Annotated in this window: 48 protein-coding genes (1 of these 48 running past the window's edge); 36 read left to right on the top strand and 12 right to left on the bottom strand. The window is 61.7% G+C overall.

What is annotated here, in order from left to right; genetic code table 11:
- Both NKI96_RS03100 and NKI96_RS03095 read left to right on the top strand, forming a co-directional pair.
- Window positions 1-618 carry the 3' end of a Tex family protein gene (locus NKI96_RS03100; RefSeq protein WP_352802888.1) on the top strand. 1,704 nt of this gene lie to the left of the window's left edge, so 618 of the gene's 2,322 nt are visible here — the last part of the coding sequence; its start codon lies off the left edge, out of view; the stop codon is at window positions 616-618.
- Window positions 619-682: 64 nt separating this feature from the next.
- A complete protein-coding gene (locus tag NKI96_RS03095) occupies window positions 683-868 on the top strand; it encodes a hypothetical protein (RefSeq protein ID WP_352802886.1) in 186 nt (61 codons plus the stop codon).
- On the opposite strand, the gene NKI96_RS03090 is transcribed toward NKI96_RS03095, so the two are convergent.
- Entirely contained in the window at window positions 869-1,780 is a 912-nt protein-coding gene (locus NKI96_RS03090; protein WP_023686321.1) for a LysR family transcriptional regulator, read from the bottom strand.
- Window positions 1,781-1,886: 106 nt separating this feature from the next.
- Between NKI96_RS03090 and NKI96_RS03085 the strand changes: the two genes are divergently transcribed.
- The 11 genes from NKI96_RS03085 to amaB all read left to right on the top strand — a co-directional run bounded on the left by NKI96_RS03085 (window position 1,887) and on the right by amaB (window position 17,241).
- Complete coding sequence (locus tag NKI96_RS03085) at window positions 1,887-3,083, top strand: acyl-CoA dehydrogenase (protein WP_352802884.1); 1,197 nt, start codon at window positions 1,887-1,889, stop codon at window positions 3,081-3,083.
- Between the two features lie 248 nt (window positions 3,084-3,331).
- Window positions 3,332-6,691: a transglutaminase family protein gene (locus NKI96_RS03080; RefSeq protein WP_352802881.1), complete on the top strand. Its 3,360-nt coding sequence runs from the start codon at window positions 3,332-3,334 to the stop codon at window positions 6,689-6,691.
- A 6-nt stretch (window positions 6,692-6,697) separates the two neighbouring features.
- A complete protein-coding gene (locus NKI96_RS03075) occupies window positions 6,698-9,109 on the top strand; it encodes a circularly permuted type 2 ATP-grasp protein (RefSeq protein ID WP_352802878.1) in 2,412 nt (803 codons plus the stop codon).
- 1 nt (window position 9,110) lies between these two features.
- Window positions 9,111-9,995, top strand: coding sequence for a transglutaminase family protein (locus tag NKI96_RS03070; protein ID WP_023683456.1), 885 nt, complete (start codon window positions 9,111-9,113; stop codon window positions 9,993-9,995).
- A gap of 80 nt (window positions 9,996-10,075) precedes the next feature.
- Window positions 10,076-11,101, top strand: a complete 1,026-nt coding sequence (locus NKI96_RS03065; protein ID WP_352802876.1) for a glycosyltransferase family 2 protein — start codon at window positions 10,076-10,078, stop codon at window positions 11,099-11,101.
- Window positions 11,098-11,793, top strand: coding sequence for a glycosyltransferase family 2 protein (locus NKI96_RS03060; protein ID WP_352802874.1), 696 nt, complete (start codon window positions 11,098-11,100; stop codon window positions 11,791-11,793). The genes NKI96_RS03065 and NKI96_RS03060 overlap by 4 nt, the downstream gene beginning before the upstream one ends.
- A gap of 104 nt (window positions 11,794-11,897) precedes the next feature.
- Complete coding sequence (locus NKI96_RS03055) at window positions 11,898-12,659, top strand: hypothetical protein (protein ID WP_023686315.1); 762 nt, start codon at window positions 11,898-11,900, stop codon at window positions 12,657-12,659.
- Window positions 12,660-12,722: 63 nt separating this feature from the next.
- Window positions 12,723-13,823, top strand: a complete 1,101-nt coding sequence (locus NKI96_RS03050) for a DNA topoisomerase IB (RefSeq protein ID WP_352802871.1) — start codon at window positions 12,723-12,725, stop codon at window positions 13,821-13,823.
- 82 nt (window positions 13,824-13,905) lie between these two features.
- A complete protein-coding gene (locus NKI96_RS03045) occupies window positions 13,906-14,280 on the top strand; it encodes a YciI family protein (protein WP_023671781.1) in 375 nt (124 codons plus the stop codon).
- Complete coding sequence (locus NKI96_RS03040) at window positions 14,277-15,551, top strand: RNA polymerase sigma factor (protein WP_352580983.1); 1,275 nt, start codon at window positions 14,277-14,279, stop codon at window positions 15,549-15,551. Before NKI96_RS03045 ends, NKI96_RS03040 begins: the two co-directional genes overlap by 4 nt.
- Before the next feature lie 175 nt (window positions 15,552-15,726).
- Window positions 15,727-17,241, top strand: coding sequence for an L-piperidine-6-carboxylate dehydrogenase (gene amaB, locus NKI96_RS03035; RefSeq protein ID WP_023671784.1), 1,515 nt, complete (start codon window positions 15,727-15,729; stop codon window positions 17,239-17,241).
- A gap of 207 nt (window positions 17,242-17,448) precedes the next feature.
- Here amaB and NKI96_RS03030 read toward each other — a convergent pair whose 3' ends face one another.
- The gene (locus NKI96_RS03030; RefSeq protein ID WP_023671785.1) at window positions 17,449-18,318 is read right to left on the bottom strand and encodes a hypothetical protein; all 870 of its coding nucleotides are present in this window, start codon (window positions 18,316-18,318) and stop codon (window positions 17,449-17,451) included.
- Window positions 18,319-18,616: 298 nt separating this feature from the next.
- On the opposite strand from NKI96_RS03030, the gene asnB (NKI96_RS03025) reads away from it, so the two are divergent.
- From asnB (NKI96_RS03025) to nadE, 4 genes are read left to right on the top strand one after another with little or no spacing between them, the layout of a single operon-like run.
- The gene (gene asnB / locus NKI96_RS03025) at window positions 18,617-20,554 is read left to right on the top strand and encodes an asparagine synthase (glutamine-hydrolyzing) (protein ID WP_352802868.1); all 1,938 of its coding nucleotides are present in this window, start codon (window positions 18,617-18,619) and stop codon (window positions 20,552-20,554) included.
- Between the two features lie 22 nt (window positions 20,555-20,576).
- On the top strand, window positions 20,577-20,840 hold the full coding sequence (locus tag NKI96_RS03020) for an acyl carrier protein (protein WP_023671787.1): 264 nt from the start codon (window positions 20,577-20,579) through the stop codon (window positions 20,838-20,840).
- A 23-nt stretch (window positions 20,841-20,863) separates the two neighbouring features.
- Complete coding sequence (locus NKI96_RS03015; protein WP_352802866.1) at window positions 20,864-22,411, top strand: class I adenylate-forming enzyme family protein; 1,548 nt, start codon at window positions 20,864-20,866, stop codon at window positions 22,409-22,411.
- A complete protein-coding gene (gene nadE, locus NKI96_RS03010; protein ID WP_352802863.1) occupies window positions 22,408-23,412 on the top strand; it encodes an NAD(+) synthase in 1,005 nt (334 codons plus the stop codon). The genes NKI96_RS03015 and nadE overlap by 4 nt, the downstream gene beginning before the upstream one ends.
- Before the next feature lie 70 nt (window positions 23,413-23,482).
- Here nadE and NKI96_RS03005 read toward each other — a convergent pair whose 3' ends face one another.
- From NKI96_RS03005 to NKI96_RS02985, 5 genes are all read right to left on the bottom strand, one after another.
- The gene (locus tag NKI96_RS03005) at window positions 23,483-24,598 is read right to left on the bottom strand and encodes a hypothetical protein (RefSeq protein WP_352802861.1); all 1,116 of its coding nucleotides are present in this window, start codon (window positions 24,596-24,598) and stop codon (window positions 23,483-23,485) included.
- Window positions 24,595-25,323 (bottom strand): N5-glutamine methyltransferase family protein, encoded by a 729-nt coding sequence (locus NKI96_RS03000; protein WP_023696869.1) that lies wholly within the window; start codon window positions 25,321-25,323, stop codon window positions 24,595-24,597. Before NKI96_RS03000 ends, NKI96_RS03005 begins: the two co-directional genes overlap by 4 nt.
- Before the next feature lie 169 nt (window positions 25,324-25,492).
- Window positions 25,493-26,599, bottom strand: a complete 1,107-nt coding sequence (locus tag NKI96_RS02995; protein WP_352650625.1) for a glycosyltransferase — start codon at window positions 26,597-26,599, stop codon at window positions 25,493-25,495.
- 1 nt (window position 26,600) lies between these two features.
- Window positions 26,601-28,214, bottom strand: coding sequence for a GumC family protein (locus NKI96_RS02990; RefSeq protein WP_031196492.1), 1,614 nt, complete (start codon window positions 28,212-28,214; stop codon window positions 26,601-26,603).
- Window positions 28,215-28,432: 218 nt separating this feature from the next.
- Window positions 28,433-29,695 carry a VpsF family polysaccharide biosynthesis protein gene (locus NKI96_RS02985; protein ID WP_023671794.1) on the bottom strand — a complete coding sequence of 421 codons (1,263 nt, stop codon included), beginning with the start codon at window positions 29,693-29,695 and terminating at the stop codon, window positions 28,433-28,435.
- A gap of 379 nt (window positions 29,696-30,074) precedes the next feature.
- On the opposite strand from NKI96_RS02985, the gene NKI96_RS02980 reads away from it, so the two are divergent.
- Window positions 30,075-31,178, top strand: coding sequence for an acyltransferase family protein (locus tag NKI96_RS02980; RefSeq protein ID WP_196814781.1), 1,104 nt, complete (start codon window positions 30,075-30,077; stop codon window positions 31,176-31,178).
- 42 nt (window positions 31,179-31,220) lie between these two features.
- On the opposite strand, the gene NKI96_RS02975 is transcribed toward NKI96_RS02980, so the two are convergent.
- On the bottom strand, window positions 31,221-32,204 hold the full coding sequence (locus NKI96_RS02975; protein WP_245260781.1) for a glucosamine inositolphosphorylceramide transferase family protein: 984 nt from the start codon (window positions 32,202-32,204) through the stop codon (window positions 31,221-31,223).
- A 665-nt stretch (window positions 32,205-32,869) separates the two neighbouring features.
- Between NKI96_RS02975 and wecB the strand changes: the two genes are divergently transcribed.
- Genes wecB through NKI96_RS02960 form a run of 3 tightly spaced genes read left to right on the top strand, consistent with a single transcriptional unit; the run spans window position 32,870 to window position 36,154 of the window.
- On the top strand, window positions 32,870-34,024 hold the full coding sequence (gene wecB, locus NKI96_RS02970) for a non-hydrolyzing UDP-N-acetylglucosamine 2-epimerase (protein ID WP_023671798.1): 1,155 nt from the start codon (window positions 32,870-32,872) through the stop codon (window positions 34,022-34,024).
- Entirely contained in the window at window positions 34,017-35,354 is a 1,338-nt protein-coding gene (gene wecC / locus NKI96_RS02965; RefSeq protein ID WP_352594715.1) for a UDP-N-acetyl-D-mannosamine dehydrogenase, read from the top strand. The genes wecB and wecC overlap by 8 nt, the downstream gene beginning before the upstream one ends.
- Complete coding sequence (locus NKI96_RS02960) at window positions 35,351-36,154, top strand: WecB/TagA/CpsF family glycosyltransferase (protein WP_023833544.1); 804 nt, start codon at window positions 35,351-35,353, stop codon at window positions 36,152-36,154. The genes wecC and NKI96_RS02960 overlap by 4 nt, the downstream gene beginning before the upstream one ends.
- Before the next feature lie 40 nt (window positions 36,155-36,194).
- Here the strand turns inward: NKI96_RS02960 and NKI96_RS02955 are convergent, their stop codons facing one another.
- The gene (locus NKI96_RS02955) at window positions 36,195-37,634 is read right to left on the bottom strand and encodes a lipopolysaccharide biosynthesis protein (RefSeq protein WP_352513970.1); all 1,440 of its coding nucleotides are present in this window, start codon (window positions 37,632-37,634) and stop codon (window positions 36,195-36,197) included.
- A 168-nt stretch (window positions 37,635-37,802) separates the two neighbouring features.
- Between NKI96_RS02955 and NKI96_RS02950 the strand changes: the two genes are divergently transcribed.
- Complete coding sequence (locus tag NKI96_RS02950; RefSeq protein WP_352802857.1) at window positions 37,803-38,921, top strand: glycosyltransferase family 4 protein; 1,119 nt, start codon at window positions 37,803-37,805, stop codon at window positions 38,919-38,921.
- An 18-nt stretch (window positions 38,922-38,939) separates the two neighbouring features.
- On the opposite strand, the gene asnB (NKI96_RS02945) is transcribed toward NKI96_RS02950, so the two are convergent.
- From asnB (NKI96_RS02945) to NKI96_RS02935, 3 genes are all read right to left on the bottom strand, one after another.
- Window positions 38,940-40,829: an asparagine synthase (glutamine-hydrolyzing) gene (gene asnB, locus NKI96_RS02945; RefSeq protein ID WP_352513969.1), complete on the bottom strand. Its 1,890-nt coding sequence runs from the start codon at window positions 40,827-40,829 to the stop codon at window positions 38,940-38,942.
- 223 nt (window positions 40,830-41,052) lie between these two features.
- Window positions 41,053-42,249, bottom strand: a complete 1,197-nt coding sequence (locus NKI96_RS02940) for a glycoside hydrolase family 5 protein (protein ID WP_352513968.1) — start codon at window positions 42,247-42,249, stop codon at window positions 41,053-41,055.
- On the bottom strand, window positions 42,218-42,631 hold the full coding sequence (locus NKI96_RS02935; RefSeq protein WP_245276468.1) for a hypothetical protein: 414 nt from the start codon (window positions 42,629-42,631) through the stop codon (window positions 42,218-42,220). The genes NKI96_RS02940 and NKI96_RS02935 overlap by 32 nt, the downstream gene beginning before the upstream one ends.
- A gap of 96 nt (window positions 42,632-42,727) precedes the next feature.
- Here NKI96_RS02935 and NKI96_RS02930 point away from each other — a divergent pair, with 96 nt between their 5' ends.
- The 14 genes from NKI96_RS02930 to NKI96_RS02865 all read left to right on the top strand — a co-directional run.
- Window positions 42,728-44,317 carry a heparinase II/III family protein gene (locus NKI96_RS02930; RefSeq protein WP_352802853.1) on the top strand — a complete coding sequence of 530 codons (1,590 nt, stop codon included), beginning with the start codon at window positions 42,728-42,730 and terminating at the stop codon, window positions 44,315-44,317.
- A gap of 203 nt (window positions 44,318-44,520) precedes the next feature.
- Window positions 44,521-45,513: a sterol desaturase family protein gene (locus tag NKI96_RS02925; protein ID WP_023728340.1), complete on the top strand. Its 993-nt coding sequence runs from the start codon at window positions 44,521-44,523 to the stop codon at window positions 45,511-45,513.
- The gene (locus NKI96_RS02920) at window positions 45,510-46,664 is read left to right on the top strand and encodes a GNAT family N-acetyltransferase (RefSeq protein ID WP_023825385.1); all 1,155 of its coding nucleotides are present in this window, start codon (window positions 45,510-45,512) and stop codon (window positions 46,662-46,664) included. Before NKI96_RS02925 ends, NKI96_RS02920 begins: the two co-directional genes overlap by 4 nt.
- Before the next feature lie 736 nt (window positions 46,665-47,400).
- Window positions 47,401-47,583: a helix-turn-helix transcriptional regulator gene (locus NKI96_RS02915; protein WP_352802851.1), complete on the top strand. Its 183-nt coding sequence runs from the start codon at window positions 47,401-47,403 to the stop codon at window positions 47,581-47,583.
- Between the two features lie 161 nt (window positions 47,584-47,744).
- Window positions 47,745-48,467 carry a DUF1441 family protein gene (locus NKI96_RS02910; protein WP_352802849.1) on the top strand — a complete coding sequence of 241 codons (723 nt, stop codon included), beginning with the start codon at window positions 47,745-47,747 and terminating at the stop codon, window positions 48,465-48,467.
- 8 nt (window positions 48,468-48,475) lie between these two features.
- Window positions 48,476-50,647, top strand: coding sequence for a terminase gpA endonuclease subunit (locus tag NKI96_RS02905; protein ID WP_352802846.1), 2,172 nt, complete (start codon window positions 48,476-48,478; stop codon window positions 50,645-50,647).
- A gap of 71 nt (window positions 50,648-50,718) precedes the next feature.
- Window positions 50,719-50,997, top strand: coding sequence for a hypothetical protein (locus NKI96_RS02900; RefSeq protein ID WP_352802843.1), 279 nt, complete (start codon window positions 50,719-50,721; stop codon window positions 50,995-50,997).
- Window positions 50,997-52,442: an SGNH/GDSL hydrolase family protein gene (locus tag NKI96_RS02895; protein WP_352802841.1), complete on the top strand. Its 1,446-nt coding sequence runs from the start codon at window positions 50,997-50,999 to the stop codon at window positions 52,440-52,442. Before NKI96_RS02900 ends, NKI96_RS02895 begins: the two co-directional genes overlap by 1 nt.
- Before the next feature lie 87 nt (window positions 52,443-52,529).
- Window positions 52,530-52,745: a gpW family head-tail joining protein gene (gpW, locus tag NKI96_RS02890; RefSeq protein ID WP_352802838.1), complete on the top strand. Its 216-nt coding sequence runs from the start codon at window positions 52,530-52,532 to the stop codon at window positions 52,743-52,745.
- Entirely contained in the window at window positions 52,742-54,427 is a 1,686-nt protein-coding gene (locus NKI96_RS02885; RefSeq protein ID WP_352802836.1) for a phage portal protein, read from the top strand. Before gpW ends, NKI96_RS02885 begins: the two co-directional genes overlap by 4 nt.
- Window positions 54,424-55,686 carry a S49 family peptidase gene (locus tag NKI96_RS02880; protein WP_352802834.1) on the top strand — a complete coding sequence of 421 codons (1,263 nt, stop codon included), beginning with the start codon at window positions 54,424-54,426 and terminating at the stop codon, window positions 55,684-55,686. Before NKI96_RS02885 ends, NKI96_RS02880 begins: the two co-directional genes overlap by 4 nt.
- A 39-nt stretch (window positions 55,687-55,725) precedes the next feature.
- Complete coding sequence (locus tag NKI96_RS02875; protein ID WP_352802831.1) at window positions 55,726-56,178, top strand: head decoration protein; 453 nt, start codon at window positions 55,726-55,728, stop codon at window positions 56,176-56,178.
- 48 nt (window positions 56,179-56,226) lie between these two features.
- Window positions 56,227-57,321 (top strand): major capsid protein, encoded by a 1,095-nt coding sequence (locus NKI96_RS02870; protein WP_352802829.1) that lies wholly within the window; start codon window positions 56,227-56,229, stop codon window positions 57,319-57,321.
- 79 nt (window positions 57,322-57,400) lie between these two features.
- On the top strand, window positions 57,401-57,671 hold a 271-nt coding region (locus tag NKI96_RS02865; protein ID WP_352802826.1), incomplete at its 3' end, for a hypothetical protein.

Below are 57,671 nucleotides of genomic sequence, written 5' to 3'. Positions count from 1 at the left end.
TCGGTCCATCCGGAAGCCTATGGCGTGGCCAAGAAGATCGTCGCTGCCTGCGGCCGCGATGTGCGCTCGCTGATGGGCGACAGCGCAGCGCTCAAGGCGCTCGATCCGCGAGTCTTCGTCGACGAACGCTTCGGCCTGCCGACGGTGCGCGACATCATTGCCGAGCTGGAAAAGCCCGGCCGCGACCCGCGCCCCGGCTTCAAGACCGCAACCTTTGCCGATGGCATCGACGACATCAAGGATCTGAAGCCCGGCATGCTTCTGGAAGGCACCGTTACCAATGTCGCTGCCTTCGGCGCCTTCGTCGATATCGGCGTGCACCAGGACGGGCTGGTGCATGTCTCGCAACTGGCCGATCGTTTCATCAAGGACGCGCATGAGGTGGTGAAGGCCGGCGACGTGGTGAAGGTGCGGGTCGTCGATGTCGACATCAAGCGCAAGCGCATCGCGCTGTCCATGCGCAAGGACGGCGGCGAGGGCGGGACGCCGAAGGGGCCGCGCGACAATGGCGGCGGCAAGCCGGCGCAACCTTCGCCGATGCCGCAGCGTCAGCCGGAACGACCGGCACAGCAAGGCGCGTTTGGCGCAGCACTGGCCGATGCCTTGAAGCGGAAGTAGCCTCGAATGGTTCCTGCAATCGCTAGAGCGTTATCTACCATCCTTGTGTGGAGATACGCGCGATATGGCAAGTTTCGAGAAAGTGAGTGTCCAAGAGTTGGGGCGTCTTTGGGACGAGGGCATGGCGAGTGGCAGTTCGGTCGATGGAGACCAGGCTTTCGCCCGGATCAAAAGCAAGCTCGATGCGAAAGTTGCCGAACGCAAGTCGCAAAAACGCTGCGCTTCCAGCCGGAAACCGAGCCGGAAGTAGCTACCAGGCCAGAACGGCCGGTTCCTTCTCAACCTGGCCCAGCAGCCAGTCGCGAAAGCTGACGACGGGCGGGTGGCCGCGCTTGTCGTTCGGGACGACGAGGTAGTAGGCGCTGCGGCTTTGCATCGGCTGTCCCGGCGCCGGCACGAGCTGACCGCGCTGCAATTCGCCGGCGATAAGAACTTGCGGCAGGAGCGCGACACCAAGCCCCGCCATGCAGGCTTGGGCAACGGTGCCGAATTGCTCGAACTGCATGCCGGGTCCGATCGGTGCGCTCAAGCCCTGTTCCTCGAACCATTCGCCCCAGGCGCCAGGGCGCGTCGCCATGTGCAGCAGCGGCAGGCGGCTGATGTCGGCCGCCGTGGTGATATCGCGGCTGGCAAGGAAGTCGGGCGAAACCACCGGCATCACGGTTTCGCGCATCAACAATGTGGAATCGGCGTCCGGCCAGTCCGGCTGGCCATGATGGATAGCGGCGTCGAGGCGTTCGCGGGCGAAGTCGAAGCGGCCGATGCGGGTGACGAAGTTGATGGTGATGTCAGGGTTTTCTGCGACGAAATCCGGGATCAGCGGCATCAGCCAGCGCGTGCCGAAGGTCGGCAGTATGGCGAGGTTCAGCATGCCGCTATGCCGATTGCTCATCAATCCGAGCGCGGCGTCGCGCAATTGCCCGAGTGCCGCCCGCACGGCTTCGGCATAGATTTCGCCCGCCGTGGACAGCCGAACATTGCGGCTGTCGCGCTCGAACAGCCGGCGGCCGAACTGTTCCTCCAGAAGTGCTATTTGGCGGCTGACGGCCCCTTGGGTCAAATCGAGTTCCTGGGCGGCAGCGGTGAAGGAGCCAAGGCGGGCCACGGCCTCGAAGGCGGCAAGGGCGCTGGTGCTGGGTAAAAGCCGGCGTTGGACGTTCATGACCCATTACTAAACCTCATTGATCTGTGATGCAATTTTGTTTGATTTTTCCGAAGCGGAGGTGGATAAGCCCGAGCACTTCAAGATTTTGGGAGAGAGCGAAGCCATGGCCGCCGACAAGAACGCGTTCGTTTGGGAAGACCCCTTCCTGATCGAGAACCAGCTTTCCGAGGATGAGCGCATGGTGCGCGATGGCGCGGCCGCCTTTGCCGCCGACAAGCTCGCGCCGCGCATCGAGGAGGCCTATCTCGAGGAAAAGACCGACGCCGGCATTTTTCGTGAGATGGGCGAGGCCGGCCTGCTCGGCATCACCATTCCCGAGGAATATGGCGGGCTCGGCGCCAATTACGTCACCTACGGGTTGGTGGCGCGCGAGGTCGAGCGGGTCGATTCCGGCTACCGCTCGATGATGTCGGTGCAGTCGTCGCTGGTGATGTATCCGATCCATGCCTATGGCTCGGAAGAACAGCGCAAGAAATTTCTGCCGAAGCTGGCCTCGGGCGAATGGATCGGCTGCTTCGGCCTGACCGAACCGGATGCGGGTTCCGATCCCGGCGGTATGAAGACGCGGGCCGAGAAGACCGCGAACGGGTACAGGATTTCCGGCTCGAAAATGTGGATCTCCAACGCGCCGATCGCCGATGTGTTCGTCGTCTGGGCGAAGCTCAAGGGCGACAACGGCAAGGACGAAATCCGCGGCTTCGTGCTGGAAAAGGGCATGAAGGGGCTTTCGGCACCGAAGATCGGCGGCAAGCTCAGCCTTCGCGCGTCGATCACCGGCGAAGTGGTGATGGAAGGCGTCGAGGTTGGCGAAGATGCGCTGCTGCCCAACGCCAAGGGCCTCGGCGGTCCGTTCGGCTGCCTCAACCGCGCGCGCTACGGCATTTCCTGGGGCGCGATGGGCGCGGCCGAGGATTGCTGGCACCGGGCCCGGCAATATGGTCTCGACCGCAAGCAGTTCGGCAAGCCGCTCGCCGGCACGCAGCTGTTCCAGAAGAAGCTCGCCGACATGCAGACCGAGATCGCGCTGGGCCTGCAGGCCAGCTTGCGGGTCGGAAGGCTGATGGACGAGGGCAAGATGGCACCGGAGATGATCTCGATCGTCAAGCGCAACAATTGCGGCAAGGCGCTCGACATCGCCCGCCAGGCCCGCGACATGCATGGCGGCAACGGCATCCAGATCGGCTACCACGTCATGCGCCACGCGCAGAACCTGGAGACGGTCAACACCTATGAAGGCACGCATGACGTGCATGCGCTGATCCTTGGCAGGGCTCAGACGGGGATACAGGCGTTTTTCTAAGCTGTGCCGAATTCAAGTGAGGCCGGCCTGCAAATGGCCGATACCTGCGCTTCCGGTGCTCGCGTACCAAAAGTACGCTCTGCTCCGGTTCTCGGTATCAGCCATTTTCGACTCGGCCTGACCTGAATCTCGACACAGCGTAGCCGGCTTCGGCTGCTTAATTTAGGTGCAGCGCAACATCTCTGCTTGGAGAATGGCCAATAGATGTGTCAGGGTTCGGCTGAAGAAACGCCGATCTCCGGGGCCCCATGGCAATACTGGCAGCCGTCTACCACCTGACCCATTACAAATATGACCGGCCGGTGGTTCTCGGGCCCCAGGTCATCAGGCTGCAGCCGGCACCGCATTCCCGCACCAAGGTGCTCAGCCATTCGCTGAAGGTCGGGCCGGCGAACCACTTCGTCAATCTGCAGCAGGACCCCTACGGCAATTTCCTGGCCCGCTTCGTCTTCCCGGAACCGGTGACGGAATTGAAGATCGAGGTCGACCTCGTCGCCGACATGACGATCTACAATCCGTTCGATTTCTTCGTCGAGCCATCGGCCGAGACCTTCCCGTTCGAGTACCCCGAAGACATCAGGGACGATCTCGCCATCTACCGCACGCCGGAGCCGGCGGGGCCGCTGCTGTCTGCTTTCCTCGCAACCATCGACCGTAGCGCCACCAACACCGTCAATTTCGTCGTCGACCTCAATGCGCGGCTGCAGCGGGAGATCGCTTATATCGTGCGGATGGAAACCGGCGTGTTCTCGCCGGAGGAAACGCTGGCCGCGAAAAAGGGATCGTGCCGGGATTCGAGCTGGCTGCTGGTGCAAATCCTCAGGAATCTCGGCCTCGCCGCGCGTTTCGTCTCCGGCTATCTGATCCAGCTGAAGCCCGATCTGGTCGCGCTCGATGGCCCAGCCGGAACCGCTGTCGATTTCACCGACCTGCACGCCTGGTGCGAGGTCTATCTGCCGGGCGCCGGCTGGATCGGCTTCGATCCGACGTCCGGCCTGCTCACCGGCGAAAGCCATGTGCCGCTGGCGGCCACGCCGCATTTCCGCAACGCCGCGCCCATTTCCGGCATGGCGAGCTTTGCCAATGTCGAGTTCGGCTTCGACATGCGTGTCGACCGCATTGCCGAACATCCGCGCATCACCAAGCCATTCTCGGACGAAAGCTGGCAGGCGCTGGATGCGCTGGGCAACAAGGTCGACGCCGCACTTCAAGCGGGCGACGTCAGGCTGACCATGGGCGGCGAGCCGACCTTTGTCTCCATCGACGATTTCGAGTCCGCCGAGTGGAACACCGCCGCCGTCGGCCCGACCAAGCGCGAAAAGGCCGATGCGCTGATCCGTAAATTGCGCGAACGCTTCGCGCCGGGCGGCTTCCTCCACTACGGCCAGGGCAAATGGTATCCGGGCGAAAGCCTGCCGCGCTGGACCTTTTCGCTCTATTGGCGCACCGACGGCCAGCCGGTGTGGAGCGATCCGTCGCTGATCGCACGCGAAAAGAGCGACGCAAAGGTGGGGCCGCAGCAGGCCGAGAGCTTGCTGACGGCAATCGCCGGCGAACTCGGCATCGACAAGGCGATGGTCAGCGAGGCCTATGAGGACCCGGCCGAATGGCTGCTGAAAGAAGGCAAGCTGCCCGACAATGTCGATCCGTCCAACTCCAAGCTGGAAGACCCGGAAGAGCGCAGCCGCATGGCGAAAGTGTTCGAGCGCGGGCTGACCAAGCCGTCGGGCTACGTGCTGCCGGTGCAGCGCTGGAACAGCCAGGCTTCGGACCCGCGCTGGCGCTCGGAGAAGTGGAAGACCCGGCGCGGGCGGCTGTTCCTGGTGCCGGGCGATTCCCCTGTCGGTTACCGCCTGCCGCTGGGCACGCTGCCCTATGTGCCGCCGGCGCAGTTCCCCTATATTGTGCCGGTCGATCCGTCGCTGCCGCGTGGACCGCTGCCGGCGCGGGAAGCCATACTGCCAGAACCGGCTCCGGCCGAACTGGAAGGCGCCGACGAGATGGCGCGGCGCCAGCAGGCGGTATCGTTCACTGCGACGACCGGCCAGCAAGACCGGGTGGAGCAGGAGATCACCGAGATCGGCGGCGCGGTGCGTACAGCACTTTCGGTCGAGCCACGCGACGGGCGGCTGTGCGTGTTCATGCCGCCGGTCGAGGCGCTGGAAGACTATCTCGAACTCGTCGCAGCCGCCGAAAACGCGGCCAAGGCGATCGGCCTTCCCGTCCATATCGAAGGCTATGGACCGCCGCACGATCCGCGCCTCAACGTCATCAGGGTGGCACCCGATCCCGGCGTCATCGAGGTCAACATCCATCCGGCTGCCAACTGGCAGGACTGCGTGGCGACGACGACGGCGATCTACGAGGAAGCACGGCAGACGCGGCTTGGCGCCGACAAGTTCATGATCGACGGCCGCCACACCGGTACCGGCGGGGGCAACCATGTCGTCGTCGGCGGCGCGACGCCCAATGACAGCCCGTTCCTGCGCCGGCCCGATCTGTTGAAGAGCCTGGTGCTGCAATGGCAGCGGCGCCCGTCGCTGTCCTATCTATTCTCCGGCCTGTTCATCGGCCCGACCAGCCAGGCGCCGCGCTTCGACGAGGCGCGGCACGATTCGCTTTACGAACTCGAGATCGCGATGGCGCAGGTGCCGCACCCGGGCCAGGGCAACCCACCGCTGCCTTGGCTGGTCGACCGACTGTTTCGCAACCTGTTGACCGATGTCACCGGCAATACGCACCGCTCGGAAATCTGCATCGACAAGCTGTTTTCGCCCGATGGCCCGACCGGCCGGCTTGGGCTTGTTGAGTTCCGCGGTTTCGAGATGCCGCCCAATGCGCGCATGTCGCTGGCGCAGCAATTGCTGGTACGCGCCATCATCGCCCGTGCGTGGAACAACCCGCTTGATGGCCGCTTCGTGCGCTGGGGCACCTCGCTCCATGACCGTTTCATGCTGCCGCACTATGTCTGGGCGGATTTCCTCGACGTGCTCGACGACCTCAAGCTCAACGGGTTCGAATTCCGGCCGGAATGGTTCGATGCCCAGCTGGAGTTCCGCTTTCCGTTCTGCGGCGAAGTCCAGCATGCCGGCATCAAGCTGGAACTGCGGCAGGCGCTGGAGCCGTGGCATGTCATGGGCGAGCAAGGCGCAATCGGCGGCACTGTGCGTTTCGTCGACTCCTCGGTCGAACGGCTGCAGGTCAGGACCGAAGGCCTCAACCCGGAACGTCATGCCATTGTCTGCAATGGCCGAATCGTGCCGATGAAGGTCACCGACAATCGCGAGGTCGCGGTGGCCGGTGTGCGCTTCAAGGCCTGGCAGCCTTCGTCGGGCCTGCATCCGGCGCTGCCGGTCAACACGCCTTTGGTCTTCGACATTTACGACCGTTGGTCGGGGCGGGCGGTGGGCGGCTGCGTCTACCATGTCGCGCATCCAGGTGGGCGCAGCTACGACACTTTCCCGGTCAACGGCAATGAGGCCGAGGCGAGGCGTCTCGCCCGCTTCGAGCCGCGCGGCCATACGCCGTCGGCCTATGTGCTGCGCAATGAAGAAGCCTCTGAAGACTTCCCCATGACCCTTGACCTCAGGCGGCCAGCAAGACTCTGATCAGCGATGGCAAAGGGGAATCAGAAAAAGGTCCGCGGCAAGCCGCTGAGGCACAGTCTGCTGGAGCACTACCAGCCGATTGACGGCGTCGTCGACGAGATGGTCGATGCTTCGGGCCATCCGCGTCCGGCCTGGGCGCCCTTCATCGAGGCGCTGGAGGAGCTGGGTCCCGAAAAGCTGGGCCAGCGCTTTGCCCGCGCCGACCAGTATCTGCGCGACGCCGGCGTTTATTATCGCGTCTACGACAAGGCCGGCGCCAACGAGCGCGAATGGCCACTGGCGCATATCCCGCTGCTGATCGAAGACAAGGAATGGGCCGGGATCAGCGCCGGTCTCGTCCAGCGCGCCGAGCTTTTCGAGGAGATAGTCGCTGATATCTATGGCCCGAACCGGCTGATCGAGAAGGGAATCCTGCCGGCAGGCCTGATTGCGGCGAGCCCCGAATTTTTGCGCCCCGTCGTCGGCACCATGCCGGCCAGCGGTCATTTCCTGCATTTTTGCGCCTTCGAGCTCGGTCGTGGGCCGGATGGAAGCTGGTGGGTGCTGGGCGACCGCACGCAGGCGCCGTCGGGCGCCGGCTTTGCGCTGGAAAACCGCGTCGCCACGACGCGGGCTTTGTCCGACGTCTATGGCGAGATGCATGTGCATCGCCTGGCCGGTTTCTTCCGCCGCTTTCGCGATGCGCTGATCGGCATGGCGAAGGAGAATGACGGCCGCGTCGCCATTCTGACGCCGGGGCCGCTCAACGAGACTTATTACGAGCACGCCTATATCGCCCGCTATCTCGGCATCATGCTGCTCGAGGGCGAGGATCTGACCGTCTCCGGCGGCAAGCTGATGGTGCGCACGGTTTCCGGGCTGATGCCGATCAGCGTGCTGTGGCGGCGGCTCGATGCCGCCTTTGCCGATCCGCTGGAACTGAGGTCGGACTCGCATATCGGCACGCCGGGGCTGGTCGAGGCGATCCGCCGCGGCACCGTGTCTACGGTCAATGCGCTGGGGTCGGGCTTGATGGAAACCCGGGCGCTGCTCGCCTTCCTGCCGAAGATTTCGCGCGCATTGCGCGGCGAAGAGCTTCTGTTGCCAAGCGTGGCCACCTGGTGGTGCGGGCAAGCAACCGAACGGGCGCATGTGCTTGCCAATATCGATCGCATGGTGATCGGTCCGGCGCTGTCGACGCGGCTGGCCTTCGAGGATGACGGCCAGACCAGGCTCGGTTCGGCACTGACGCCGGAGGAACGCATCGCGCTGATCGCGCGCATCGAGAGCGATGGCAGCGGTTTCGTCGGCCAGGAAGCGGTGACGCTGTCGACGACGCCGGTCTATGTCGGCGGCTGGCTGGAACCGCGACCGGCAAGCCTGCGCGTTTATCTGGCGCGCACGCCCGATGGCTGGACGGTAATGCCGGGCGGTTTCGCCCGTGTCGGCCTTTCGCTCGACCCGACGGCCATCGCCATGCAGCGCGGCGGCCAGGCGGCCGACGTCTGGGTGGTCAGCGACCGGTCGGTCGAGCGCGAGACGCTGCTGCCGCAGGAGCATGACAGCTTTGTCCGCACCATGCCGGGCAGCCTGCCCAGCCGCGCGGCGGAAAACCTGACCTGGCTCGGCCGCTATATCGAGCGCTCGGAGGATACGGTTCGCATCCTGCGCGCCTATCATGTGCGGCTGGCCGAGACGTCCGATCCTGACATGCTGCTGCTCGCCGATATCAGGGACTATCTCGAACCCTTCGGCATCGATCTCGAAGCGGCCATTCCGCCCGGATTGGTCGGCACGCTGGACAGCGCCGTCTACAGCGCCGGACAGATCCGCGACCGCTTTTCGCCCGATGGCTGGCTGGCGCTGAAGGACCTGTCGAAGACCATTCATCAGTTCGCCACCACGGTGGCGCCGGGTGACGACGCGACACGGGCGATGACGGTCATGCTGCGCAAGCTCGCCGGTTTCTCTGGCCTGTTGCACGAGAATATGTACCGTTTCACCGGCTGGCGTTTCCTCGAGATCGGCCGGCGGATCGAGCGCGGCATCCAGATCGCCCGTACGCTAGCCCGACTGACAAGGTCCGGTGCGCCGGACGGCTCGCTCGACATGATGCTGGAGATCGGCGACAGCGTCATGACCCACCGCCGGCAATATCCGGTGCGGGCCGGACGGCGCACGGTGATCGACCTCTTGGCGCTCGACCCACTCAACCCGCGCTCGATCCTGTTCCAGCTCGAACGGCTGAAGGCGGAGATCGGCCTGTTGCCATCGGTTGGGCCGGAGGGGCATATGTCGGTCGCGGCCAAGGAAATCCTGCAGCTCAACACGGCAATTGCCGTCATGGAGCCATCGGAGATGTCGGCGGAGGTGCTGGACGATCTCGCAACTGAGATCGGCAACCTCTATAGCAGCCTGGCTAAAGCGTATTTCGGTTAACATGCTGTACGATATCAGGCTTCATCTCAGCTACGATTATGACGCCGCGGCCGGTGGCAGCCGGCATCAGGTGCGTGTATTGCCGCCGACCATTGCCGGCGTGCAGCGCGTGATCGCGGCCTCGCTTTCGTTTGTGCCGACCCCATCGGAGCGCACGGATTTTGCCGATTTCTTCGGCAACAATGTCACCGCGATCGCCTTTCGCGACGTCCATGACGGGCTCGACATCAGAATGAGCGCGCGCGTGTCGGTGTCACGGCCGGAGCCTGGGCTCGACGTGTCGCCCGATCTGCAGCGCCTGCGGGAAGAACTCGGCGCCGTACGGTCACTGGCGCCGGATGCACCGCATCACTTTCTCGCCGCCAGCGATCATGCCGGCATCGATGCGGCGATCACCGCCTATGCCCGCGACAGCGCCGGCGGCTCGACGGTCGGCATGGCCATCGATCTGTGCAACCGCATCCACCGCGACTTCACCTATGACGGGGAAGCGACCACGGTGCGTACCGGGGCCAGCGATGCCTTCCGTTTGAAGCGGGGCGTGTGCCAGGACTTCTCCCACATCATGATCGCCGGCCTGCGCGGGCTAGGTATTCCTGCGGGTTATGTCAGCGGCTTCCTGCGCACCATTCCCCCGAAAGGGAAGCCGCGGCTCGAAGGCGCCGATGCCATGCATGCCTGGGTCAAGGTGTGGTGTGGGCGCGATGCCGGCTGGCAGGAATTCGACCCGACCAATGGCATGCGGGCCAGCAACGACCACATCACCGTTGGCTATGGCCGCGACTATTCCGACGTGGCTCCGATCGTCGGCGTGCTGAAAACCACCGGCGGCCAGGTCGGCGACCAGGCCGTCGACGTCATCCCGGTCGCGCTCGAGAAGGCCTGACAGCCTCGAAGCACAGCTTCTCAACAACGGCCATGCCCGTTATGCTCGGTCGAAACTTCGGGGAGGATCGGTCGGCAGGCATGCTGATGCGGAGTTCGGTATTGACGGCAATCAGTGTCATCATCCCGGCGCACAATGCGGCGGCAACCATTGCGGCCACACTGGCCTCGCTTCGTTCTGAAGCCGAGGTTATCGGCGAGGTGCTGCTGGTCGACGATTCCTCCTCGGACGGGACGGCAGAAGCCGCGCTGAATGCCGCCACGCAATTCTCGTTGCCGTTGCGCGTGCTCAAGAGCAGCTGCCGGGACGCGGGCGGCTCCCGCAATGTGGCGCTGGCGCAGGCGCAATGCTCCTGGATCTACCTGATCGACGCCGACGACATGCATCTGGAGGGCGGGCTGCGGTCGATGCTGGTCCGGGCGGGGGAGCAACCGGCCGCCGACATGGTGATCGGCGCCTACCGTCGGCGCACCGATGGCGAGAACCGGAACCTCAAGCTTCCAGCCGGCTACATAGAAGACGGTATAGCCAATGCCTCGGCCTATCTGGAAGGTCACATTCGCTCGATCGCCGTGGGCAGTGCGCTGGTTTCCCGGCGCGTCGTCGGCGACACGCGCTTCCCGACCGGGCTTGCCTATGACGAGGACACGCTGTTCTGGTCCAGGCTGATGGGCAGGGCGTCGCTTGCCCTGATCGTGCATCCCGTCATGATCTACCACGTTTCGGCAGTGCGTTCTGATGATCGCTTCATCACCAGGCCGGTGCGCCGCTTTCTCGACTGGCGGCTGGCGCTGCGCGAGCTGACTGACTGTGGTCCCACTGTCGTCGCTAAAGACCAGGGAGGGGCTGGTCGCCCTCAAGATCGCCCGGGTTCACTATGCGCGCGGCGATCTGGAGACGGCGGCGCGGTTCCTGAGGATCGCGGCGGCGGCGCCGAAGGTGCGGTCGAACACCTGGCGTTGCAGGCGCTACCAGCTGAAGCTGGCGCTGTGGCGCTGGTTTTCCTCTCCGCGCGTCCAGTTGCAACGTGCCTGAATCAGCCCCGCCGCAGCTTGCCGTCATTGTCATCGGCTATCGCGCGCCGGCTCAAATCGTCGAGGCGGTGACATCCCTGCTGGATCAGGATGAGCCGCTCGAGATCATGGTGGTCAACTCGGGCGGAGGCGAGGTCCTGGCGCTGCTGACCGGCGCCGGGGTCAAGGTGCCAGTGATCGAGGTCGGTCGAAGGCTGTTTGTAGGCGCAGCCCGCAATCTCGGCATTGCGGCCACCAAAGCGCCTTTCGTTGCCTTTCTTGCCGATGATTGCCTCGCCTGTTCGGGCTGGGCCGAGGCACGGATGCAGCGGCATCTGGCTGGCGACCGCGCCGTGGCGAGCGCGATGGTGAATAGCCATCCGCGCAATCTGATCGCCTGTGCGGCTCATCTGATCATGTTCATGCGACGGCTTCCCGGTCTGCCGTCGGATCGTGCGCTGCGTTACGGCGTGTCGTTCGATCGGCGGCTGTTCGTTGAATTTGGCTTGTTCGATGAAACCATGCCTGCTGCCGAAGACACCGAATTCCTGGGGCGGCTGCCGCAGGAACTGCAGCCGGTGTGGGAGCCTAAGGTGCAAACCGTTCATCGCAACGAAACCCGGCTGTCCAGATTGCTTGCCGATCAGTACAGGCGCGGCTGTCGCCGCGGCGATTACCTCGCAGCGTCCGCCCTGAACACTCCGTTTCGGTGTTTTCGCGACACGTTTCGCGATTGGCGGAATGCCCGCAAGCTGGCGAAGATCGGGCTTTCCGATCGGGATTGAACTTTCGCGATGATGTCGATGCCAATTGTCTGGCTTGCCCTGCTGGTCAAATCCGTGGGTGTCTATATTGGCGTGCGAAATCGCGTGAAAGCGGCAACAAGAAAATGATCACGAGCCAAATCAAGCCTCGACGCTGGCGACGGAGCCGACTGTTCTGGACGCGCCAGAGAACGGTCGCAGTTTTCAGCTATCGTTATGACGCGCATCTGGTTGCCGATCTGATCACCAATATCGATCCGGTCGTTGACGGCTGGATTGCCTATGACGATCGCGGGGCGACCGGCGTGTTCAGCAGCGAGCCGCAGCGGCGGCGGATCTTACTCGACGCAGCGCATGAAGCTGCCGCCGACTGGATCCTGGCTATTGATCCCGATGAGCGGCTGGAACGCGGTACCGCGGAGCGGATCGGACAGCTGACGGGGGATTACAGGCGCATGGCCTGGGGGTTCCGGCTCCGCGAATTGTATTCGCCGACCGAGTACCGGGTCGACGGGCTGTGGGCCGAAAAGTTCCAGTATCGTCTGTTCAGAGCCTACGATCCGGCGAAGTACCGACCAGAGGACCTGCACGGGCTCTGGTATCCTCCCGATCTTGGTTTCAAGGCCCGCAACAGCGGGCTCAACCTCTATCATTTAAAGATGATGGAGCCGAAGCGGCGGATCGCCCGCCGCAATCTCTACCACCACCTTGATCCAAAGGGGCTCCTGCAGGATGTGGGCTATGACTACCTTGCCGATGAGGCAGGGGCCGTGTTCGAACAGATTCCGCCCGGGCGCGACTACCATCCGCCTCACGTCGACGATGGCGGCCTCTGGATGGCCGTGCCGGCTGGTGCCACCATTGGTGGACCCGACCACATTCCATAGCAACGGGGTGGAACCAGCAGTCGGCTTGGCGCTTATCTACGAGAAAAATTTCGTGGAGCGGGCATGCTTGACAAATCTGGGACGCCATCCGGCCGGTCGGCTGCCGGACAGGGGGACGATGGAGCGTCGAAGAACGGCGCGCAGACCGCTGCCGAACAGGTCTCGCTCACCTATATCAGCGACAGCGAGCCGGGGATCCGGCGCCTGAAGGCGGGCGAAGGCTTTTCCTACAAGGGCGCGAAAGGACAGGCCGTCGGCGCGGCAGCCATTGCCCGCATCAAGGCGCTGGCCATTCCGCCGGCATGGACGGATGTGTGGATCTCGCCCGATCCCGCCGGCCACATCCAGGCGACCGGCCGCGACCAGCGCGGGCGCAAACAGTACCGCTACCATCCGCTGTGGGCCGCCGAGCGCGACGGCGCCAAATACTCCAGCCTTGTCGCCTTTGCCGAAAGCCTGCCGGAGCTGCGCCGCCGGATCGATGCCGATCTGCGCCGCCGTGGCCTGCCGGCCGAGCGCGTCGTGGCGGCAATTGTCTGGCTGCTCGACAACACGATGATCCGGGTCGGCAATGCCGCCTATGCCCGCGACAACAAGAGCTTTGGGCTGACGACGCTACGCGACCGCCACGTCGACATCAAGGGATCCAGCCTGCGCTTTGCCTTCAAGGGCAAGTCCGGCAAGGAATGGAAGTTGAAGCTGGTCGACCGCCGCATCGCCCGGGTCGTGCGCGGCGCTCAGGATATTCCGGGGCAGCAACTGTTCCAATATCTCGACGAGGAGGGCGAGAGGCATGGAGTGCGCTCCGACGATGTCAACCGCTATATCCGCGACGCGATCGGCGCCAATTTCAGCTCCAAGCATTTTCGCACCTGGGGCGGCACCATCCATGCCGCGTCGCTGTTTGCGCGGACGGAGCTTCCCGAAAGCCAGGCGCAGACCAAGCGTGTGATGAACGCGGTCATCGACAAGGTGGCCGAGCGGCTCGGCAACACACGCGCCGTCTGCCGCAAATGCTACATCCATCCACAGGTTTTCGAAGCCTGGGTGGAAGGGCGGCTGCTTAGCGAAATGACCGAGGCCAACAAGCGCAAGCGAGCGATCGACGGTCTCGATGATGAAGAGGCTCTTGTGCTGAGATGGTTGAAGGCAAGCGAAGGCTGACAAAAATGGCGTAACTTTTTTGTCGACGCCATGTCGGCACAGGCCCTACTGTTTCGTCCTTTGAGACAGAAAAGGACGTCCCATGCTCTACGCTATCCTCTGCTATGCCTCCGAAGATGTCGTCTCCTCCTGGAGCAAGGCACAGGATGACGAGGTCATGGCAAAGCTCATGCATGTGCAGGAAAAATATGCTCAAGCCGGCCGGCTTGGGCCGGTGGCGCGGCTTTTGCCCACCACCGCCGCGACGACGCTGCGCAAGGTCAAGGGCGAATCGGTCGTCATCGACGGCCCGTTTGCCGAGACCAAGGAACAGTTCCTCGGCTTCTACACGCTGGAATGCGCCGATCTCGACGAAGCCGTCGACTTCGCGCGCGAGCTTTCCGAGGTCAATCCCAGCGGCGGATCCTATGAGATCCGACCGGTTTCCGTCTTCAACCCAACCAGAGTAGCCACATGACAGACCTCGCCTGGATAAGCTCGGCGATCAGCGCTGCCCGCCCGCAGGCTATGGGTGCGCTGCTGCGCTATTTCCGCAATCTCGATACGGCGGAGGAAGCTTTCCAGGACGCGTGCCTGAGGGCACTCAAGAACTGGCCGCAGAACGGGCCGCCGCGCGATCCTGCGGCCTGGCTAATCTTTGTCGGCCGCAACACCGGCATCGACGCGGTGCGCAAGCGCGCCAAGCAGGCGCCGATGCCGGAAGAGGACCAGATCTCGGACCTGGAAGATGCCGAGAGCGATATCGCCGAACGGCTGGACGGCGCGCACTACCGCGATGACATATTGCGGCTCTTGTTCATCTGCTGCCATCCGGATCTGCCGCCTACGCAGCAGATCGCGGTGGCGCTGCGCATCGTCTCCGGTCTCACCGTCAAGCAGATCGCGCGTGCGTTCCTGGTCGGCGAAAGCGCCATGGAACAGCGCATCACGCGCGCCAAGGCGCGCATTGCCGATGCCGGCGTGCCGTTCGAGACGCCCGGAGCGGTCGAGCGCTCGGAGCGGCTCGCCGCCGTTGCCGCCATGGTCTATCTGATCTTCAACGAAGGTTATTCCACCAACAGCGGAGAGGCGCCGGCGCGTGCGCCGCTTTGCGAGGAAGCGATCCGGCTGGCGCGCCTGTTGCTGCGGCTGTTCCAGACCGAGCCGGAGATCATGGGCCTGACGGCATTGCTTTTGCTGCAGCATGCGCGCGCGCCGGCCCGCTTCGACGAGAATGGCGAGATCGTGCTGCTCGACGACCAGGACCGCACGCTGTGGAGCCGCAAGATGATCGACGAAGGCCTGGCGCTGGTCGACAAGGCCCTGCGCCACCAGAAGCCCGGACCCTACCAGGTGCAGGCGGCGATCGCCGCCCTTCATGCGCGGGCGGCAACCCCCGAGGAGACCGACTGGACTGAGATCGACCTGCTCTACAGCCTGCTGGAAGCGATGCAACCTTCGCCGGTGGTGACGCTGAACCGTGCCGTTGCGGTCGCCAAGGTGCGCGGGCCGGAAGCTGCCCTTGCCATGATCGAGCCGCTTGGCGAGAGGCTGTCCGGCTATTTCCACTTCTTCGGCCTCAAGGGCGGTCTGTTGATGCAGCTCGGCCGTGGCGAAGAGGCGCGTGTCGCCTTCGATCGCGCCATTGCGTTGGCCAACACGGCAGCGGAAGCCGCCCATATCCGCATGCATATCGACCGGCTGATGCGGGACGGAGCCGTGAAGGCGCCGGCGAAGACAGCGCACTAAGCCTGTTCCTCCTCTGGCTCAATCGTGCAATCCCGGCTTGGACCATGCCGGGGTGGCGATTTTCCCCTGAAACGAGTAATGGCACGCCATGACAGCGCCTGCGGCATGCGGGCGATAATGGCGCCAAGGCTCGACCGCCGCCCTATGATGGCGAGCGGATCTGAAAGGGATAAAAATGACGATAGCGAAGGAAACGGCCGAACTTCTGGCGAAACTGGGTGTGGCCAAGGACGCGCTGACCGGCGGCGACCTCGTCGTGCGCAGCCCGGTGACGGGTGAACAGATCGCGGCGCTGAAGACGATTTCGCCGGCCGATGCGGCCAAGACCATCGATGCCGCGCACACGGCGTTCCAGGCCTGGCGGATGGTGCCGGGTCCCCGGCGCGGCGAACTGGTGCGGCTGCTCGGCGAGGAGTTGCGCGCGCACAAAACCGAGCTTGGCCGGCTGGTGTCGATCGAGGTCGGCAAGATCCCGTCGGAAGGCCTCGGCGAAGTCCAGGAAATGATCGACATCTGCGATTTCGCCGTCGGCCTTTCCCGCCAGCTCTACGGTCTAACCATCGCCACCGAGCGTCCGGGACATCGCATGATGGAGACCTGGCATCCGCTCGGCGTCGTCGGCGTCATTTCGGCCTTCAACTTCCCGGTCGCGGTGTGGTCGTGGAACGCGGCGCTCGCGCTGGTCTGCGGCGACGCCGTGGTGTGGAAGCCCTCGGAAAAGACGCCGCTGACGGCGCTCGCCTGCGAGGCGATTTTTGCCGGCGCGGTCAAGCGCTTCGGCGCAGATGCGCCGCAGGGCCTGGCACCGGTGCTGATTGGCGACCGCTCCGTCGGCGAGATCCTGGTCGACCACCCGAAGGTGGCGCTGGTTTCGGCCACCGGCTCGACCCGCATGGGCCGGGATGTCGGCCCGCGTCTGGCCAAGCGCTTTGCCCGCGCCGTGCTCGAACTCGGCGGCAACAATGCCGGCATCGTCTGCCCGACCGCCGATCTCGACATGGCGCTGCGCGCCATCGCCTTTGGCGCCATGGGCACCGCCGGCCAGCGCTGCACGACGCTGCGGCGCCTGTTCGTGCATGACAGCGTCTATGACGCGCTGCTGCCGCGGCTGAAGAAGGCCTATGAGAGCGTCTCGGTCGGCAATCCGCTGGAGACGTCTTCGCTCGTCGGGCCGCTGATCGACAAGGCGGCCTTCGACGCCATGCAGAAGGCGCTCAAGGAAGCCACCGCTCACGGCGGCAAGCTGACCGGCGGTTCGCGGGTCGAGAATGGCCATCCCGATGCCTATTACGTGCATCCGGCGCTGGTCGAAATGCCGAAGCAGGTGGCTCCTGTCACCGAAGAAACCTTCGCGCCGATCCTCTACGTGATGAAATATTCCGATTTCGATGCCGTGCTCGACGAGCACAATGCGGTCGGCGCCGGACTGTCGTCGTCGATCTTCACCCGCGACCTGCAGGAATCCGAGCGCTTCCTCGGCGTCGATGGTTCGGATTGCGGCATCGCCAACGTCAACATCGGCACGTCGGGCGCCGAGATCGGCGGCGCCTTCGGCGGCGAGAAGGAAACCGGCGGCGGGCGCGAGAGCGGCTCCGATGCCTGGAAGGCCTATATGCGCCGCGCCACCAACACGGTGAACTATTCCAAGGCGCTGCCGCTGGCGCAGGGCGTGTCATTCGACATCGATTGAGATGCTGCGCCCGGCTTTTGACCAGTTGATCCACCCGAACCCGTCGGGCGGATCGCTGCCGCTCGCGCGGATCGTTCCGCTTTCAGGCTTCGCCCCCGCTGTCCAGATGTCCGTATCCCGACGGCGGAAAGGCCACCTCGGCCCTGCGCCCGGACGGGTCCTCGCGGTCGGCACGACCGGCTGCGCAACAGCGTCTGCGCCGAACGTTCAGCCAGCGTGCGGCGACGCCGGTCGGCAGGCTTCGAACGCGGCATCGATGACGGCAAGTTTGGCGGCCTGCACGGTCATGTATTCCTGGTAGAAGCTGTTCGAGACCCACATTACGGAATGCCCGCGCCGGCCCAGCCAGCCGACGCTGCCGAGCTTTTCGGCGTCGCGCAATTTGCGCGCAAGATGGGTGCGCGAGAGTTTTAGCCAACTGGCGAATTCGCCGATCGAAACCACGCTGGTCGGGATCCGGTCGAGGGCGGCATTGTCGGGATCGATGCCGGACATCAGCCAATCCATGACGATGCCGCCATTGTTGAGCCAGATGAACAACGAAAACGTCTGCTTGGGCTCACGCACTGGGTTGGAGGAGAGCAGGCCTTCCGCCACCAGCGGCTGCAGCCTGGAAATCATGCCGTGCTGCTCGAGAAAGGCGGCGAGGCGGCTGCCGCTGTCGAGACCGTCGAGCGTGCGCAGATGCGCAACCACCCAGCCGTCGAATTCCTTCAGCGTCGCTGCCGTCACCTGAAACGGGTGGGCTCGTCCGTCACCGGTGTGCGGCAGGTATTCGATGATGTGATAGTGCAGCATCTCCTTGATGAAGGCTTCGGCCGTGTTGCGGCTAGCGACGGAATAGTGAAGCACGGCATCGATGAAGCGGGCCAGTGTCAGTTCCGTGCGGGGATCGCGCGGGTCGCGGGCGAAATGCAGGGCTAGGCCGGTGTGAGCCAGCAACCAGCGCTGTTGCGTGGCGAACACGGCGGCCAGGCGTGGGCTCGTTTCATAGATATGCAGCAGCGCCTTCGACTGCGCCTCGACATGACGGTGCAGCGCCGGATGGCCGGCAATATATTCGAAATTCAGCGCCATCCTCCTCGTCCTCCGGCCAGCCCCCCGGCAGCGAAGACGTGCAATCACATTTCCAGCCTTAGCCGCCCGTGTCCAGCCATGCCAACCCGGACAAAAGGCCTAGAGCGAGCCTGGGCTATCGTTCCGGCTATTACGGCCGCAACCGCGAGGTGATGGAGAGCCATCGCGTCCTAGCCACGAACACCACATCGTGGCAAACTTCTTGTTAACCACATGCTCGGTGAAAATATCGGATTAACCTCAGATGCCACTATCGAGGTTATGTTCCGTACCTTAGCGTTCAATATGAGTTCAAGGGATGTGTGGATTCGGGGGTTATTTCGGGTCAATCCGGGATGCGGAAGCTTTGCTCACGCACATGGTAGCCGCAATTGCCCATCGTGGGCCGGATGAGCAAGGGAAATTCGTAGCACCCGATGCCGGGCTCGGGCATGCGCGGCTGTCGGTGATCGGCATCGGAGACGGCCAGCAACCGATGTCCGACGAGGCCGGCAATTTGACGATTGCGTTCAACGGCGAGATTTTCAACTACATAGAACTGCGCGAAGGGCTGATCGCCAAGGGCCGACACTTTCGGACGTCGAGCGACACAGAGGTCATCCTTCAGCTCTATGAGGAGATGGGCGAAGACTGCTTGTCTCTCCTGAACGGTGATTTCGCCTTGGCGATATGGGACAATCGGCAGCGACGAATGGTGCTTGCACGAGACCGGATGGGTGTCCGGCCGCTCTTCTACACAAGTAATGACGGGGTGCTTTACTTTGCCTCGGAGATCAAAGCCCTATTGAAGGTCCCGGGCGTCTCCGCTGAAATTGATCCGATTGCGCTGGATCAGATCTTTACGCTGTGGGCGCCGATCGCTCCGCGCACGGCGTTCCGCAATATCCACGAGTTGGAACCGGCAAGTGTGATGATCGCGACGCAGGGGCAGGTCACGGTCAAACGATACTGGCACCTGGACTATCCGCATCGTGATGAGCCGTCGAAGATCACGAACGAGGACCACGCGGCAGAGGAGTTGCAAGCCCTTCTGACCGATGCGGTGAGGCTTCGCATGCGGGCCGACGTGCCGGTCGGTTCCTATCTTTCGGGAGGGCTCGATTCGTCGCTCGTTTCGGCGCTTGCCGCCGGCATGACTCCTCGGAGACTGGAGACATTTTCCGTAACCTTCGACAGCGCCGAGCATGACGAAAGCGCCTTTCAGACCGAAATGGCCTCGGCGCTCGGCACGCGCCACCACGCCATAGAATGCGGCGCCCGCGATATCGCCAGCGTCTTTCCTGAGGTCATCCGCTTTGCCGAGCGGCCGATCATCCGCACGGCGCCAGCGCCACTCTACAAATTGTCCGCCCTGGTTCGCCAGGCCGGCCTGAAGGTGGTGCTGACGGGTGAAGGCGCCGACGAGGTCTTCGCCGGTTACGACGTCTTCAAGGAGGCGCGTGTCCGCCGGTTCTGCGGGCGGCAGCCCACATCGCGCATAAGGCAGCAGCTGTTCCGCCGGCTTTACCCGTATCTGCCGGGCCTGCAACAGCAATCGGTGGAGTATCTGGCTGCCTTCTTCGGCACCAGCAACGCTGCCCTCGACGATCCGCTGTTCTCGCATCGGCCACGCTTCAAGACCACGGCGGCGGCGAAAATCTTCTTTTCCGGCGACCTGCGCGCGACGTTGAAGGGTTATGACGCGGCTGAAGAGCTGACCAGCCGCCTACCCGAGGCGTTTTCCCTATGGCATCCGCTGCATCAGGCGCAATATCTCGAAACCCGCTTCCTCCTGCCCGGCTACATCCTCTCCAGCCAAGGCGATCGGATGGCCATGGCGCACGGCATCGAAGGGCGGTTTCCTTTCCTGGATCATCGCGTGGTAGAGTTCGCGGCAAGACTTCCGCCGGAGATGAAACTGAAAGGCTTGATGGAGAAGCACATTTTGCGCAAGGTGGCCAGGCACCACCTTCCGGCGGCGATCGGCAAACGCACCAAGCAACCTTACCGCGCCCCGGAGGCCCGCTCCTTCGTCGGGGCGGAGGAACTAGACTATGTGCGTGACTGCCTGGCCGAGGCGAGCATTACCGCCGGCGGCCTGTTCAACGCCAAGGCGGTGGCCAAGCTCCACGAGAAATGCCGCATGGAGACCGCGACCGGATTTCGCGACAACGCCGCCTTCGTCGGCATTCTGTCGACGCAGCTGTGGCAGAAGAATTTCGCCGGCCAAGCGGTCGGCGCGGCAAGAGCGGCCTGAGACGGCGAGGAAAAGGAAAGACATCATGACGGCAATCAAGGACAGGGTCAGAAGCTTTATCGTCGACAACTTCCTGTTCGGCGACACCTCCTACAAACTGTCGGATTCAGCCTCGCTGATCGAGAACGACATTATCGATTCGACTGCGGTGCTTGAGCTGGTGGCCTTCATCGAGGACAATTTCGGCATCGCGATGGTGGATGCCGACATCGTTCCAGCCAACCTGGATTCGCTTGACCGCATCTCGTCCTTCATCGAGGCGAGAGCACAAACGCTGGCAGCGTAAGCGCCAACGGCGAGGAACGTCCCGTGCGGATCGAGCATTTTCTGGTGGCGAAGGCTGCTGCCCACCCGGCCAAGACGGCATTGGTCACTAGGGGCAAAAAGCTGAGCTACGAAGAACTCGACGACCTTTCGAGCCGGCTGGCCACCGCTCTCTTCATGAATGGGATCAGGCGCGACGACCGCGTCCTGATCTTCATGGACAATTGCTGGGAGGCCGCCGTATCGATCTTTGCCGCACTCAAGGCAGGTGCGACCTTCAGTCCGATCAACCCCTCCACAAAGGCCGACAAGCTCGGTTACATCATCGCCGATTGCGACGCCAGGGCGGTCCTGACGCAGGCGAAGCTGATGCCCGTGGTCACCGAAGCCTGCGCATCGCAAGGCAAGACCGGCATCTTCGTGGCTTCCACCCCTGGGGCCGATGGGCAATGCCCGGCAGGGGCCGCGTCCCTGACTGACTGCCTGACGTTCGATGGCGCGGAGGTAGACCATCGCGGCATCGACGTCGACCTTGCGATGCTGATCTACACGTCAGGTTCGACCGGCCGGCCCAAGGGTGTGATGATGACGCATCGCAATTGCGACGCTGCCGCGGGGTCGATCGCCACCTATCTGCGCAACGCGCCGGACGACATCATCCTGAACGTCCTCCCGCTTGCCTTCGACTATGGCCTCTACCAGTTGCTGATGGCAGTCAGGCTCGGGGCCACGCTGGTGCTCGAGAAGTCCTTCGCCTTCCCGCACGAGATCTTCGAACGCATCCGCAAAGAGGGCGTCACCGGCCTTCCGCTGGTGCCTACCATGGCGGCGATGATCCTGCAGATGCGTGATCTGGCGCCGGGTTTCCTGCCCAGCCTCCGCTATATTTCCAACACCGCGGCCGCCTTGCCGCCAGCCCACATAGAACGCCTGCGCTCGCTGCTGCCCGGCGTCCGGATCTATTCGATGTATGGGCTGACCGAATGCAAGCGCTGCACCTATTTGCCACCTGAGGAACTTGACCGCCGGCCAGGGTCGGTCGGCATAGCCATCCCCAACACGGAAGCCTTTGTCGTCGACGACCTTGGACAACGCGTGCCGGCGGGCGTGGCAGGTGAGCTCGTCATCCGCGGTCCGCACGTCATGCAGGGCTATTGGCGCAACCAGGCCGCAACGGAACGAGCGCTCCGGCCGGGGCCTAACCCTTGGGAAAAGGTGCTCTATACGGGCGACCTGTTCCAGACCGACGAGGACGGCTTTCTCTATTTTGTCGGGCGTAAGGACGACATCATCAAGACGCGTGGCGAGAAGGTCGCCCCCAAGGAAGTGGAGGCCGTGCTCCACGCCCATCCAGGTATCGCGGAAGCGGTGGTCGTCGGCGTGCCGGATCCGGTGCTGGGGCATGCGATCGGCGCGCTCGTCGTGCGGTCCGACCCGGCGCTTGGCGGAAAGGACATCATTCGTCACTGCGCGCGCCACCTGGAGGATTTCATGGTCCCCAAAATCATAGAGTTCCGCAGCGAATTGCCGAAGACGGAGTCGGGCAAGGTCAGCCGCCGGCTCGCGGCTGAGATGATGGAGGCCGAGCAATGAACATCGGCTCAACCCAGGATGCGCCGGCCTTCACGCAAGCCCTCGCCATCGATCCCGCCGCCGAAACGGACAGGATCGTGGCGGCCCTGCGCGAGCAGTTGCGCGGCATTCGCAAACGCGGCCTCGTGCTCGGTCTTTCGGGCGGTATAGATTCCAGCGTTTCGGCTGCATTGGCCGCGCGGGCCGTCGGCCACCAGAATGTGCTGTGCGTCCTCATGCCGGAAAGCGATTCCGACCCCGAAAGCCTGCGGCTCGGCCATCTGGTCACCGACACTTTCGGCGTCGAGGCCGTTGTGGAGGATATCGGGCCGACCCTGCGGGCAATGGGCTGCTATGAACGCCGCGACGCCTTCATCCGCGAATTGGTCCCGGACTACGGCGAGGGCTGGGCCTCGAAGATCGTGATCGCGAACGTGCTCGAAGGCGAGGGCTACAACATCTCGTCGCTGGTGGTGCAGGACCCGCAAGGCAAGCAGACGAAACTGCGGATGCCGGTGGCTGTCTACCTCGGCATCGTTGCCGCCACCAACATGAAGCAGCGCACCCGCAAGCAGCTCGAATATTATCATGCCGACCGGCTGAACTTCGCCGTGCTCGGCACACCGAACCGGCTGGAATACGACCAGGGGTTCTTCGTCAAGAACGGCGACGGCGCCGCCGACGTCAAGCCGATCGCGCATCTCTACAAGACGCAGGTCTATGCGCTAGCCGCCTATCTCGGCATTCCGGAAGAGGTCCGCAACCGGCCGCCGACCACCGACACCTACTCGCTGGCGCAGACGCAGGAAGAATTCTACTTCTCCCTGCCTTACGATCGGATGGATCTGTGTCTCTACGGCCTCAACAACGGCGTGTCCGCCGAGGTGGTAGGGCAAGCGGCGGGATTGGCCGCCTCACAGATCGAACGCGTCTGGGCCGACATCGCCGCCAAGCGAAAGGCGACGCGCTATCTGCACCTGCGCCCACAGCTCGTTGACGGCGTGGACGAAGTCGGCTCCTGACCTGATGCATTATGCCATTCCAGACGGAAAACCGCGCACCCTTTCCTGGAATTGCTCTAGGCGGAACGCTTCAGGTGAAGCGGCCGCCGATCAACTGGCTCCACTGCTCGCCCGCAAGCCCGTTCAGAAAGACCTGCGCGTTCTTCATGGCATCGAGAAGCTCGGGATCGCGTGAATGCACGACGGTCGAGGCGACCGGTATGAAGGCTATGCGTCTTACAAGCATGGCGTCCAGAAGCGCGGGCTGGACGCGGCCGCGCAAGCCGGAGACACCGCGCCGGGCGGCATGCTCGACCAGGCAATCGATCACCGGCCCGGCCTGGCCGGGAAGAGCGAGGACCTGCAGCACGCGGCCGATCCCGTCCGGTCGAGCGTAGTAGGCGAAAGCGCCGACATTGGCGCCGTTCGGCGATGCCACCGACACGCAGACAAGCTCTCCGAAATCCGGCTTTTGCGCCGCATCGCCCAGAATATGGTTGAGCTGACCTTCCGCCCACTGCGGACGTAGCGGAAACTGGGCGCAAAGCGGCTCCAGCAGCCCCGCAAAGCTGCCGCTGTCGATCTCGGAGGTCCGAAATGCCCCCCGGCTCGATGCGTTGGCGACGACGCCGGTCCAGCGTCGTTGACCGCCCTCCATTTTGCGAAGGTAGAGCCGGTCGACCATCCGGGCGAGCGGGTTCAACATCCAGGCAAGCTTCATGTGACTGGCAAAAAGGCTGAGCACGAAGGTCGCCGGCCGCATCACGCGAACCCAGTCAAGGCTGTATTGCGGCAGCACAACGCCGCGAAGCCGCGTCCACAGTTTCACGGACGTATCATTGGCGGTTTCGCTGAAGGAGATGTTCTGCGGACCATCGAGGAAGGCCTTCAACAGGCGGGCACCGGCCATCGGATCGGTCTCGTGATCCTCGACCATCAGCGAGCTGCAGATGGCAGCGTAGAGCTGCCGTCCGTTGAATTTCATCGGCAGCGCATGAACGCCGACGAAGCCGGAAACCTGGCCGGCGTCATTGACATGGACAAGCGAACGGAGCCCGCTGCCCCAGTCGGGTGCGTCCAGATAAAACCGCCTCATGTAATCGACGAGGGAGGCCGGCGCTGGCCCCCGCTTCTTGCGCAGCATGCGTTGAAACATGCCCGCGACGGCCGCAAGGTCGGCCTGATCGAGGGCGCGGACGACGCTCACGCCGGGCTCCCGGTTCCGGGAACCCGGCCACCATGTTTGCGCGCCATGGCGACACGGGGCTGGCCGTCGGCCGTCACGGCAAAGGTTGGGGTTTCGTAGGATTTCGTTCTCGATAAAAGGGTTGCTATCTGCCGATCCTGACCTTCGCCGAACTCAAACAGCAGCCATCCGCCTGGCTTGAGGAAAGCTGCGGCATCCCGGACCAGCCTTTGGAGGATCGAAATACCGTAAGGGCCGCCGTCGAAAGCTTCCCGAGGTTCGTTCTCCAACAGATGCGCGCTTTCGCTATCGAGACGGGACGACGAAATATAGGGCGGGTTGCACAAAACCATGTCGGCAGCGCCGTGGAGGCCGTCACCCTCGATCGCGGCAAATAGGTCGCCTTGCCGGACCTTGATCCTGTCCTGCAGGGCGAGGCGCACAACATTGCGGCGGGCAAGCGAAACCGTGCTGTCGGTCAGGTCCGCCGCCCATGCCCGAGCCCGAGGACATTCGCTGACGATGCCCACGGCAAGATTGCCGCTGCCGCAGCACATGTCGATCAGGATCGTTTCGTGCGCCTGTTCGCCAAGAATGGCCGCGGCCGTCCGGCCAAGCAGTTCCGTTTCGGCTCGCGGCACCAGGACGTCAGGCGCGAGTTCCAGCTCAACCCGCATGAAGCGGTGCAATCGCGGCCAATTGCGATCGTTTGCACGGCCGGCAGGAAGGCTGTGATGCTGCGGCAAGGAAAATCCCTATCCTGAGGATAAAACGCGGGTTCCCTGTTGTTACCAACTCCGGGTAAATTGATGTTAAAGATCATGATTGGATTGGGAGTAACCGGCCTATGTTGGCGGCGTCCTGTCCCATCAATGGCGGATTCCTGTGCCGCCGCAAGCCGATCCATGCGCTAATTCAGAGCAACGCCTCGTACCGGTCTCCGATCTTTTCAATTTCGAAATCCGCCGCCCTGCTTTTCAGGATCGCGGCGGTTGTCGGCTGGTCGAGCATTCCGGCCATCGCCACTGCCAGGGCCGCGGCATCGCCGACCGGCACCAGGGCGCCGAAGCGGCCGTCATCAAGTATTTCGCGCGGGCCGTGCGGCGCGTCCGTGGAGACCACCGGAATCCCCGCTGCCATGGCCTCGACCAGAACATTGCCGAAGCCCTCGCTGGTCGATGATAGGACGAACAAGTCAGCTACGGCGTAGCAGGCCGCCGGATCATTGACATAGCCCGCAAACAGAACGTCTGCGCCGATACCGGATTCTTTGGCATAGGCGCGCAACTCGTCGGCCAGCGGACCCTCGCCGAAGATGACAAGCCGGGCCCGGCGGCCGGCGCGCAGCACAGCGAAGGCCCGCAGCAACGTCCAATGATCCTTAACGGGCACCAGGCGTCCGGCGGTGATGATGATGGGGCCGTCGCCCATCGCCGCGAGCTCTGCCTGCCAGGCGTAGGAGCGTTGCTGGGATGCCGCAGCCGGCGGCAGCGGGTTGTTGATGACCACGACCTTGGATTTCGGGAAGCCTCGGGCCACAAGATCGCCGCCGACACCCTCAGAAACCGCGATGGCCCTGGTGGCGCGGGCCGCAACCAGGGCCGAAAGCCAGACCGCCATTTTCGCGCCAAGGCTGCCGGAAGGCAGTGAGGCGGCGGCGTGGAAACTCGGGAAGAACCGCGCCCTGCTTCGCGCGAGGGAAAGCGCCAGCGCCACGACCAGATTGGCGAATTCCGGGGCGCTGTAGATCGCGTCGGGAGAAAGGCGGCCAAGCAGGCCCGCGCTTCGCACGATGCCTTTCAATGTCGCCCACTTGCCATAACCCTCGCCGCGAATGGGGAGGCCGAAATCGACCAGATGCACGGCAGGCGAAAGCAGGGCGGCATTGGGCCCCTGCGCGTTCCAGGTAAAAAGCGTGACGTTGTGGCCGCGCGATGCCAGCTCGTTCGCTATCAGGACGAACACACGCTCGGCGCCGCCGCCCCTGAGGCTGGCAATGTGAAAGACAATCCGCTTCGCCATTTCAGGCGCGGCTGGCAATGACATCCGGGCGGTTCGGCGGAAGCCGCATGTCGCGCACGATACCCAGGGTAATGGCGAGCAACATGCCGAGGATCATGCCGCCAATAGCCCCCAGGCCGATCATCACGACGGTGCGCGGGGGCCATGAACGGCCCTTTGGCGGCACTGCGGTGGAAATCACCTGCACATTGGTGCTGTCGATCTGTTCGCGCTCGGTTATCTGGCGTGCCCGCGACAGGAAGCTCTCATAGATAGCCGTCTTCGACGCGGCGTCACGTTCAAGCTCACGCAAGGCGACCTCGGAATCGCTATCCGAGAACACGTTGCCCTTCAAGTCATTCATCTTGGCATTGAGGGAGGCCGACGAGGTTTTGGCGGCATCGAGATTGACCTTCGCCAGGCGCAGGGTGCGCGCGTATTCGGCGCTGAGTTGCGCGCTGACCGTGTTGTACTCCGTCTTCAGCCTGACGATCGACGGATGACGGGGGCCAAAGGTCATCGACTGCGAATCGATCTGCTGGCGCAGGCCGTTGGCCGTTGCGCGCAGCGCCACAAGCGCCTCCGACGTGGCGGGACCGGAATTGGTGCCGTTTGCGCCGGCGGCAAGCAGGGCGTCGTAACTTGCCTGCGCGGCGATGACGCGCGATTGCGTCTCCACGATCTGGCCGTTGAGCTGGGTCATGGTTTGCGAGGAAACAAGCTGCCCATTGCTGGTGGCCAGATTGTGGCTGCGCCTATAGGCTTCGACCTTCTCTTCGGCCGCCTGCACATCGCTCTTGAGCTGGCCCAGCCGCCCGTCCAGCGCCGCCGCGGCACGGCTGGCGCCGGAAGCCTCGGCGCTGGCCAGCTCTTCCTGGAAAGTCTTGACGATATCCTGCGAAATCAGGATCGCCTTGGCGGGGGTTTCCGCCGATACCATCAAGGTCGTGACAAACGACTTTTCATCCGCGATGCTGCCAACCCGTTCCGCCAGGTTCTTCAGGGCGGTAAGCTTTGGATCGGGTTTGGCGCCGTCCGTCCCTGTGCGGCTACGGTCCGCGTCGAAGAACTCCGGGTCACTGGCCAGGTCAAGATCGTCTACAACACGTGAAAGCACGCTGCCCGAGGTCAAGATGCGCTCTTTGCTGCGCGCGCTGAGCAGCTGTCCATCGACCTGGGCCGATTGCGGGTAAAGATCGTTCGGAACAACCTGAAGATTGGCGGGATTGATGAGGATGTCCGTGGTCACGGTGTAGCGCTGCTTGCTCAGCAGAGCGTAGGCACCGCCGATGATCCCGCCGGCTATTGCCAGCAGGCATACCAGAGCGAGGCCGGCGCGCAGCCAGACAAACAGACGCCCGAAATCGAGTTCGAGAAAGGTTCCGATCTTGTTGAGCGTCACCGTCGTGACGGGCTCGGCTACAGGCGGCGCCACGGGTGCAGGCGACACAGGGGCCGACGTTACAGGGGCCGACGTTACAGGGGCCGACGTTACGGCGGGTGCCGCCGCATGTGCCATGATCGGCGCGGTTTGTTGCGGCTTTGGCCTGCTGGCGCGCCGCGCATTTTCGATCCGTTCATAGGGGCTAATGCCGGCGGCGGCCGCGGCTGGAGGAGGACCGGAAGCGGCGGACATCATGCTAACCCTTTAATATTCAATACGCACAGCCTGCTTTACGGAAACATCGTTAACATTTCATTTTCCAGGCGTGTCAGGCGCGTTCCGGAACAGCGACCTATCCACCCTTGGTCGGTATTCTGCCACGCCCGTCGTAGCCTGGCAAAGCGTGCAGGCGTTTCAAATGGAAATACAAGAGGTCGTCGCGAGGGCACCCGCAAGGAGCGGGCTTGGCGTCATGTCGCTGTTGATGCTGGTTGGCCTTGAAGGGGCGTGCCGGTTTGGCGCCCATCCGGCTTTCGATAAGCGAGCAACAAGATGACGAGCAGCATGATATCCGGCGCCTTCGAAGAAAGGGCATTGTTTGACAATGCCGCGAGGATGGACGCGGCCGCTGCGATATGGGCGGCCCGAGGCGTATTGCGCAGGAGCTTGAAAAGGAACCGGAAGAAAGCAAACGCGAAGAGCAGGGCGATCGGCAGGCCGAACAAAAGCGTAAGAACGACCGGCGTGCTTTCGATGAAGGGGAGGTTGAGCTTTTCGTTGACGATCTTCAACAACTCGTTGGGATTCATGCCAAGCAGGATGTCCCTCCATTCAACGAACTTGAATACATCGTAGATCTTGACGCGCGCGTCGTAATTTTGATCAAAGAGCGTGTTGCTGAAGCGGTTCAGCAGCCCCGCCGAAAAGAGTATCGCAATCAGTATGGCGCCACCGGCCAGCGTCAGCATCAGCACCAGGAGTTTGGCCTGGCGTTGATGTCTGGGTGACAAGTCCGGCCAAGGCAGGAACACGAGCAGGAACAGGATCTCGCCGCAAGCGAGCAGCAGGGCGGTGCGCGCGCCCGAAGCGGCCGTGCCGATGAAGAGAATGAAGATGCAAAGCGCGCACACCCAGATACGCCACCGCGTCAATGCAACGAAACCTATGGCGGTGGTGCAAAGCGCGCCCAGCGCCAGCGGATGGGCCGACAGTCCGATCGGCCGAAAGTCCAGCTCAACGAGGGGATAGGGCAGGAATCGATGCTGGGTGACGGCCTCGATCGTTCCGATGATGGCGCTGAGGACGATCATGCCGACGATGACATTGCCAAGCGCCCTGCGCACATGGTCACCCAAGGCAAGCATGATCATCGCCGCGGCACAAGAGACCAGATAGGAATCGATTATGAAGCCGGCCGAGCCGGCACGGCCTATCACGAAGAGATAAGGCACCAGCCACAACAGCAGCAGCGAATATAACAATGTCGCCTTGAACAGCCTGACTTCATCGCCTTCGAGCCGAATTGGCCGGGTCGTGGCGATGACGACAAGCAGCAGAAAGATCGCATAGGTCCCGATATGCAGCTTTTCGGGAAACGACCCCCCCTCCGTCGAATAGGACATCACCATATTCATCAACTGCGGCGAGATGGTCGAGCGGAGCAGGAAAGCGAAGGCCGCGAGGAGAAAGAACAGGAGTGTGAGGGCGTCTTGGCGGCTGGCCTGCGCGGTCACGAACTGTTGCTCTGTGGGGGTGACACTCACGATTATCCGACCAGCGTTGCGGCTTGCGATTGAGACGGCAGGGGACGAACGCGCCCCCGGGTACATTTTCCTGCACGAACGTAAAGGAATATGGATAACCCGATCTTAACAGTGGCGATGCCCGGCATGGGCCGCCACATGTCAGCTTTGCCGAAAAGCCGGACACCGCTCATTGAGATCTCACCAAAGTGCGCCGCGTGGGAACGAATGCAGGCAATGCACTTGCGCGACATGCATCGGCAGCCGGATTTACGCTATTTCATGAACTCGGTAACCCACACTTAATTGGCCGGTCGTATTGATGGCGATGCTTTGCACGGCGCCCGACGCGCTGCCTGTGGACGGCACAATGGCATCAGGCGCCGGCAAAGCGCAGGAGATCAAGGTGAAGAAATTCTATTCGATTCAGTATCTTCGCGCCTGCGCCGCCTTGCTGGTTCTGTTCGCACACGCCTTTTCCTATCAGATTGGCGTGGACAATCTGATTATCGTGACGGCGGGCCGCCTGGGCGTCGTTCTGTTCTTTGTCATCAGCGGTTTCATAATGGTCCATATTACGGGAGATGGTCTGTTTTCCGCTGCCACCTTCCTGAAACGCCGAGCAATCCGGATCATCCCCCTTTACTGGCTTTTCACCAGCCTCGCCGCGGTTCTGGCGGCGCTCGTGCCAAGTCTCTTCCAGAAGACCGTCTTTACATGGCCCCACTATCTTCAGTCGCTCCTCTTCATTGTTCACGAAGCGCCTGGACGGGATAGCGCCAGTCCAATCCTCTCACTCGGCTGGACGCTCAATTACGAGGTATTTTTCTATATCGCTTTTGCGGTGTTCGCATTCCTGTCCGTGACCTCGCGCGTATTTGTGCTGACGGTCTTTTTCATTGCGATGTGGATAGCCGGGCTGTGGCTGGCTCCCACCAACCCTGTTATCCAGTTCTATCTCAACCCTTCTCCGGTGGCATTCGTCATCGGCATGTGGATAGGGCGGCGCTATTTGGACGGTGATTTCACTTCCGACATACGCCATGCCTGGATATTCGGCGTAATGACCGCTGCAGGCGTGGTGCTTTCATTCGTCGATGACGGTACGCCGCTCTTGGGTCAGATCAGCTTCGCGGGACAAGCAATGTGGGCGGCGGGCCTACTTCATCTCAGCCTCATTCTGGAGCCGAAACTCAAGCACTGGAGCCTTCTCGAGCAGTTGGGCGACGCTTCCTACGCGCTTTATCTGTCGCATATCTTCGTGATCGGCGCTGTGGCGTACCTGGCCAGACGCACCGTCGGATACGAGCATCCGACAACGGTATTGTTGGTGTCGGTGGTCAGCATCGTGGCAGCCTGCCTCGTCAGTCTGGTGATTTACGAGATGATCGAGAAGCCGATTCTTCAGACCCTGAACGGCAGAAGGAAGACGAGAAACACACCGCTTCCTCATATTGCCACGGAGAACAAATAAGCAGGCCACGCAACGGGACGCTCACGGCTTTCAGCGCTTCAGTCAGCCCGCGCTGTCCACGACCTCGACATTGCCGGCGCGGTTAAGCGTATGAATGCCCGTGCGTGCCCATGCCGGACCCGCGCCGATCGGCCGGGGCGAGGCAAAACGGACATCGGACGCGTCGAGTCGCTCAAGCCGCATCAGCCCCAGACCACCGCCATAGGCCCTCGATCCGTTCTGCACCGGCAGCACCAGGGCATCGTCGTGGCGGATAAAGGCGCCGCCCGGCCGGGTGGCCGAATGATCGACGGCAATGGGATTGAGCGGATGGGCGACCCATGGCCCGCGCAGCGAGGGTGCGCAATAGACCGCCATCGTGTCCGACGCGCTGCCGTAGCCGAACCGCTCCGTTCCAACCAGCCAGAAGCGACCGTCGGATTCGAGCAGCGTCGCGTCGTTGAAATCCCTGTCCGCCATCAGCACCGTGTCGCGGACCCAGCGGTCGGGAAACTGCGCGGCGCGATAGAGCACAAGTTCGCGAGCCGAACCACTTTCGGGGATCATGAAAATCTCGCCATCGTGTGCGAACACCTGCGGATACGACAGGTGGTGCGCTTCCTCCAATACAACCCTTGGAACACCGAAAGTGCCATCGTCACCGAGCTCGGCGACGGAAATCACGCCACGACTCGTCGCGTAGGGGAATTCCTCGACAAACAGATGATGGCGGCGGTCGGCCTCGAAGACGAACGGGTCGGCATAGAAGCGTTGGCCATCGTCCGGCAGGACTGTGAACGGTTTGCCGTCGAGTTGCCCGGTTTCGGCGATGCCTGGTCCGTCGATCACCCGATAGGCAACCTGCCAATAGAAGGGGCGTCGTCCCCGCCTGATTTTTTGCACGGCGCGATCGATCAAAGCCCTGCCAAAAAAGGGCACATAGTGTCGAACAAAACTGTCGTTCTTCAGGATCGGCACCGGGTTGTCGCTTACCGGCACAAGCTTGCCCGCAAAGAAGCGGGCGACGGTTTGCATGATCAGCGACATGGCGCCGGCGAGCAGGTCGTTGCAGCTTCGAGATAGCCAGAGCCTGTCTGCCAGCATCGGTCTAGCCTGGGCCACGACAACGCCATCGAGGCGAGCGCCAAGTTCAGGCAATTGTCCGCTCGCCAACATTGCGGCAACGCCGGCTGGAAAGCTGTTGCGACCGCAAAATTCGAGCCTCAGGACTGGCGCGTCTTGCCCCGTTGCGCTGGCAGTGAGATCTATGACGAGGTCCGGAGGGCCGCGATCGATGGGCGGCAACGGCTCGGACCGGCCCGCCAGCGAGGGACCGAAACGCCGGCTCTCGATCGCCAAGACAGTGTCCAGCCCCCGAGCGGTTGGCGCCGCCGCCGGCGCGTGGCAACTCGAGACCACGTAACCAGCCGCATCCAACCGCATAAAAAGCTCATTTTCCCAGCGCCGGGATCCGACGGCGTGGCCGATGATTAAAATATTAGTCAACCCAAGTTATTCTCGTTAAAGCAAAAAATGGCTTGCTCTGGTATCTTTCCCCACAGTTCCTGGCAAGGCTTGCCCAAGGGGGGCTGCGGACTCTAGCGTTAATCATACGTTAATTTTTTTGAATACGAAGGCGGTTCAGGGCGCTATTGTTAGGCTGAAAGCACATGTCAGCCGGGCGCCCACGCTTTCGGTGACCAGGGTCAACCATGAACGCCGTTTCACATCCGAGATTGCCCTCAAGGCGAAAACTGCTGATCGTGTTCGGCACGAGGCCGGAGGCGCTCAAATGTTTTCCGGTGGCGCGCGCCGCGCTCGCCCATCCAGGCTTTACCACGGAAATATGTGTGACGGGCCAGCATCGCGAGATGGTCGATCAGGTCATTGAATTGACGGGCCTACCGGTGCACTACGATCTCAACATCATGCAGCCAGGTCAGACGTTGTTCGACGTGACCTCGCGCGTGCTCCTCGGAATGGCGGGGGTGCTGGAGAAGGCGAAGCCGGACATCGTCATCGTCCAGGGCGACACAACCACCGCGATGACCGCGGCTCTAGCTGCCTTCTACAAGCGGATTCCGGTTGCCCATATCGAGGCGGGATTGCGCAGCCACAACATCAACTCTCCCTTTCCGGAGGAACTGAACCGCAAGATTGCCGGCAACATCGCCACTTGGCATTTTGCGCCGACCACCGAGGCGCGCGACAATCTCATCGCCGAAGGAAAGGCTGCGAACACCATCTTCGTAACCGGCAATACCGTGATCGACACGCTGCTGCATTTCTCCAGCGAGATCGATGCCGACAAGCTGATGAACGCCAAGCTCGCCGCTCGTTTCCCCTTCATCGATCCGACCAAGAAAATGATCCTCGTCACCGGTCATCGCCGTGAGAATTTCGATGGCGGCATCCAGAGGATCTGCACCGCGCTGAAGGCATTGTCGGCGCGCAGGGATGTGCAGATCATCTACCCGGTCCATCCCAACCCGAATGTGCGCTCCGTGGTCGACGCCGAAATCGGGACGGTGCCGAACATCCACCTGATCGACCCGCAGGACTATTTGCCGTTCCTGTACCTGCAGAAACAGAGCTACCTGGTGTTGACCGACAGCGGCGGCGTGCAGGAAGAGGCGCCTTCACTCGGCAAGCCGGTGCTGGTGATGCGGGAAAACACGGAGCGACCCGAAGGGATCGCCGCTGGTACTGCCCGGCTGGTCGGTACCGATATCGAAAAAATTCTGGCCAATGCCAATAGCCTGCTCGATGATGAGAGCGTCTATCGCGGCATGGCGGAGAGGCACAACCCATACGGCGATGGCCAAGCTGCGACCCGGATCGTTGAGGAATTGCTGAATCATGGCTGAAATCAAAACCGTTTCCGTTGTCGGCATGGGCTATATCGGCCTGCCGACCTGCGCCATTTTTGCCAGCCGCGGACTCGAAGTCATCGGTGTCGATATCAATGAGGCGGTGGTCGCGAAGGTCAACCGCGGCGAAATCCACATCATCGAACCGGACCTGGATGGTTTGATCCAGAAAGTCGTCGCCAATGGCAAGCTCAAGGCATTCAGCACGCCTCAGCCGGCCGATGCCTATATTATTGCCGTTCCAACTCCGATCACCCCGGACCGCAAGCCGGATGTCAGCTACGTGCTTGCGGCAGCGCGAAGCATCGCTCCGGTGCTAAAACGGGACGACCTGGTGGTGCTGGAATCAACATCGCCGGTCGGCACGACGCGCGTCATGACAGCGCTGCTCGCGGAACTGCGACCCGATCTCAAATTTCCCGTTGCGCATGGCGAGGAAGCTGACGTCCTGGTCGCCTACTCTCCCGAGCGCGTGCTGCCGGGAAAGGTGCTGACCGAGCTGATCAACAATGATCGCTCGATCGGCGGACTGTCCCGAAAGTCTTCGGAGCGGACAGCGGCACTCTATTCAAGCTTCGTCGCCGGCGACCTGTTCATAACCCAGGCCGAAAGCGCGGAACTGGTTAAGCTGACCGAAAATGCGTTCCGCGATGTCAATATCGCCTTCGCCAATGAGCTTGCGGCGGTGTGCCAGGATCTATCGCTCAATGTCTGGGAGGTAATCGATCTCGCCAACCGGCATCCTCGCGTGAACATCCTGCAGCCGAGCCCGGGCGTGGGCGGCCACTGCATTGCGATCGATCCGTATTTTATCATCGACGCCGCACCGAACAATACGCGGCTGATCAGTTCGGCGCGGCGAATCAATTCCGAGCGACCCTTGTCGGTGGTCAGGGACATCGAGGCATTGCTCGACCCGACCCGCAAGCAGACGATCGCCTGTCTTGGCCTCAGCTTCAAACCCAACATCGACGATATGCGCGAGAGCCCGGCGGTCGAGGTTGTTAAGCTTCTGTCCAAGATTCCCAATATCAAGATCGTCGCTGCCGAGCCCAATGCGCGTCAGTTGCCACACGAGCTCGAGGGCAGCGGCGTCATGTTCACCGATGCACTTTCCGCTATTGACCAATCCGATATCGTCGTCCTGCTGGTCGACCATCGACAATTCAATCTGATCGATCCCGAAGCGCTCAAGGACAAGAAGCTCGTCGACACACGGGGCCTGTGGACCTGGCGCAAGGCGCGCAAGCCCGACGCCCGCATCGAAGGCAAGAAATCCGAAATGGAACGCTCGCAGTCTCTCGCTCGCACCGGAGAAGCGGCATGAACTCGCATGACCCGGCATGGGCGCAACACTCTCTATTGGCATCGCGCCGCCGCGAGTTTCTCGGTGCGACCATCCATGCGCTGACCATGGCCGAGACGCTGGCCATCGCAGACGAGGCGATGGCGACGCGGCGGCCGCTTCATCATGTTGTCGTGAACGTCGCCAAGCTTGTGAACATGCGCAAGAATGCTGAACTGCGCGAGGATGTCGTCGGGGCGGATATGGTCAATGTCGATGGCAAAGGCGTGCTTTGGGGCGCGCGGCTCTGCGGCGTCGAGTTGCCCGAGCGTGTGACCGGCGTCGACGTCATGATCAACCTGCTGGCGCTGTGCGCCAAGCGTGGCTATCGCCCCTACCTTCTGGGCGCTGAACAGCACATTCTCGACGCAGTTGAAAGCCGACTTGCCAGAGATCATCCGAGCCTGGCCATTGCCGGCCGGCGCAATGGGTATTTCAAGGCGGAGGAAGAGGCCGCGATCGTCGAGGCCATCAATGCTTCAGGTGCCGACTGTCTGTTTGTGGCGATGCCGACGCCGAGCAAGGAGCGCTTTCTCAAGCGCTATCGCGACGTACTCGCTCCGAGTTTCGTCATGGGCGTGGGCGGCAGCTTCGACGTCTATGGTGGAAAGGTCGCCCGGGCACCGAGACTGGTTCAGGCGGCGGGCCTGGAGTGGCTGTTTCGCGTGGCGCAGGAGCCGCGACGATTGTGGCGCCGCTACTACGATACCAACACCGCCTATGCACTGCTGCTGTGGCGTGAGTTCTGGTCTCGCCGGGGACGCCGAAACGTCAATCCGTAGGCTCGCGACTTTCAGACAAGCATGCCTCATAGCGCGGGATTTATGCGATCCGGAGCCGTGCCCTTAGCTTGCCGATGAACTGCGTCACGGCCGCGGGGTGAAACAACCAGGTCAGTCCCAGGAAAGCCGCAGCGCCGGCGACACCGCCCGCCGCGAGCGGAAAGATCGCCGGCATATTGCCCAGCCCAGTGCTGGCAAGGCTGGCGGCCAGTCCGGTGCAGATAGAAATGATGACCGAGACAGCGATGTCGCGCCAGGGAACCGGCACCGGCGTGAGCCTCTCGGCGATGACGATGCAGGCTGCAAGACCTGCCAGCGATCCGCCCGCCAACGCCAACGCCGCGCCAACCTCCGCCATGGTGGGGATCAACAGAAAAGACAGTGAAATCGTTGCCACCGAGCCGAAGGAATTGGCGATGATCAGCAACCACGGCCGCTTATGCGCGTGCACCACGACGCCATAAACGAAGCTTGTGAGATTAGCACAAAGAACGCTGAAGGCGATGATCGGAAACAGCAGACCGAAGCGACCATGATATTCCGCGGGCAGCAGGAGTCGCGTGATGTCGCCGCTGAGCGCGATAAGCATTGCTGCGACCGGCAGGCAAAGGCGTATCATCAAGGCCATGAGTTGCGACAACAACCGCCCGGACGCCTCGGATCCCTCTTCGTCGAAGCGGCTGACCACTTCTGGAAATGCGCCCATGTTGATTGCGTTGGCGACCATATCGATCGGCTGCCGAGCCAATGCGTAGGCGGCTGCGAAGACGGCCACCGCGCCGGCATCGTAGTAGAGCTTGAGGAAGACGCGTTCAGCGCTGTTGAGACCGAAACCGACCAGCGCCATGATGACGAGGGGCACGCCGAGGGCAAAAAACTCCTTGTGGGTGAAGCGCGGCGGGCCGCCAATAACGCGCCCGGATGCCACCACGCACGCCACGATGCCGGCAATCAGCACGGCGAGGCTCGAGCCGAGCGATACCGTCAGAAACGAGCGTTGGAAGATAAGGATGGCGGCGATCGGCAAGGCGAGTTGCAGCAGGCCGCGCAGATATTCAAGCATCGAATAGAGGGAATGACGCTGCTGCATTTGCAGCACCGTCAACGCGAACCGGCTGATGGAGCCGGCAATCAGATAGCTGCAGACGGCGATTGCAAATTCGATCCAGCGCTCCGGCACGATCACCGCCGAGGCGATCACGGATATGATCAGGGCCAGCACCGTGGTGACAAGCAATACCTGTCCGGCAAGCATCAGGCTGCCACGGCTGACGTCGCCTTTTCCGCCAAGCCGCAGCAAGGCAATGCGCAGCCAGTTGGTAACGGCAACATCCGTCATTTCGCCCACGGTGACCACCAGGGTCAGCAGGCCATACTCGGTCTGGTCGATCAGCCGCGTCATGACGACCAGCAGGAGCAGAGCGGAAACCCGCGTCAGCAGAATAGCTGGGCCATAGATGAGTGTGGAACTGAGCAGCAAAGGGTTGTTCCCGGAAAATTTGCCGTCGATTAATCGTTGACCGACGGGAATTCCAGCATGATGACGGCAAAGGGTGAACGGATACAGTTTGAACCAAAAGATTTGTCGTAAACCTTTTTTGGAACGTTTGCTTTAGGGTCACCCGGCATCCGCAATCCAAATGGTGTCATGTTGCAGCGTCTCGCCCACAATAGAAAAATACATGTCTTGGTCGCAACGCCCTCGGGCGTTTCGGGACAAGGCGGCATCGACCGGATCATGGGGGCGCTGAAGCAGGAGTTCGAACGGCAAGAGATCGCCGACATCGATCTGCGCTTTCTTTCCAGCCGTGGCCCGGGACATGTCGGGCTTTCGATCTTCTACATGCTTGGTTTTTGCGCGCGGATGCTTGCGGCCCGCCTCGACAGACGCGCCGACGTCATTCACATCAATATATCGGTCTCCGGCAGCACCTATCGCAAGATGATGATCGCCGCCTGCGCCAGGCTGTTGTCGATACCATATGTCCTTCATCTGCATGGGGCGCAGTATCAGACATTCTGGAAAGATGATCATAGTTTCATGAGCCGCCGTATCAGGGCTCTGTTCGAGCATGCCGGCCGGGTGATTGTCCTGGGGGGGCTTTGGCGCGATTTCGTCGCCAGCCGGGCACCGGCGAACGGCGGCAATATTGTCATCGTTCCCAACGCCACGGCAGTTCCTTCCCTGGCGCATGTCGGCGGAGGCGATCACGTGCACATCCTGTTCCTCGGCCGCATCGGCGAGCGAAAGGGCGTGCCGCAGTTGGGCGAGGCGCTGGAGCGGATGAAACATCTCAGGGGTTGGCGTGCCACGATCGCCGGCGATGGTGAGGTCGAGCCGGCACGATCGAGGTCGGTCGCTCTAGGGATTGCCGACCGTATTGCTTTTCCGGGCTGGGTGGGACCTGACGAGGTCGCATCACTGATCGCTTCGGCCGATATTCTGGTGCTCCCCTCGTTCGCCGAAAATCTGCCAATGTCGGTGATCGAAGGCATGGCGGCCGGCCTGGCTGTCGTGGCCACCCCGGTTGGCGCGGTCGAGGACATCATCACCCACGAACAATCCGGTCTGTTGGTGCCGCCCGGCGATGTGGCGGCGTTGACCGAGGCGTTAACTCGGCTGGTCGAGGATACGGCGCTGCGCGCGCGGCTTGGCGCCGCCGCCATGGCGGTGCACCGGGAAAGGCTTGAGCTTGCACCGTTTGTCGACGCGATCTGCGATGTCTGGAGATCGGTCGCGTCCGAGGCGCGATCGGTCAAGCGCTGACGCTGTCCTTCATTGTCGTCACTGCGGCGGGCCAAGCGCGAATTCGCGGTGGAATATCTCCAGGTTCAAAAGCGCCCATATCAGTTTTTCGTGGTCCGCGGCGCGCTCGGCGTGCTCCCTGACAATCTGGTCCAGCTTCTTGGCGCTCAAATAGCTACGGATGACCGAATGGGACGAACACAGATGGTCCCGTACATAATCGCTCATCGGCCCGCGGAACCATTCGGCGACGGGCACCTTGAAGCCGATCTTTGGGCGGTTGAGGACCTCGTCGGGAACCATGCCGGCCATGCAGTCGCGCAGGATCTGTTTGCTGTGCAGGAGGCCCAGCCTGTAACGATCGGGCAGTTGGCTGACGAAGGAAACCAGATCGCGATCAAGGAATGGCATTCGCCCCTCGATTGAACCGGCCATCATCACTCGGTCGCCCCGTTCCAAGAGGTTGTCGGGCAACCACGATGTCTGATCAAAAAACAACACACGGCGCAGATGAGATTCCGTCACACTCGAAGAGAACGGGAAATCATTGCGGTCATGGCCGCAAGTGGCCAATCCACCGAGGAGCGAATCGCGTTCCCGCGCCGTCATGGCTCCAAACCAGGAGATCATCCGGGTGGCAAAGTCCCGTTCACCCGCGCTTCGGGCAAATATGTCGAACTTGGCCGATGCGCCGGGCAATGCGCGCATCAAAGGGGCGAGGAGATTGTTGTGAAGCGACGCTGGAACAAGTGACCGGTAGACACCCGCCAGAGACTCTGCGCGATGTTTGGGGTAGCCGCCGAGAATCTCGTCCGCCCCTTCGCCCGTAAGCACCATCTTGACGTCCAGCGAGGCTCGAACCGACATCAGGTAAATTGGAATGTCCGTACTTTGTGAAACAGGTGCCCCCCGATGGCGGACCATCTTGGGCAGATGATTCATCAGGTCATCCGCCTGGATGACGATTTCGCAATGATCGGTCTTGAAATGATCGGCGACGCGCCGGGCGAATGGAAGCTCGCTGTAAGCCTGTTCGCTGAAACCGACCGAAAACGTACGAATGGGGTTGTCGCTGTGCCTGGTCATCAGGGCAACGATTGCCGACGAGTCGAGCCCCCCGGACAGAAAGGCGCCAAACGGCGCATCACTGCGCATCCTGATCTCGACAGAACGGTCGAGCAATTCCAGAAATCGTCGCTTGGCGGTTCCTGGATCGATATCCGCTGTCAGATCGGTCTGATCCGGGGGCGCATAATAGCGCGTTTCCGTTACTTCCCCTTGCGACCACACAGCGTAGCTTCCCGGGTTGAGCTTGCGGATCTGTTTGAAAAGCGTCCGCGGTCCAGGCACGTAACGCCAGGTCAGATACTCGCGCACTCCATCCAGATCGAGCTGCTGGCCATCTGGCTGCGCAGACAACAACGCGCTGATCTCCGAGGCAAACGACAGCAAATTTCTGCCTTGCATGAGGTAAAGGGGTTTTTTTCCAAAGGGGTCGCGGGCGAGGATCAATTCGCGCCGTTGAGCGTCCCACAGCGCAAAAGCGAACATCCCGCTCAATCGGTCGAACATGGCCAGGCGCCACTGGTCATAAGCCCTGAGCAGCACTTCCGTGTCGGAGCGTGTGCGAAAACGGTGGCCGAGACCGATCAACTCCTCACGCAGCTCGATGTAGTTGTATATTTCGCCGTTGAAAATAATCCGGAGCCGTCCGTCCTCGGTCTGCATCGGCTGATTTGAATCGGCGTTTAAGTCAATAATCGCCAGGCGGCGATGCACCAATGCCAACTGGTCCTCGCCTGTGTTCAGGTCCAGGAGTTCGATGCCTTCGGCATCGGGACCACGATGCTGCAAGGCATTCGACATCCCGGCGGCCCGATCTTGTGGCTTCTCGACCCTGCGCCCAATCCAGCCGGCAATTCCGCACATTCTTTCCCTTGGCCCTCTTTCCCTTGTTTGCGTATGATCGAGGACACCAATCTACAGCGAATATATTAAATAGCTGCTCGGTGGAGTGATTTTAAAACTGAGCCTGATTTGGTTCGATCAGGCCCTCTCGGCTGCAACTGGAGACGATAGTCCTTGGGTTTCCACGCGATTGATCGCCAGCAACCAGGCAGACCGCTCGAACCGATCCTGACCCGATGACGAGTTATGGCAGGCCTAGTGCCCGCAACATCTCCCGGTCCGGGATCGCAGGCCCCTTGGGTTGGATAACACTCATTCCGTAAGGGTTGGAGAATTCCCAGGCCGACCACGGCATCGCGAAGCGTTCCGCCTCTCTGCGCACTGCCATGAGATAGCGCAGGCGATCAGCATCGAAAGCTCCCATGCGGCCATCCGCAGACATCAGGATAACGCCGAATTCGCCCACGAACAGGCGTCTGCTCGCTATGCCATGGGCTTCAGCCCAGTCGACCGCCTGACGGAAACCCGCTTCGAGCTGGCTCTGCCCCCAATTCTGCTCAAAGTATCGGGCGATCGTTTCACGCGCCGAGGCCATGTTCATCACCTCTTCGATCTGGCTCAAGCCGGCGGCGTCCATCTGCGCCTTGAGGGTTTCGGCGACCACTTCGGGCGTGCTGGCGTCGGCAGGCCAGGGAAGGCCGGAGGAGAAAGCGTTCTTGTCATCGGCCCGCTGGTGCGTGAAGCTGTGCGGATCATACATGTGGAAGCTGTAATAGACGTTGGGGTCGTCGAAGTTGGGGTCCAGGTTGACCAGTCCGGCGATGCTCCCGCCGCAGGCGCCGGTCGCGACGATGGTGAGTTCGCTGCTGAAGGCGCGAATATCGCGAACCGTGCCTGCCATGATCCGCTGCCAGTCATCGCTGCCGCTTGAATCGCAAGGGTAGTAGGCGGGCTCGTTATAGGGCTCGAGGGCGACCTTGTCGGCGCCAATTTTGATCAGCATGGCAGCCACCGCCACTACCATTTTTCGATAGCGGGCAACACCCTCGCTGTCGGCCCCGCCATAGATCATTTCCATGCTGTAGGCTGGAACCTGGCTGACGCCATGCAGATCGAAAACCACCTTGAGCCCGCTTGAAACGACCCGCTGCACCGCAGCGGCAAGCATGTCCAGCGCCTGTTGTCGTTTGGCGCCCTCGCTGGCAAGCAGAGGGCCAGGGTCGACACTCAGCCGGACAAAGTCGAAGCCCATGGATCGAATGCGATCAAACTGGTCGCCGTCCGGCCAATCGGTGAGCGGCCTGCCGCCCGCAAGCCATTCCTTCTCGCTGCGATAGGGCGGCCATTTGTAGGAACCATCTTTCTCCACCGGCGACCAGTTGAGCCATTCATGGACGCCGACGCCGCGCTCAAGCGGGATCGGCGCCGCCTCGGCTGACATAGCCATGCCAAGCGCGCACGCTATGACGTAGACAACTTTTCTCATCGCAAAACTCCGCGTCATGGCCGAAGATATTAACCGCGGGAACGGAAAAGAGGATGCCGCCACACGCTTTTTCGACGGGATGGTGTATGAGGATCAAAATCTTGGCGGAGCGCGGATGAGGGTCGGGTGGTATTTCAACCGATTGCGCAGCATGGAGTTGGCCGAGATATTGCATCGGTTGGACGAGCAGCGCCGGAGGACCGTTTCGCGCCGCCGCGACAACGGCTGGCAGCGCTATGCGTCGCCGCAGTTGCACCCGGTGCTGCACGGATTGCGGAATGCTGTGCCGGCCGCTGCGACACCAGCCCAGCGGCAAGCTATCGAGGCGGCTGCGCAAAACACTCTTCGAGGCCAGTTTTCAGCACTTGGGCAGACCTGGCCACAGCGAGACCCCTATACTCTCTTTCCACCCGAGCTCTGGCGCCTTGATCCGGTGACCGGCCGGCTTTGGCCGGGCCCCAAGACCCATACTTTCGATATCGATTTTCGCCATGCCACCGGCCGTGGCGATGTAAAATATGTTTGGGAAATCAACCGGCTGCAGCAACTGCCGCCACTGGCTGCCCATCTGCTTCTCACCGGCGATGATCAATCCCGTGCGGCCATCGAGGCGGCGATCGAGAGCTGGCATTTCGCCAACCCACCATTTCGGGGCGTTGGCTGGGCCTCGGGCATCGAGGTCGCGCTACGAGCCATCAGCCTGATTGTCACGCTCGACCTCGTCGGCGAGCGGCTTGGCGCGGCGACGCGAGAAAAAGTCGGTGAAATACTGGCGGCAAGCGCCTATTGGCTGCCGCGGTTTCCCTCCCGTTTTTCGTCCGCCAACAACCATCTCGTCGCGGAACTGGCTGGCGAATATCTGATCGGTCTGGCTTTCGGGGCCGAGGTGGCTCGCGAGTCGCTCCTGGCTGAGGTGCTCAAACAGATCCTGGCCGATGGCGCCGGGGCCGAGCAGACCCCGACCTACGCCGCCTTCAGTGCCGAGCTTTTCCTGCTGTGCGCTGCGGCGGCGCGCCAGGCCGGACTGCCTTTTCCCCAGCCCGTCGAAGCGCGTTTGGCCGCTTTCGCCAATTTCGCAGGCTGGCTCCCGCCGAAAGCCAGCGGCTTCGGCGACAATGATGAAGGCCGCGTGATCACGCTGGGGGGCGAAACCGATTATGTCGGATCGGTCGCGGCCGCCATCCATGGTTTTCTACGGATGCCGGGCAGGGCACCGGAGCCCGGCGATTTTCGCGCGCTTTTCTTCGGCGCGCCACCGCGGCCGGCGCCGGTGCCGGATGGATTGCATACGTTCACGCAAGGCGGGCTCTCCGTCTGGCGCGGCGAGATGAATGGTCTCAACGTCCATCTGACATACGACCACGGCCCGCTGGGCTACCTTTCGATAGCGGCGCACGGTCATGCCGACGCGCTGTCGCTCACCCTGTGCATTGACGGCGATCCGGTGCTGGTCGACCCCGGCACATGGCTCTATGGTTCGGGGGGAGGCTGGCGCGACTGGTTCCGCTCGACGCCGGCGCACAACACGCTGAACCTAGAGGGTAAAAGCCAAAGCATCATCTCCGGGGCGTTCAACTGGTCGCACAAGGCGGTTGCGACATTGGTGGAGAGCGAGCCGGGGCCGCACTGGAGGCTGTGTGCCCGACATGACGGGTACAAAGGCCGCTTCGGCGTTGTGCATCAACGCGCCGTGACACGCGATGGCGACGGCATCCTCGTGACCGACCAACTGCTCGGCGGCAGCCGGGTCGCTGAGATCGTCTTCCAACTCGCCGCCGACCTCCACGCCAACAGGGATGGAAACATTGTCACGATATTGCGCGGCGCTGAACCTTTGATGACTATCCACTTTCCAGACGCAGCGATCCACATCCGTTCCGGCGGCGACACACCGGGCCAAGGCGGCTGGGTTTCGCCGCGTTTTGGTGCAAGGCAGCCAGCCGAACGCCTCGCATGGCGTGGCCAAGTAGGCGAAAAGGGAGTAGTCATCCGGCTCGCGCCAAGTCCGCCGCAGACCCGATAACGGGCAGGTTGCAGGCGCAGCGTTCGACATTAATTACGTTCAGATATTTAGCGGTTTTGACACCGTTGATCTGCTAATTTGGCCATGATTGTTCTGCCAGTCGCATCCCGATACACAGTTGCGGGCAGCATATGATGGGCCTGGCAATATGTGCTTCGCGACGAGCCGGATCACCATTTCACCACCTAGGAGCCACTGCATCGATGTTTTCGGAATTCGCCAGAGTGATCGTGGAAAAACTCTCACACATCAATCTGCTGACACTCGGTCTCCTGTTGCTCACGGCGCTGGGGAGCGCGGTGGTCGCCTACTGGCGAACGGTCGAACAGAAATCCTTCCGGGACTTTTTCGACTTCGCCTTTCCCGCGGAAGTCATCATGCACCCATCGGCGCGAGCGGACGCATTGTTCTGGATCACGAAAAGGCTGGTGATGCCCTTCCTGCTCATTCCCGCCGGTGTCACCTTCGTTGCCGCCACGGGATATGCAACAAACCAGGCAGTCGGCTGGCTCTTCAGCATCTCGCAACCGCTGATACCCGGCCCCGCCGGCCCAGTGACGATCATCCTCTTCACCGCAACCATGCTCGCTGCTTACGATATCTCCTACTACCTATATCACGTTGCCCAGCACCGTTTTCCGTTCCTGTGGGAATTGCACAAGGTGCATCATTCGGCCGAAGTGATGGTTGGGATCACCAAGGACCGGGTTCACCCCCTGGACGATCTGATGAACCGGATCTGGGACGGCGTCATACCGGGGATCAGTTTCGGCTTGTGGAGCCTGATTGCGCTTAATCCGGTCGAGATCGCCATATTTGGCATCAACGTCTATGTCATTCGCAACATTCTCATGATGGACTTTGTTCGCCACACGCATCTGAAGATTTCCTTCGGCCGGTTGAACGGCGTCATCTTGTGTCCGCACTGGCACCAGGTGCATCACAGTGTCGACCCTCGCCACTACGACAAGAATTTCGGGCTGCTTTTTTCATTCTGGGATCGCATATTCGGAACGCAGTTCATCCCGGATCCGGACGAAGACCTCAAGTTTGGACTGATAGATCGCGACGTACGCGACTATCAGTCGCTTTTCGGACTTTACGTGCTGCCGCTCAAGAAAATGGCAAACCATATCATGCGACTTTTTCAAAAGCGCATCGATGTCGCGCAGCCGCAGGACCGTCTCCAACCATGAACAAAATGGCTTCGATTGACGCTGTTGGTGCGGAGCGACTGGAAATCGTCAGTTCGACGGATCGCCTGGCCGCCATCGAAGCCGAATGGGTAGACCTATGGCATCGTACCGATGCACTGATCTTTCAGAGCCATGCCTGGGTTTCGGCATGGTGGAGCACCGTGCGTGACCGCGCCCGGCGCTCGCTGCGGATCGGCCTGGTATGGAGCGATGACAGGCTGGTCGCTGTCATTCCCCTGGCGATCGGCAGACGAAAAGGACTTCGGCTCCTCGAATGGGCCGCCAATAGCTATACGGACTATGGTGATATTCTTGTCGCGCCGGAATGCTCCCTATCGGCCCTCCAGGACCTCTGGAACCGGATCTGTTCGGCGGGTGGCTTCGATCTTGCTTTTATCAATCGTCTGTCTCCGGATGCGGCAGCCCGCAGGATTTTTACACCGGCCTCTTCCAGCGGCGTCAAGCTTCGCGCCAATCACCGGGAGGAAGTCAGTTATCGCGTCGCTGGACAGTGGGCCAGCGGAGCAGCGTGGCTGGCGGACCAGCCGAAAAAGATGCGCCAGAACTATCGGCGCGGCATCAAGATACTGGAGGAAACAGGCGAAGCGAAATTCCGCCTCCTGTCGGCCGACGAGCCGCTGCAGCCATTGCTGGAGCGACTGTCGGCGCTGAAGCGCAGATGGCTGGAAAAGCACACGCGTGAATCCGACCTTTTCGAAGAGGGCGAGCCGGTTCTTGCCGCCCTGGTGGACGCGCTGTCACGCGCCGGTGTGCTGCGCATTTTCGTACTTGAATGCAATGGTGCGATGGTCGCGGTTTCCATCAACATCGTCCAGCACAACGTCATGATGGCATTCGTTACCACCTACGACCCTGATTTTAGCCGAGCGTCGCCGGGTGCGGTCCTGATTACGGAGTATATACAGTGGTCGTTTGATCACGGCTTGGGATTGGTCGATTTCCTCTGTGGCGGAGAGGCCTTCAAACATAGGTTTGCAACACAGGCCGTTACCCTCCAATCCGTTCTTGGGGCACGCACTGTGCAGGGCGCGCTCGCTTCTCTCGCTGATCGTATCTGTCAGACGATCCGCGTACGCTCACGCGGATTGGCGTCGGCTAACCCAGAGCGCCCGCCCGATGAGACTGCTTAATTTAGCTGGATAACTTGGGCATAAGCCGCCGAGCGTTGAGGGCTGGCGTGCGACATGGGCGCGCCATTCGAAAATCCGCGTCGATTGCGCCTCGGAATCGGGACCGAATGGGTCCGCAGGTGGAGACTTCAGCCAATTCTCGCAAATCACGTCTCTCGATGCGCAGTTTGTTGTCTGCGAAGCGTCGCAACACGTTCGTTGGCGTCACAATGGTAGCAGGCTAGATCGTGAAAATCATTGAAGATTTTTTCGGACAGGGCGCCTACCATAGGTCGGCGTTTTTACTGTGATTTCAACAGCTTAGGTAGGCTGGTAGCGGGAGAGGGACATTAATCGCCAATGAAATCAATGCGTTGTGCGATTGTAGTCAACACTTCTGAAAAAATGAGTCCACAAAGGAAATGCGATAGGTTCGATTTGGGCAAAGAAAAAAGCCCCGCTGTGATGGCGGGGCTGTGAAGCGACAGAGACGGTCTTATCCTCCGTTTTTGGTCCTCGGGCATATGCAGCCATTGCCTCCGACCGTCTCTAACCTTGGGAAATTCCGGGGCGGCATTACCCGCCGATCGTCATGGCATCCTCCCATGTTGCGACTGAAATCCGAGGCAGCGCACCGCCCCAATTAAAGCGTCAGTCAACCCGGTAGCTCGGATCAATGTTTTCACGTTTACCGTGTTTATCCTTTACTGTCACGTAAAAAGTGATTATGAAGGAGGCAGCACTTGGAGACGTGAAAATGGAAATTGAGCACAGCCTTCGGCTCAAGCAGGTGATCGAAATCACGGGGTTGTCCCGTACTGAAATCTATCGCCGCATCAAAGCAGGCATCTTCCCCGCGCAAACGCGCGTGTCGCACAAAGTCGCGGTTTGGAAGGGCAGCGATATACAGGCGCACCAGTCGAGCATTTTCGGTGCGTGACAAGCCTGAGCCCTCGGCGGACGACAAGCGCCAACGCTCAAAGCCGACTTGGCAATCAGGTCCAGGGCCATACGGGCGGCGCATACATCCTGACTTTTGCGGCAGCGGCGGCGTGGTGAAGCGAGCGTCCTTCCTTGATGAACTCGACGGAGACTCAGGGCGTGAGTGATGACGATCTGTCGGACCTGCTCGGCGACGATTTTCCGTCTGAGCCCGCTGCGGCGCGTCCGAAGCGTGGTCGGCCCACCAGGGAAGAAGCGGCAGCCAAGTTGCAGGCCCAGGCCGGCGCGGCGTTGCCCCACTACACCGAGTTTCGGCGTCCGCAGGGTGTGACGTTCTTCGCCAACATTCTTGGCGTCTATCCCAAGCAGATTCAAAAGCGGCTAGAGCGCTGCCCGGTTCACTCGTATGCGATCCACGGCGGCAAGCAGCAGCCGATGTACGACTTCCTCACGGCCATGTCTTACCTCATCGCGCCGCAGGGCAGCATTGAGGACTGGCTGTCACAGCAGAACCAGGCTTCGCTACCGCCGATCGTCTCCAAGGCATATTGGGAGATGACAAACGCTCGCATCCGCGCGCTGTTGGCGGCCGGCAAGCTCTGGCATGACGACGATGTGCTGATGACCTTTGCCCGCGTCTCGATGGTGATCCGCCAGGCGAGCAAGATGTGGATCGAGGACATGCCCGGCCGCGAGATGCTGAGCGACGCCCAATACAACTTCCTGGTCGACAAAGTGACCGAGATGAACGTGCAGATCAAGGACAAGCTCGAAACGCTCCCGCGCGAGTATCAGACCAACGCGCATTCCCGAGAGATCGAGAAAGAGCTTGAGGGCACCGACACGCGCCCCTCACCTGGCGACGACCTGGGTGACGAATGACCGCGAGAATGCGACCGCCTTCGATCAATGAACTGATCGACCAGGCACCTTTTCGGACGCTGGAAGACATAGCCGTGAAGGGCTTCGACAGCCTTGAGGCGCAACAGCGTATGTCCGTCACCGAGGCCGCCGAGACCTATATGAAGATCGGCAGCGGCGGCGGGCGCAGCGTGCCATGGTCGCGTAAGAAGACGCCCTATCTGTGTGAGCCTATGGATACGCTCACCAGTCTCGATCACCAGGGCATGGTCTTTCTCGGGCCGGCACGTACCGGCAAGACCATGATGAGCCTTGGCTGGCTGACGCACACCGTCAAGACCGATCCAGAAGACATGCTCTACATCCACATGGATCGGGAGAATGCGCGCAAGTGGTCGAACGGCGATCTCAAGCGCTACCTCGAAGCCTCTACCCACGTTCGGGCTGAGCAATTCACCACCCGCCAGGACGACAACACCTTCGACAAGGAATTCAAGTCGGGGATGCGTTTCCTGCTCGCCTATCCCACGGCAAGCAACCTATCGGGCATCACGGTGCCGCGCGGCTGGCTGATCGACTACGACCGCATGGACGACAACGTGGAAGGCGAGGGCAACCCCTTCGATCTTCTTCAAATGCGAACGACGACCTTCGGGCGCTTCGGCATGACCGTCGCCGAGTCGTCGCCAAATCCGAACAAGGAAATTCAAGACCCGAAGTGGTCTCCCCCGGCGCACAGCCCGCATGAGGCGCCGCCGATCCGTGGCATCTTCGAACTGTACAACCGTGGCGACCGACGCCGCTGGTATTGGTGCTGCCCACACTGCAACGAGGCGTTCGAACCGGACTTCAAACTGCTGCGATATCCCGACAGCGACGACTTCATGGAAGCTCGCGAGCAGACCTACATGCTCTGCCCGGCCTACCAATGCGGCGGCGTGCTTGAACCGAGCATGAAAGAGGAACTGAACGAAGTCGGCCGCTGGGTCAAAGACGGCATGATTTGGGTGCCGAGTGAGCAGAAGATCGTCGAGCGAAACGGCATGAAGGCTGCACGATCGAGCATCGCGTCGTTCTGGATGAAAGGGCCGGCAGCCGCCTATCAGCAATGGGGCCAACTGGTCGAAAAGTACCTGCGCGCGATGAAGGCGCTCAAGGATACCGCCGACGACGCACCGCTGCGCAAGACGATCACGACTGACCAAGGCACTTATTACATTCCGCACTCACGGCTGTCGGAGCGCTCGCCCGAAGACCTCAAGACCAACGGCGAGGATTGGGGCTCCACGGAGAGCGAGCCGACAGTGCCACATGGTGTGCGCTTCCTCATTGCAACCGCAGACGTGCAGAAGGCGGCATTCGTTGTCCAGGTGCACGGCTTCACCGCGACCGGCGACATGGTGGTGGTTGACGGCTTCAAGCTGCGGCTGTCGGATCGCGTCAACGGCGCAGGGGAGAAGCTGCCGATCGACCCTGCGGCCTTCCGTGAAGATTGGGACGTTCTGGTCAAGCTGCTCGACAAAACCTATCCACTGGCAGACGGCTCGGGCAGGCGCATGAAAATCCGTGCACTCGGCAGCGACTCGGGCGGCGCAGAGGGCGTGACCAGCCACGCCTACAACACCTGGCGCAAACTTCGGAAAGAGGGCACCGGCCATCATCGTCGGTTCTGCCTTATCAAGGGTGAGCCCTCGAAGACCGCACCGCACGCGCGCACCACCTGGCCCGACTCCAGCAAGAAGGGGAAGGAGGCAATCGCCAAGGGCGACGTTCCGGTCATCCTGCTGAATTCGAACCTGATGAAGGATCGAATCGCAACGCTGTTGGCGCGCCGCGTTGAAGACAGCCGTCAGGACGAAAGCGTTGGAGGAATGCTGCGCTACCCGGAGTGGATGCCCGAATGGTTCTACAACCAGATGACCACGGAAATTCGCACCGAGAAGGGTTGGGAGAATCCACGCAAGCGCCGCAACGAGGCGTTCGACTTGGCCTACTATGCTCTCGGCCTGGCTATCCGGCCAATGGAGAACACCGTGCCCTACATTCTGTTCAACGTCGAGCGGATCGACTGGCTTGTGCCGCCGTCGTGGGCCGCCGAATGGGATGAGAATGACATGGTTGTCGATCTCAACTCCGCAGCCACCCCGGAGCCGAAAGCGAAGGCCGGCAGTTTTGCCGAATTAGCAGCGAAGCTCGCTTAAAATCACGTTTAACTTGATATGCACGGTCTCGTCGTGTAGATTGACGCTTTCCCCTCACTAGGAGATGCGGCGTGAGCACGTCAACCTTTTCCAGCGCAGCACCGGCCAATAGCTGGACACCAGTGGTCGCGGGCGCCAACTTTTCGCGCTTCGCGTTGCAAGTCGCATCCAATGACGCCGTAGCCGTAGCCATCGCCACTGCGCAGCCGGCAATCGACAGCGACGACTTCATGATTCTGCGGCTCGGCAGCGACAAGTCACTTCTCGAAGACCTCGCCGCGACCGACAACGTTTACGTTCGCGGTGTGCAATCTGCCAGTAAGGTTCGCGGATACAAGGTTGGCCGCTGATGGCCCGAGGCGGCTTTGGCATAGGTGTAGGCATCGGCCTTGGCCGCTCCATTCGCGGATCGTCCGTGCCCGCTCCAGACCCGGTGTTCCTACCGACTCTTTCGGCCGCGCCGTCGTTTGTCATCGGCACATCAAAGCTGATTGCGGCCTATAGCGGCCCGGCAGCCCGCGTGCAGAGGTTGTCAGACGATGCTGAAACCGATCTGCCATTTGGCTCGAAGTTTATGAACGTGTCGACCCTGGGCACCGGCACGCATTGCTTCAAGTCAGTCTACGATCAGACAGGCCAAGGGAATCATATCGCTCAGGCCATCAAAGCCAACCAGCCATCGGCCAGCAATCTGCTGGTCAACGGTGTGCAACCGGCAATCCATTTCGATAGCTCTCCGCTCGCCGTGGGCGTGAGGTCGAAATACATGGGGACGGCAAGTGGCCCAACGACTGAAAAGTCAGCCTTCACCATGTTCTTGCTCCTGGTTCCGAGCTTTTCGTTCAACGACAACTACTTTGCCTGCCAGCCCGACAACGCCACCACGGTCTCGCTGTTCACTTCGTCGGCGAACGTCGGCATTCGCGGCAACAACACATCGCCGTTCAACTCGACCCGTAAAATGCCTCTCATTCGGCCACAGGTGCTTCGCTGGCGCGGTAGCTCTGCCGGCAAGCAGTTCGGTATAAACGGCTCGACGCAACTTATTGCAACTGCGCCCGCCGCCGGCACGGTTACGGGCATTGCTTTCGGGCGTCACATTACCACCGCCAGCTATGACGGCGAGTTCGATTTGATGGCAGCCGTGATCTACAATGCCGCGCTATCGGATGCCGAATGTCTTCTCGTCGAACAGGCCCTCTATGCGCAATGCAATGTGCTGACTTCGGCCAACAACTTGATCATTTTCGACGGTGACAGTCGCACCGAAGGCTCAGGCCATCTGTTGAACCAGACCTGGCCAAAGCGTGTTCTCAACTCGCTGAGCAAGCCTGCTCACGCCATCAATATGGGCATTGGCGGTCAATTGCTCAGTTCAATGGCAACGAACGTGGCGGCCCGAGTTGCGGCCAACTACAATGCCGCCTATGCGAAGAACATTGTCGCCCTGGGTGGACCTGGAATCAACGACTTCACGGCAGGTCAGACTGCGGCCCAAGTCCAAGCAAGTATGCAAACCTATGCTGCCGGTCTGAATGCGGGCCAAACCTTGGTAGTTGGCACGGTGCCCTATCGCTCCACCGAGAGTGGCACTCAGCGCATCCTCTACAACACCTGGCTCCGCGCCAACTACGCCTCGCTGAAGGCTGGCACCACCCTGGTTGACCTGGATGCGATACCGCAGTTCGCGACTTACAGCACAGACTTCTATGCCGACATAGTTCACTTCAACGACGCCGGGCAGCAGCTTTGGGCCGCAGCAATGCTGCCGGCGATAGAAGCTCTCGTTGCATGATTTCACTTTTACATTGAAAATCAATTACATATTGCTTTAGTTTCACGTTTCGTCTATCAATACGTGAAACTCACCTTTGGATTGCTGATGGCGACCACCGCCGACCTCCTTGCAGAAGCCAAGGCCGCCTACCACCGCTTGCAGGTTGGTGGCGCCGCAGTCGAAGTGCGCGATGCCACGGGCGAGATGATCCGCTACTCGCCGGCCAACGCAAGCCGCCTCAAAGCCTACATCGCAGAACTTGAAGCCGAACTTCGCGGCTGCGCGAAAGTCGTTCCTCCGTTGCGTCCGGTGTGGGGATGAGCAACGATTTTGATCTCACGGACCTGCTTGGGTCGGATGCCGGTGTCTCCCCGGCGATCCATGCAGTGCAGCCGCCCGCTGCCTCGGCGGTGGCAGCGGGCGGTGTTGCCTATGACGGCGCCGACAAGATGAACCGGCTCGCTGCTTGGCAGCCCGCTCTGCGTTCGGCCGATGCCGATCTGCTCCCGCTCAAAGATGATCTCGATGCACGCGCACTCGATACCGTGCGCAACGACGCCTACGTGGCGGGCGGCTCATCGATCCGCAAGGACTCGATCGTCGGCACGCGCTTTCTTCTCAATGCCAAGCCGGAAACCAAAATCCTGTTCGGCAAGGAAGACGACAAGTGGGAGAGCGAGGCTCAAGAAGAAATTGAGACCAAGTTCACCCTGTGGGCTGAGAGCGATCAGTGCTGGCCTGATGCCCGTCGCACAAAGACGTTGACGGACATCGTTCGCCTGGCGATCGGCGTGCACCTGACCAATGGCGAATCGCTACAGTCGGCCGAATGGTTCGACGACGGGCGCCCTTATGCAAGCGCCGTGCAGACGATCGATCCGGCCCGACTCACCGATCCCCGCGACCGCGTTTTTGCATCGTTCAAGGGCAGCCGTCTGCGCAAGGGCGTCGAGATCGACCGAGCCGGCGCGCCGATCGCCTATTACATCCGCAGCGCGCATCCCGCTGACTATCGCAACGGCGTGAACTCTTTCGCCCCGCCGCTCTGGAAGCGCGTCCCGGCCCGCAAGCCGTGGGGCCGCATGATCATCAACCATGTGTTCGAGGAACTGCGTCCCGATCAAACGCGCGGCGTGGCGGCGATGGTTGCCGCGCTCAGCGAAATGCGGATGACGAAACACTTCCGCAAGACCGAATTGGAACGGGCAGTCGTCGCGGCCACCTACGCAGCCTCCATTGAGTCCGAAATTCCCACCGACGTAACGGCCGCGCTTGGCGGCGGTGCGGGCGAGGGCAACGCAACGACGCAATGGATGCAGGCGTACCTTGCCACCATCGCTGAGTATTCGAGCGGCGCCAAGAACCTGCATATGGACGGCGCGAAGATTCCGATCTTTGCACCTGGCACCAAGCTCAAGATTCAGAACCCCGGCGCCAGCAGCCCGGCCGGCGACAAGTTCGAACAGAGCTTGCTGCGCTACATCGCTGCGGCGCTTGGCGTCTCCTACGAGCAGTTGTCGCGCGACTATACGCAGACCAACTATTCGTCGGCGCGCGCCTCCCTCGGCGAAACCTTCAAGACGATGCTGTCGCTCAAGCGCGCCGTCGCCGACAAGACCGCCAACTTCATCTACCGCCTCTGGCTGGAAGAAGCGATCAACTACAACGAACTCGAATGCTTCAAGCGCCGCGATATGCCTCGTTTCTACGATGGCCTCAACGCCGAAGCATTCAGCGCGTGCGAGTGGATTGGTGCCGGCCAGGGTCAGATTGACCCGCTCAAGGAAACTCAGGCCGCCGTGCTCAGGGTCAAGAACGGTCTCTCCACGCAAGAAAGTGAGATCGCGAAGATGACGGGCGGCGATTGGCGCAAGGTCAAGCGGCAGATCGCCCGCGAACGCGCGCTCGACGAGAAGTACGGCAATCCGTCGATCTACGACCAGGACAGCAAGGACATGGAAAACTCGCTGGCCGCAACGCCGAGCGATGGAGGAAAAGAATGAACCCGATCTTCGCTCGGCTACAGGATCAGCCGGCACTCATCGACGAGGGGCAGGGTGCCTGGCTGCAGTCTTCGCTGCTGGCCCTCGGCGCTCGCATGGACGAAATCGACAAGATGACAGCCGAGTCGGCAGCAGCCGATTTCTGGTTTTCCGACGACGATTACCGTTCGCGCTATCGCCCCTATGTCGTGAAGAACGGCATCCTCCACATTCCGGTAAAGGGTGTGCTGCTCAACGACTTCCCGTGGGCCTACGGCGCCTACGCGACCGGCTACGAATACATCTATCAGGCGGTCAAGCGCGGTGTCGAAGACTCCAACGTCAAGGGCATCGCCTACATCGTCAATTCAGGCGGCGGCCTGGTCTCAGGCAACTTCGACCTGGTGGACAGATTGTTCGCCTTCCGTGGGAAGAAGCCGATCCGTGGCTTCGCGGAGCACGCTTACTCGGCGGCCTACAACATCATCTCTGCGGCAGACGACATCACGGTGTCACGCAGCGGTGGCGTCGGCTCGATCGGCGTTGTCGTCGTCGCCATTGAATATTCCAAGATGCTCGAAGCTTCGGGCATCACGGTCAACATTATCCGCTCCAATCCCGGCAAGATGGAGGGCAACCAGTACGAGAAGTTGTCCGAGGGTGCCCGTGAGCGGATTCAAGAGCGCGTGGACGCATTCCACGAGCAATTCGTCGCTTCGGTGGCGAGGAACCGGGCCATGAGCGCGGATGCGGTCGAAGCGACCAAATCTCACACCTTCATGGCTCAACAGGCGATCGACAACGGGCTGGCCGATGAAATCGGAGCCCTCGACGACGCTATCACGGCCTTTGAGGCCACATTCTCGGAAGGAGATGAACAGATGGCCGATTTTACCCAGGCCGACCTCGACACTGCCGTTGCCGCTGCTCTCGTAAAGGGCACCGCCGATGGCAAAGCGGAAGGTGCCAAGGAAGGCGCCGCAACCGCCCTCGCGCGTATCAACGCGATCATCGGCTCGGACGCCGCCAAGACGCGGCCCATGGCCGCGCTGAACGCCGCCCTCAAGACCAGCATGTCGGCTGACGAAGCCGGTGCTTTCCTCGCAACGCTCGCAGAAGAGTCCAAGCCGACCGCTGGCGCGCCGGCCGGGATGCTCAAGGACGCCATGCGTGAGCGCGGCGCCGGCATCGAAGCGTCCGCCGAGGATGACGAGGACGACAAGACCAACCCGGAAATGAGCCGCGCCGCAAAGACGCTCGCCATGGTCAAGGGCAAGTAAGGCCCAAGGCTCAACCGAAGAAGCAAGGAGAAACTAGACATGACTGTCAATCTTCCGAACCTCGGTCCCTCCGCTGGCACGCCGTCGCAGTGGACCGACACCATCAACCCCGTCCTCGAAGGACTGATCGTCGGCGAGACGCCGGCAGTCGTCGTTCAGGACCTGCAACTGGCTGCCAGCCAGACCCTCGCAGCCTTCACGCCTGTTGGCTTCGACGGCTCTGGCAACCTGGTTGCGGCGCTGCTCGATACCGTCACGCCGGCCAACAGCATCAAGGCGATCGGCATCACGCTTTATGGCATCGTTGTGCCGGGCGGCCAGAACCCCGGCGTTCCGATCCTGCGCAGCGGCTGCCTGGCCAAGCACATGATCGCCTGGCCGGCAAGCTTCGACAGCGACGCGAAAAAGTTCGCGGCGTTTGCCGGCGCTCCCACCCCGTCCTCCATTGTCGTGCGCGAAGTCTACTTCGGCTCGACCGTGGCCGCCCCGTAACCCCAAAGCGGCTTCGTCGCCCTCGAACTAACAAGGAAAGCTTTTGCCATGGGCATTGAACTCTGGACTCCCAAGGAACTCTACGCTCTGCGGCAGGACGACCGTTTCAAGTCGATCCCGTCCTACTTCCTGGATACCTTCTTCACCCAGGAACATTACTCGGAAGACGGCGCGATCCGCTTTGCGGACCTGCCGGCATCCACCCGCTTCCTGGCACCCTTCACGCTGCCCTACGAACAGGGCCGGCCGATGCAGAATGCCAAGAACGAAGTGATCTCCGAGATCACGGCGCCGTACATCAAGCTGAAGAACGCGGTGCGTCCGACCGACCTGAAGAACATCCGTCCCTCGGAAGTGTTCATCAACGCCGGCCGTGCGCCCACGCTTCGCGAGAAGTATGACATGCGCGTCGCGGAGATCACCGAGATGCACAACCGTGCGATCGACGTGCGTGAAGCCTGGATGGCTGCGCGTGCCTTCATCGACGGCAAGGTGCAGATCACCTACGACCGTGACCAGGGCGCAGACCATCCGTCTGTCCTGCTCGACTTCGGCCGTGCAGCGGGTCACACCGTCGTCAAGTCGAGTGCCTACTGGAGCGATCCGGCGACCGACATCCTGGGCGATCTCCAGTCCTGGATGAACACCATGTATCTGGCGAACGGCGGCGGCTCTGCTGCTCAGCTTATCGTCGGTGCTCAGGTGGCGCCGTTGTTCCGCAAGAACACCGGAATCAAGGATGCGCTCGACACGCGTTACCGTGGCAATGACACGGTTTCGATTTCGCTCGGCATTCTGCGTCAGGAACAGCCTCTGACCTACATCGGCCAGTTGGACAGCGGCCTGAGCGTGTGGGCCTACAAGGATACCGTCGACGTGCCGGATGGCTCGGGCGGCGCGACCAAGGTCGACCTGTTCAACGAGAAGGACGTGCTGCTCGTGGCTCCCGGTGCAACCGGCGTCAAGTGCTACGGCGCGATCTTCGACAACGAGGCCATCAAGAATGGTCTCGCGAACAGTCGCGTCTTCGCCAAGCAGTTCCCGACCCAGGACCCCGGCGAAGACTACCTGATGCACCAGGCGTCCCCGCTGCCGGTTCCGCTCTACCCGAACCGGACCTTCAAGGCCCGCGTGCTGGCGTAAGCCGGCAGAACCTCGAAATAGCGGCCCGGCAAATCAATGTCGGGCCGTTTTCTCAACCGCAACAACGGAGACATCCAAAATGTATATCAAGGCAATTCACACTATCCAGCGCGATCCGAAGTCCAATCCGCCTGTCATTTTCGCGGGCTCGATCGACGAACTGGACGGCAGGGAACTGGATGCGATGCTGGAAGCCGGCGCCGCACGCCCCGCGACCGAGGAAGAATTGATCAAGGCCGGCATTATTCCATCCGTCGATCGGCAAGCCGAGGAAGCTGCTGCCGCCGAGAAGGCCGCGCAGGAAGCCAAGGACGCCGAGGAAGCTGCTGCCGCCGAGAAGGCCGCGCAGG

The sequence above is a fragment of the Mesorhizobium sp. M0292 genome (assembly GCF_040321695.1).
Classification (GTDB): Bacteria; Pseudomonadota; Alphaproteobacteria; order Rhizobiales; family Rhizobiaceae; genus Mesorhizobium.
This window is presented reverse-complemented; position numbering and strand designations above follow the sequence as displayed.

Bases quoted from the DNA above. Each gene is read 5' to 3' on its own strand.
- NKI96_RS02925 (WP_023728340.1), top strand. From the start codon at position 44,521: ATGTTTTCGGAATTCGCCAGAGTGATCGTGGAAAAACTCTCACACATC.
- NKI96_RS02870 (WP_352802829.1), top strand. From the start codon at position 56,227: ATGGGCATTGAACTCTGGACTCCCAAGGAACTCTACGCTCTGCGGCAG.
- NKI96_RS02895 (WP_352802841.1), top strand. From the start codon at position 50,997: ATGGCCCGAGGCGGCTTTGGCATAGGTGTAGGCATCGGCCTTGGCCGC.
- NKI96_RS03095 (WP_352802886.1), top strand. From the start codon at position 683: ATGGCAAGTTTCGAGAAAGTGAGTGTCCAAGAGTTGGGGCGTCTTTGG.
- wecC (WP_352594715.1), top strand. From the start codon at position 34,017: ATGGCTGAAATCAAAACCGTTTCCGTTGTCGGCATGGGCTATATCGGC.
- NKI96_RS03085 (WP_352802884.1), top strand. From the start codon at position 1,887: ATGGCCGCCGACAAGAACGCGTTCGTTTGGGAAGACCCCTTCCTGATC.
- NKI96_RS03050 (WP_352802871.1), top strand. From the start codon at position 12,723: ATGCTTGACAAATCTGGGACGCCATCCGGCCGGTCGGCTGCCGGACAG.
- NKI96_RS03040 (WP_352580983.1), top strand. From the start codon at position 14,277: ATGACAGACCTCGCCTGGATAAGCTCGGCGATCAGCGCTGCCCGCCCG.
- NKI96_RS03030 (WP_023671785.1), bottom strand. From the start codon at position 18,318: ATGGCGCTGAATTTCGAATATATTGCCGGCCATCCGGCGCTGCACCGT.
- NKI96_RS03070 (WP_023683456.1), top strand. From the start codon at position 9,111: ATGCTGTACGATATCAGGCTTCATCTCAGCTACGATTATGACGCCGCG.
- asnB (WP_352513969.1), bottom strand. From the start codon at position 40,829: ATGTGCGGAATTGCCGGCTGGATTGGGCGCAGGGTCGAGAAGCCACAA.
- NKI96_RS02880 (WP_352802834.1), top strand. From the start codon at position 54,424: ATGAACCCGATCTTCGCTCGGCTACAGGATCAGCCGGCACTCATCGAC.
- NKI96_RS03055 (WP_023686315.1), top strand. From the start codon at position 11,898: ATGATCACGAGCCAAATCAAGCCTCGACGCTGGCGACGGAGCCGACTG.
- NKI96_RS02950 (WP_352802857.1), top strand. From the start codon at position 37,803: ATGTTGCAGCGTCTCGCCCACAATAGAAAAATACATGTCTTGGTCGCA.
- NKI96_RS02885 (WP_352802836.1), top strand. From the start codon at position 52,742: ATGAGCAACGATTTTGATCTCACGGACCTGCTTGGGTCGGATGCCGGT.
- asnB (WP_352802868.1), top strand. From the start codon at position 18,617: ATGTGTGGATTCGGGGGTTATTTCGGGTCAATCCGGGATGCGGAAGCT.
- NKI96_RS02940 (WP_352513968.1), bottom strand. From the start codon at position 42,249: ATGTCAGCCGAGGCGGCGCCGATCCCGCTTGAGCGCGGCGTCGGCGTC.
- NKI96_RS03075 (WP_352802878.1), top strand. From the start codon at position 6,698: ATGGCAAAGGGGAATCAGAAAAAGGTCCGCGGCAAGCCGCTGAGGCAC.
- NKI96_RS02875 (WP_352802831.1), top strand. From the start codon at position 55,726: ATGACTGTCAATCTTCCGAACCTCGGTCCCTCCGCTGGCACGCCGTCG.
- NKI96_RS03090 (WP_023686321.1), bottom strand. From the start codon at position 1,780: ATGAACGTCCAACGCCGGCTTTTACCCAGCACCAGCGCCCTTGCCGCC.
- NKI96_RS03065 (WP_352802876.1), top strand. From the start codon at position 10,076: ATGCTGATGCGGAGTTCGGTATTGACGGCAATCAGTGTCATCATCCCG.
- NKI96_RS02980 (WP_196814781.1), top strand. From the start codon at position 30,075: ATGGCATCAGGCGCCGGCAAAGCGCAGGAGATCAAGGTGAAGAAATTC.
- NKI96_RS02975 (WP_245260781.1), bottom strand. From the start codon at position 32,204: ATGTCGCTGATCATGCAAACCGTCGCCCGCTTCTTTGCGGGCAAGCTT.
- NKI96_RS03080 (WP_352802881.1), top strand. From the start codon at position 3,332: ATGGCAATACTGGCAGCCGTCTACCACCTGACCCATTACAAATATGAC.
- gpW (WP_352802838.1), top strand. From the start codon at position 52,530: ATGGCGACCACCGCCGACCTCCTTGCAGAAGCCAAGGCCGCCTACCAC.
- wecB (WP_023671798.1), top strand. From the start codon at position 32,870: ATGAACGCCGTTTCACATCCGAGATTGCCCTCAAGGCGAAAACTGCTG.
- NKI96_RS03045 (WP_023671781.1), top strand. From the start codon at position 13,906: ATGCTCTACGCTATCCTCTGCTATGCCTCCGAAGATGTCGTCTCCTCC.
- NKI96_RS02920 (WP_023825385.1), top strand. From the start codon at position 45,510: ATGAACAAAATGGCTTCGATTGACGCTGTTGGTGCGGAGCGACTGGAA.
- NKI96_RS02990 (WP_031196492.1), bottom strand. From the start codon at position 28,214: ATGTCCGCCGCTTCCGGTCCTCCTCCAGCCGCGGCCGCCGCCGGCATT.
- NKI96_RS02995 (WP_352650625.1), bottom strand. From the start codon at position 26,599: ATGGCGAAGCGGATTGTCTTTCACATTGCCAGCCTCAGGGGCGGCGGC.
- amaB (WP_023671784.1), top strand. From the start codon at position 15,727: ATGACGATAGCGAAGGAAACGGCCGAACTTCTGGCGAAACTGGGTGTG.
- NKI96_RS02960 (WP_023833544.1), top strand. From the start codon at position 35,351: ATGAACTCGCATGACCCGGCATGGGCGCAACACTCTCTATTGGCATCG.
- NKI96_RS02915 (WP_352802851.1), top strand. From the start codon at position 47,401: ATGGAAATTGAGCACAGCCTTCGGCTCAAGCAGGTGATCGAAATCACG.
- nadE (WP_352802863.1), top strand. From the start codon at position 22,408: ATGAACATCGGCTCAACCCAGGATGCGCCGGCCTTCACGCAAGCCCTC.
- NKI96_RS02905 (WP_352802846.1), top strand. From the start codon at position 48,476: ATGCGACCGCCTTCGATCAATGAACTGATCGACCAGGCACCTTTTCGG.